The sequence below is a fragment of the Hymenobacter sp. HD11105 genome, from assembly GCF_054051685.1.
In genome coordinates this window covers 1-57,671 of sequence record NZ_JBSWBR010000009.1, presented here as the reverse complement: position 1 = coordinate 57,671, position 57,671 = coordinate 1, and the positions used below count along the sequence as shown (strand labels likewise).

Sequence of the window (57,671 nt, the reverse complement as noted above, 5' to 3'; positions counted from 1 at the left end):
GGAATTCATACCGCAAAAGCAGTAAACCTTTACTTGAGTAGTGTAAACCGTAGTGTAAACCAAAAACAAAACAGCCACTCAGCAATGAAGCTAAGTGGCTGTTAATCAACGTGGGAGATACTGGGTTCGAACCAGTGACCCTCTGCTTGTAAGGCAGATTGTCCTGAATACAGATCCGAGCTGCAAACAACGACTTAACAAAGCTTACGGCCTTACTGCTGCCTGTATCAAATAAAGGGCGAATACTAGGTACCCGTGCTTGACATCATCTAGGTACACATAGCGCCCATCATGGCTTCGACTTCTTGCTCCAGTTATTTGTTTGCCTATCGGGCTGGGAACGCACTCGTGATCATGCACACTCGCTGATAGTGAATTTAAACTATGGCGTCGGGGTGCGGCTACACCAAGTTATGCTCACTCTAACCATAACTGATGAAAGTAGGCTGCACAAAGCAACCCCTACAGAGCTTGTTTATTTAATAAGATAAGGACTGATAACGTTCACTTATCAGTCCTTATCTTAGCGGAGCGAAAATGACTACTTTTCGCTGCGCTACTCCTTATTACTATGGCTACCGAAAGTCAGCTGCCCGTTGTCCCCAATCCGTCAGCCGCGCAAGTGCCGGCCCACCTGGTCGACTCGACCCACCGCTACGTCGAGAGTGGCCTGCGCGGGGCGGCCAACACCATCCGCGCCTACGCTGGGGACTGGCAGCGCTTTACGACGTGGTGCCAGCTGCACCAGATGGCCTCGCTGCCCGCACCGGTTGAGGCCCTGGCCGGCTTTCTGACCGAGCTCGCGGAGGCGGGCAAGAAGGTGGCCACCATCCAGCGCCACGCCGCCGCCATCGCCAAAGCCCACGAGCTGGCGGGCCTGGACTCGCCCACGGCCGACCAGAAAGTCAAGGTGCTGCTCAAGGGCATTGCCCGCGAGAAAAAGACCCGCATCAAGCAGGCGGCGGCCTTCTCCCTGGCCTCGTTCAAGCGCACCATTAAAAGTATCGACGTAACGACGCCTACGGGCCTTAGGAACCGGGCCCTGCTGCTGCTCGGCTTTACCGGGGCCTTTCGGCGCTCGGAATTGGAAGCCCTCAATATCGAGGATCTGGCCTTCGACGAGGAAGGCCTGGTGGTTTCGCTCGACAAGAGTAAAACCAATCAAATGGGCCACGCCGAGGAGAAAGCCATCTTTTACTCGCCCGACCTGGCCCTGTGCCCGATCCGCTCCCTGCAGGCCTGGCTCCGGGTGCTGGGCCGGACGGAAGGCGCTGTGTTTGTCTCGCTGCGCAAAAACCAACAGGTCACCGCCCGCCGCATGACCACCAAGTACATCAACCTCATTGCCCAGCAGTATTTAGGGAGTGGGTATACGGCTCACTCCCTGCGGGCTTCGTTTGTCACGGTCTCCAAGCTCAATGGGGCTGATGACTCTAAAGTGATGAACCAGACCAAGCATAAGACCAGTGCGATGATTCGCCGCTATACCCGCCTGGATAACGTGCGTCAGCACAATTCAGCTAAGGATTTAGGCTTATAATGGTTTTAAGGATCAACATGCCCTAAGTAACAATCCTGAGCTTAATAAGGGTAAAATGAGAGCACACAGATAGACCGCTTAATCATCCTATCCCCTGCGTGCTTTCTTAGTAACTGAAGCCGTGGCAAACAGTTGATTAAACAAATTTGACCACGTTAATTTTGCTCCGTTGTTGGCTCCGCTTCTCTCTCGGTTGAGCCGGAATCCTTACCTGCTTCGGCAACGTCTTCTACAATGGTTATGAGTACAGGGCATATGGCGTAATTCCCCGAGGAAAGGGTGAGCAGAACTTCGCCTTTGTATTCCCCCGCTTGAGCCGCCCCTTTGGCGAGCAGTCTGATAGCCCCTGTCGCTTCGTCCAATTGCATCCACGAAGGCAGCTTCTCCTTTATCTCGACCGCCCTTTGCACAAACCCGTTAAGTCCGGCAAGCACTTGCTGGTCCTCTAGCGTGCTTCTATTCACTCGGCTCTCTTGGGGGTATTTCGGCAAATCATTGTCCGCGCCGGCCGTGTTGCTTCCTGCAGTTCCCGATGCTCCTCGAGGAGGAGGTGCTCCAGCCGAGCCTTTGCTGTCGGGTGTATCTGCATTCTGCACGGAGCGAAAACTGAACTGCTGAGCCAAGGCCGAAATGCTGGTCACTTGGCTGGGGTCGATGCCAAACGGGGCTGGCGGCAATTCGATAAGTTGCTGCGTCAAGTCATTCAGAAACATCTGCGCCGTCTGGTCCTTCCCATCGGTGCCTTTGCCCGTGGTGACGTACCGGTATACGTGCCAGCGCAACGCCAAAAAAGCGTGGTACCTGGCTAAATGAATCGTCAGGTTTGACGTCAAACTCAGAACTTTGGGGGTAACTTGGCAATATGTCACCATCACGACCATGGAGAGAAAAAGGGTCGTTAGAAGCTGCTTGGCACCGTCCCACCCCGTGGGCAAAATAAAAAAGGCCGCGATAGCTCCTCCCAATGAGGCCAGAATGAGCGTGCTGGCCAAGGCGTACTGTAAGGAAGTAATGTGCACTAAAATGTCCTGATGGTGCAAACGACCAGCGTGCAGCTTGTCCCAAATGGGCTTCAATGCACTCAGTATCGGTCTATCTTTCATGGCGGCATCCAGTACCTTGTTCATGTCGGGCTCCGCATCTTCCAGCCTGTGCAGGGTATCCATCGTTTCGCGTCGCCACTGGTAGTACTGCCACAAACTGTATGCCTGCAAGCCCAAGACCGCCAATATCGCCACACGGACTTGAGCAGCATTCTTTGTTATGTCTTCTATCCAGTACCAGCAGAACGCGCCAGCTACTAGAAATACGATGGCACAAAACCATTGCTTACTAGCATCGAACTTGTAAAGGTTTGTTACCGGGTACCCCCGTTCATTTTCCTGAGTTGCCATAGTGGTAAAAACTTGGATGAGTGTCTGTTCTATTCGAATAGTAGCTAAGTTGCTTATGATTCACCGTTCCAACACACCGCGCTAGAAGTGATATCGCTGCTAAAGATTTCGATGGGGCTACTTAAGCCCCATTGGTGTCAGCACGGGTGTATGGTTCTTATTCCTTGGACCGCTGAGGAGATCAACCATTCGGTTAGCAGTGAGGAGCTGAGGAATTGCCGTACGGCCACCCCCTTAGCAATCTAGCGTTGCACCGACATAAGCTATTACTTCGATGATGGAAAACTGCCTCTGAAAACCAAGTGCTATACTGTTATTTACGCGAGGATTTCAGCCAGTTCGAGTCTTTGGGGAATCGTTGAAAACATCGCCAGTTCGTGTCCGACAGGCGCCGACAGTAACGGAACGACTTTGACGGGGACCTCCAAGTATTTGTTAGTGGAAGCGAACGTGTCGCCGATGTTATAGGGCGGCGTCATGTCGCGCAGCAATGTGCCCTCGACCCGCATTAGTTCATCGTCTTTGTTCCGCTTCATGTTCCCGGCCAACAGACCCGTAAGCGCGCTCAAAACCGTAGTGGCCACGGCGATGGTTGGGTTGACGCCCCGTAAAAGCTGCAATATTCCCTTTGCCTCCTCCGACGAGAGCAGCTCTTCGACCGTACCCCCGATGTCGCGCAGGTTTTGGTCGTCTTCCATGAACAGAACGGAGTAACTGACAAAACGACCCGGGTTGCCGGGCCCATAGATTAAACGCCCTTGCCCACCAAATTCAACCCAGGACCACTGCCGGACGTTGGGGAACCGGTGGGCATTAAAAGTGAGGGCCGACAGCGGGTTGTTCGTGCCACTCTCGTCCAGGGCCAAGGAAATGAGGTAGGGCTGGTTCATGGGCAATGGTGCATCCGCCGATTTGCGCATCCGAAAGCGGGGGATGGTTACGGCAATCTCGTGTAGAAAAGGATCAAATGTCATGACTGCAAGTGTTAAAAGGTGAATAGGATATGGGGAAGCACCGATTTCTATCCGCAGTTTCGTTTTTTAAAATAGCAGCTGCGGAAACATAAAAATTCATCTGTAATTATTAGCGGCGGCATCAATCTGAAGACCATTCACTTGTCAGGTTAACAGTCAAGAGAATTGCAGCCCGTGCCTGCTTGTCTTGGCTGGTCACCAAACGCAAGCTGGTATGGACTTTTGAGCCGACACCTATCATTAATCTTCTAATAATTCTGCATCCTTCAGTTCGCGGTGAATAATCCCCATCGCGGTGGTATGCACTAGGTCGCGCAGCTTGCCCCGGACAAACATCGGGTACACCGCCTTGGCTGCCCACCACCCGTTGGGGATGAGATGACTCAGTTGCGCGGTCAGGGCCTCCACCCGTCGCCGGACTTGGCGGCTGAGCTGCTGGTACTCTGGCTGACTCATGCGAGCCGCTGCCCATTCGGGGGCTGGGACAGGCGCCACCGCCGGGCCCAACAGGGGCAGAATGGGCAGCTTTCCCGTAGGCTGGCCATTGGCATCCCGGACTTGCAGGTGCTGCTTGAGGGCGGGGGGCCACCGCTCAAATAGAGGGTTCATGTCGTCCAGGGTGAACCACCGCTGTAAAAACCGCTGGCAGTTGTAGCGTCCCAGCGCGTAGTCATGTTGCCGAAACCCTTTGTGAAGGAATCCGCCAAAGGCCTGCAGCGTGCCACACGCCAGCATCGGCGGGCTGGGCCGCCCCGCGCGCCCCGGCCCGCACTCGCGCAGCGGCGCAATGATGAAGCGGCTGTGCACGTCTAGGTCCAGGGCCCCGAGCAAGTCTTCGGCCCGGAAGCGGGATTGATTGAGCAAGGCGGCGAACAAGCGTGCGACTAGCGGGCCCAGTTCCTGCTGCAGTGCAGTAAAGTCCGTGGCCGAGTCGCTGGGGAACGGGTCAATCATGACCACAGCCCGTCGGGCGGTTTTGCCATCCGGGTCGTTGTGCTTGAGGCCCGATGGGTCGTTGGTAAGGGCCCGCCGGGCTAACTCCAGGGGCTCGTTGTTGGTCATGCCCCCGTCTACAAACAAGTAGTCGCCGCCCGCAGGGTGGAACTTTACGTCGGGTGCTCCGGCTCGATCCACATAAGGCGGCCGGGGTTGGGCACCGTACCAGCGCCGCTCGTAGTAGGGGTTGTCAAGCGTCATTATCCGGCTGAGCAAGGCCACGGGAAAGGCGCCAGTGGACAGTGCCGCCTTACCAAGCTGATCCCAGGCCCGGGCGCCCGCCGCGCCCCCGTTCGCGCTTGGCAACTCGAAGAGTGCGGGGTCAAAGGACGGGTCGGTAGGCGCTACTGCCGCCCGGGTAGGCGCCAGCAGGCGGAACTGCATACGGTCGGCGTGATCCGTGAAACGCTGGGCTGCCCCGCCGGTTTGGGTGACCTCGTAGGTGAGGCCGTTGAGGTTGGTGAGCGTCAAGAAGAAATCAAGTTGGTCCGAGGCCATCCATTTCGGCCAGCGTGCCTGGGCTGGGCGAATCAGGCACGTACGGGCAATCTCATCCAACACCTGGCAATTAAGTACGCTTTTCCACGCGTTGGGATGGCCTTTTTCCCCGGTCAGGTCGCTGGGGTCCAGCAGTGGGGCAATGTCAATGTCCTCGACCCACGCCTGGTAGAATTTCTCGGTCGAGCCTTCCAGGGCAGAAATAGCTGTCAGGACCGCGCACATGCCGCCGGCCGAGGCCCCAGCCATGGTTTTGAGGCGGACATCGTGCAAGGGTTGGGTCCTTGCCCCGGGGAAAACGGGGTAATCTTCCGCCGGCAGCACCTCGGCGAGCAGGGCCTGTTGCAGGCCGGCGTCATACCAGCTGTCCAGTGCTGTGAAGAGAAAGTCGACGATGCCTGCCGTGTAGGCACCCGCAGATACCGCTCCAGCCATCACTAGACCCAACTCAAAGGTGTGCGGGGCTGGGGGGGAGGCTTTAGAGACTTTATAAGCCTCAAAAATTTTTGAAGCGGCGGCGGCGGCGGCCGCAGGGGCTGTAGAGGTCTCGGCGGATGGGCTACTGGTTTCCATGAACAACGGATTTGAGGTGCCACTAAAAGACCAGGTTATGTGGATACCAAACCGGGCAGTATTTTGCCGCAAGCAATTATTAGCACACGCACTTAGGAATAGGAAAGCAAGGGCTGTGGCAATACTACTTTTTTTATATGGGGGCGGAATCAGTGCTAGCACTGAACAAACCAGCCAACTGTGAACTTATCACCCCACTGTACTCAAGTATCTGCAGCCGTTTACGGGTCACGAGCGATTATACTCACTATTATATAAGCTACGATAAGCCCAGCTTATCGTAGCTAAACTACCTGTTTTCATCTGTGCTATTCCGTGTTCCTCTCTCCGTTTTATTATGAGTGTTGTTAAACAAATAGGGGAGAAGCTCCAACTCGGAGCTTCTCCCCTATTTGTTTAACAACACTCCACTTACTCATTACCACTTACTAGCTGACAGATAGCCTAAGCGGTAGGCCCACAGGGTACAGGTGGGGGCGTAGTCCTGCGTGAAGCGGTAGCGGTTGTACGTGAACCAGGCGAAGCCCACCGGCACCAACCACGCCACTAGTACGCTGGTGGTTGGGACCGCCTACTGGATAACCAGATGCCGCCGCACCGCTGGCACCAGACAGACAACGGTTAGGCAAACCGCAAAGGGCAGCAGCCATGAGCGGCCACTACGTATTTCGTTTAGCCGGTACAAGGTAAAAGACTACCTCCTACAGGGTAGATAAATGGCCCTTTCGCGACTGTAGTGTGGATACCCACATTACCGAGTGAACTAAACTCGTGAAGGATTTAATTACCTCGCTTTCAACGCAGAATACTGAGCGCGCCATTGTCAAGTGCAACTTAATGCTGAGCAAGTCTGATCGTCTTTATAACACTCAAGTGCCTTAGCTCTTTGTACTGGCCGCACTGACCTAATCCCATGTAGTCTAATAACGACGACGTGACATAGGAACAGGTGTATGCCCCTTTCTGCTTATAAGGGTGTTATTAAACAAATAGGGGCACGGCGAACAAGACCGCCAGCTGCGGCAGATACTGGCTACGATGGTGACCCAAGCCAATGCCCGCCGCCGCATGCGTGGGCGCGGCCCGTGCTAGTTACAGGCTTCCAAACAACTAACTCAGGACGGTGGCGGCAAGTAACATGCCCAAAGGTACGACTTAAGACACTATACGGTTACTTTTGATTGACTACCTAGACCACCTCATTCTTACCCTGAAACTAGCTTGTTATGCCCTTTTTAAGGCTCTGCTATATCCACTCAGTTATCAGCTTTAGGACGGTGGCTGACCCAAATTGGTAAAAGAGGAGTAACCGATGAAGCGGGCCAGCAGGGGCACGATGGCCCCGATGGCCGCCAAAAAGGCCTGAGTTTCGTTCAGGGCGCTGCGCTGGGTAACGAATATGAAGCACGCCGCCGCCGACAAGAGCACAAACAGTGGCAGACTACGGCTAGCCCAAGCCCCCGACATTCGGGCCTCCTGAGCGGTTTCTTCTTCAATACGCACCGCTTGCGCCCGCGTGAGGCCGGTAAGCAGGTAGTTGCGAAAGCTCTCACTTACGAGGCGCAGCTTGGTGTCATACACAAGTAGTCCTTTTTGCAGTAAAGTGTCGATTAAAATTGTATCGCTGGCATTCACCAAGCCGTCGCGAGCCAAGTCATAAAGCAGAAAATGCTCGGGCGGGGTAAGCATTTCCCAGAGTCGGTGGAACTGAAATTGCGCCCGCTGCTGAATGCTTAGCACAATTTCGTCTTCCGTTAACCTGCGCCTGCGCTCGTAGCCATCCAGCAGCAGTTGCTCCAAATCTGCTTCCAGCGACCTGAGGAAAGGAAGTGCATCGCATTCCACTTGCAGAAACCAGCGAAGGGCTAAGTAGTGCTGGTAGAATGGATCAGTAGGACCTTTATGGTATTCTTTTTTGGCTAGTTCCAGCTTGTCTTCAAACGCTGTCTTTTTTTTAAGCAATTCTGCTTTCCTAGTCTTCTCGTGCTCATCTTCCGCAATTGTTTTTTGCGGAAGATGAGGGTGGGTTGCCTCAGGTTGGCTCTCCTCTTCTGGCCACTCTGGCCACGACGAGCTGTGGGAAAGCGGACGCTGCCGCCGGCCCGGCCGTATCAGCACCTGGAAGCGGGCCAGCGCATCGACCAGGGCATCTCCCGCCTGCCAGATAGGCTTGTGCGTGTCTTTGTCGGTACACAGTTCGCGCGCGTGACCGCAGTCGCCAAACATTTCAGGCGGAATGCGCGAGATAATCAGAATGCGCTTGCCACTCAGCATCAATTGGTTGATGAGCGCTATTTTCTGCTTTGTGATGTCGATGTTGCGCACCTGATATTCGAAATGTTCCAGGGCCACGGCATTTAGAGCTTCATTCGGCCGGGTGTTTTTCCGGCTCTGCTCCTGCCACCATTTAGTCAGGAAATTGGTGACGGTAGTGGTACCATCCAGCGTGCGGCAATCCAGCCGCGCTACTTCATCGGGCAAGGCCCCACGGTAGGTGCTGGTTCGGGTGGGGCAAAGAAGAAACTGGTACCGGTCCGCCTCTTCCCCGAGGCAGTTCTTATTATGTTGCACCGCGTGGCGCACCAGTAGTTTCAGGGGCAGCAGGACGAGGGCGAAAATACGGCGCGTGAGGGCCAGCAGCAACGCGTAAAGGCTAAACAAGGCCAGCGCCAGCACCAGGGGCCATTTGCCATAAGCCGTCACCTGTCGCGCCCAACTATCCTCGGCCCCGTCCGACTCGGCGGGGGGGCGCCAGTACCAAAGCGGCACCGTCGAGGTGAGGCTATCAAGCCGACCGGTGGGTTGGCGAAAAGTGGTGCTCATTTGCAGGGCTGAGCCGGGAGCAGACCGCACGTGCCAGCTGGTATGGCGGATGGGTGCATCCGGCACATCGGGCGTGCCGGGGCCCGGGTCCTCGCTGGTGGCCAGCACCAGCCGGGCAGTCTCAGCTTGATCATCAAAGGCCGGATGCACCGCCAGAATCAGCTGCCGGAAGTTCCGCTCCGCCGTCGTAATTTGTTGGTCGGGCGGCCCGGGTGTGGATTGGGAGGGCGAGGCTTCGTGGTAGCTGGTTTTGAGAAAAGCCGGGTAGTAGGCGCGGGCGAAGGCCATATCGAACTGGGCCAGCTTCTGGTTGTCGAAAATTTTTTTCTGGGCCTTGGCGGTCAGGGTGCGCTTAAGCTGCAAATGCGCAAACCGCACCTCAATTTCCCGCTCAGCGCGGTAGGCCACGAAATAACACGAGAGCGCCGGCGCGATGCTCAGCAGCAGTACCCAGCCAAGTACCCACGCCGCAAACGGGTACTGAAACCGCTGCCGCACCTTGGGTGGAGTCGAAATTGTGCCCCCGGCCGCGGGGGGCACAAGGAGTGGCAGTGGCACTTCCCGTTGCCGTAGGGCTGCTGCGGTCCACTGCGTGCCCACGGCGAGGGCCGGCACCACTTGGCAGGCCAGGAAGGGCCACCAGAACAGCTCGTTGCCGAGCCAGTACCACGCCGCGAAATTAACAATCAGCAGGCTGACCACCGTACACAGTTTCATGTTGCGCAGCAGGGACGTGTGCTCGTCGCTACTCAAGCGAAGGGCATGAAAGTCGAAGCCAAAACCGTAGATAGGCAACACCAGCAGCAGGGCCAACTCCGTGAGCGGGGCCGTGCGCTGGGCCGCCACTAGCAAGGTAAGCAGCAAGATGGCCTGCATAACAAGCATTTTCCAGTATTGCCCCTCACGTTCGGCGCGGGGCCACAGGCGGTTAAAGGTTTGCTTGAAGAAAAGCAGGCTGTGCCGCCGGGGTCGGGAGAGCACTGTAATTCCGCCGAGCAGCAAGCCTACCCCCGCCAGCCCTAGCAGCAGCAGCACCGCCATTGTCAGCGTTTGCATCTGGCGGGCCTGCCCGGCCTGCTCGTTGGCTAGGGTCACCACAAACAAGGGCCAACCGTGCAGGGGACGTAGGTAGAAGTGGTAGGCGCGGCCCTGATACTGGATGTGGCCCGCCGCTGACCGCCGGGCAAACATGGACGCCCGCAGCCCGCCGGGTGGCTCAGCATCAGCGAACAAATTTTCGCTCAGACTGAGCAGCGAATCGGAATGAAACTGCACTTCGCCCCGCCCATCAATTAGACAGAAGCTGTAGTCGGGCGGCAGCACGGGCTGGGTCAGACTGCGCAGGGCCGTGGCGTAGGTCCGCACTTTCGGCTGACGGTCCAGGGCTAGCCCCTTCAACGTATCGGTCGGGGGGTTGGCTTGGGCCACCAGCGGGAACTTGCCACCAACCCGCCCAAACGTGAACACCGAGGCCAGCACAAACGTGTCATTGTTTTCTTCGAGTTGCCAGCCCCGGCGCTGCACAATGTCCTGGAAGTAGTTCCGCTCGCTCAGGTTGGGTAGAAACTTCGAGCTATCGTGCGCTACTTTGGCCACCACGTTACCGGCCGAATCAAGCCACAGCATCCGGTCGCCAGTTTGCCAGGGGCGGCGTTGGGGGCTTTGGGTTAAATTCAGGGAATTTGGGCGCAACTTGGTGTAAGCGGGCAGGTAAGGGGCAGGAAATTCCTTTTTTTCAACAATCGGCGTTTTATCTGTCGTTGCTCTTAGTTCCTGCGTCACCGTATCCATCGCCTGGCTAATGCCCGACAGTTCCTGGCTCACTTTAGTCTCTACGCTGTCAGCGAGTTGGCGCAGTTGGGTTTCCATCAGAGGCCCTTCCACGTTGTCGCGGACGATGGGCGAAAGCAGCACCACCATAAGTGCCGCCAGCCCAATAACCAGCGACGCGACGCACCAGTACACATCGCGCGAATCCAAGCTTTCGCGGGGGCTCATCAGCAGCACCTTCAGGAAGGGCAGCGCCAGCATCCCGGCCAAGATAACTATCAGCGTCAACTCTAGCCAGCCACTGGGCAAGGCCCACTGTTCGGCCCGGAACTGCTCGGCTGGTACAGCACCGCACAATAGCCATGTGGTTTGGCCCTTGAGGCGGACCGGCTCTACAAAAAGCTTATAGGGTCGTCCTTCGATGGTGAAATCAACCAGCCGGGTTACTTGAATACCCGTCGAATCGCGCCACCACCGCGCCGTGCCTTTTCCCCCGTCCTGCACCCCGGCCGGGGCTGGAAAGGTGCTGTAATACACCTGGTCGAATACCAGCCCGGCCTGGGCCGCCGACTTCGGCCCCAAAATAAGGAAATGCTCGAACACATCGGGCCGCAACAGGCCCCGCACGAACTCTTCCATTTCCAGCCAGCTCCTCACGCGCAACACGGGCAACGTCGCGTCAGCGAAATCAGCGGAAATGAGCAGCCGTTGCGTGGCCGAATCCCACCCGATGGCAGGAGGGGCCGCGTCGGTCGTGGTTGAGGAAAACGCCTCGCTCTTCGCAAAATGCGGGTAGTTCAGGCCTTGGCGGTTCCACCGGCGCCGCAGCGTATCCTCAACCGCACTATACTCCGTATCAGCCCCGTCCTTCGTCAACTTCAGCTTCTCATAGCGGATTTCCCGCATCATGGTTTCGCTGCGCTTGTAGCTGATCTGGACTTTGCTCAGCATGTTTTCTCCTATCCGGGCCATTACCCGGAAGTAGCGGGCGCGCAGATATGCCTCGCGCTGTGGCAGGTACGTGAGCACGTAGTAGGCCACGCCCAGGGCCATAAAAACCGCTAGCAGGAGCGTACCTACATGCGAGCGAAGAGCGATGAGTGACTTCCCCATACTATTGCTTAAGAAAGGAGTGAACAAGTGAGGGAAAGCCGCAGTCTGGCGTCACGACCGGGCTACCACCTGACCTTAGCTTTGCCGAGCGCCCTTCGCCATATACTCTGGCCGGCCACAGGGCCATTCCAGGTCATCGGCCGCGGGCGGCGGGTACAGCGAGGCCACCACGATGCGTACCCGCTCCGCCCGGCTGCTGGTGAAATCGCTCTGCCGGAATTTGGTGAGTTGGGCCGTAAAATTCAGCGCCTTATCGAATAGCGAGGGCTTGTCATAAAACCAGGCGTTGGCGGGCAAGGCCACCCGGGGGCTCTGGTGCTGGTTGTCGTTTTTGAAGCTGCGCTCAAAGGGCTTCATGCTGGGGTGGCAGAGCAAATCAACATTGAGTTCCATGGCTTGAACCATCTAACAGCTTGAAATTCTATTGGCTTGATTATAGCGTGTTGAAGCGGGCAATGCATCAGTGTCAGCACTGAAATAGCAACCGGAAGTGATGAATAGTAGGCCTTGGGGATCCCCTCCCCCCTCGCCTACGAAAAGAGCCTGGGGTGGCTGAGATGAGCATAAGCCCGCTATTTTTAGGAACGGCACGTTGGATTCCTATAGCTCTTGAGCTACTCCGTCCGTACGGGGAACAGGAGAAGAACCGTCCCCTGTCGGTTACTAGCCAATGTTGGCTGGTTGACCAGTGGAAGAGAGCAGATCTGCAATTTCTTCAAATTAAGACGAATGCGGAATATGCTTGCTGGCCACTTTAGCAAAGCTGGTTACTAACTAGGGAGTGTGCCCTATTATTTATCGTATACAAGCACAAAAAACACCCTACAGTGAATATGAGAGTACATTTTAGCACAAATGCTAATATAAACCTTATACCAAAATAGACTTTTAAGAACACTGGTGCTTTCCCCTGGAAAGGGTGAAATTTTTTTAAGTACAAGACTCTGAAAAATTATATACTATGCTAACCCTAAGCTTGGTGTCGAATCCCAAGCCAGCTTTATAAGCTCCTAGCTAGCCTATTGCCCGCAGCCGCTAAGCACGAAAATCATTGCTGCTAAAAGCACCCACTGCCATAAAGCTATCTGTCGTGGTTTTGGTAATAGGTGCGCCCAGTCATACTATTGATCAAAGCAGAATTTTATCCGTCTTTTAAGGCCTTAGAATCACCTTCCTCGGGTACTTTGCTTCAGGACGCAAGTACCTACCCCTTATTACACCGGCGCATAGTGTCCAGCGCCCTTCGTACTTTGAGTGCTTAGCTAGCTTAGGGTATCCAGCTAGCTGCAGATGAAGCGGTTATCACTCTACTTCTGGCAGCGGAAGATTGTTTTTCATTTTACTCCATTCTACCCTCGCCCTCCTCGGTAAGGTGCTAGCCTCAGCAACTCAAACTCTTGCTCTACAGAGCGTTGTACGCGCCTGCTATTACGAAACCCACGATCATCTATTACGAAAACCACGAGAGCCCAGGGCGCCTGCGCCCCAGTCCTACCAATCTTGGGCACGCGTACGGTGGTCAGGCGGGATCGTCACCCTGCCAAGGAGCCTACCACGATCCTCCGAGATTACTCCGCGGCGCCCGGCCACCCTCCCCTGCCAGGACCTAATGCTTTACGACCCACTGGACGCCCTGGACATCCGTTTCGACGACAAAGCCCTGGCTCAGGTAAACTTGGTCGAAGTGCTCCTCGAAGGTGGGGGCCGCGGTGAGCTTTTTGCGCACCATGGTTTGGTAAATGGCGGGCAGCTCGTCCCGGCGGTAGCGGATAGCCGCCGACGCCTGGACGGGCTTTGGCTGGGCTTTGCCGGTCCGCCGCCGCTGTCCTTCCTGGTATTCGGCCACCAGGTGCCCTTTAGTGATGGCTGTGAACACGGAACCAGCCAAGCTTTTGATCTTGCCCCCTCGCTCCCGCTCCCGCTGCGTTTGCACCACGAACTGCACGTAGCCCGGCTCCACTTCGCCCCGGCGGATGAGCTCGCCAATCACCCCGATACTGGGGGTGGCTACCCCCGCCTGCTGCAGGGCGTCCTCCCAGGCGCTAGGCGCAGCGGCCGCCAGCAGGGTTTCGCCTTCCTCGGCGGCGGCCAGGGAGTTGAAGCGGAAGCGGATCTCGGCCACCCCCTTGCCCTCCCGGATCAGGTCATACTCGAAGGGTAGGTCGGTTTTGGCCAGCTCGAACTGGGCCCGGTCCAGGACCCGCAGCCGGAACAGCGGGAACTGCTTGTACTGCCCCTCCAGGTTCAGCAGGGCCTTGAGCTCATCCACGCGGATGGTGCGCTTGCCGAAGGCGCTGTACTCCTTCAGCAGCCAGTAGATCCTATACGAGTGCGGGCTTTTGAGCTTGAGCAGCTGGACCACCTGGGCCTTGGTGAAATTGCGCTGCAGCTGCAGCAGGTAGGGCATGACCTCATCATTGAAGCGCACGTGCAGGGCCCCTTCCTCCCCCCGGTACTTGGCGTAGGCCATCAGGGGAATCTTGTCGAAGTCCGGGTCCGAGCCCCGGCGCGCGCTTTTGCGTTGGGGATTGGGCCGCTCAATGTGCAGAATGCGGCTCACCAGCTGACTGCACATGCCGGCCACCTGCTGGTAATCCCGGCTGCTGGGCCGCCGCCCCGATAAGGCGACCACCTCGGTCAGGGGAATGCGCATTTCCCGAAACTCACTGTCGTCGCGCCCAATCCGCGAGAGCATAGCCATGAACAGCCGCATTTCGACCGTGGACAGGTCAAAGCGGGCGTTGACCAGCGCATTGTGCTGGACGACGATCTTACTGACGGGGGCGGCGGGCGGGGTAGGGGCGTCGAACAGACTGGTTTGCATGGGCTAGGAGGCTTGGAACGGGTAAGTTCGAGAATGGCCGCAACTATTACAAGCTTTAGGGTTTGTAATAGATTCTCGATCCCGACCGCCGGCGTGCTTTCTCCCCCGCCGGCGTGCTTTTGGTAATAGGAGTTCGTGCTTTTCGTAATAGGGTTCGTGCTTCTGGTAATAGGGCTTCGTGGTTTTGGTAATAGCAGCCCTCGGTTTTCGCGTGGTTTTGGTAATAGGTCTGTCGTGGTTTTGGTAATAGACACTCGTGGTTTTGGTAATAGATGCTCGTGGTTTTGGTAATACTTACCCCTCGCAACACTTAGACAATCAACAAGTTATAACCCCTATAAACCTATTAAACGTATTAATAGAAGGAAACAACGGTTTTAAACCAGGTCGCTTTTCTTAAAAATTAGCTTTTAGGGGGTGGGATAAGCCCCCACCAGGGGGAGCGGAAAGGGGCTGGGGAAGAAGGGGGGCGGGCCGCGTCGTCGTGGTTTTGGTAATAGGTAGCCTTCCCCCTCTTGTCCCTGGAACGCCTGATAAGGGCCCTGAACGCCGTGAATCATCGGTTTGGGGGCCGAATCCGGCAGGCGCGTGCGCTGGTCCCCCCGCCCGGAGGCCAGGACGCCTGGCCGATCTATTACCAAAACCACGACACGCCAGCCGCCCCCTCCTAGGGAAAGCTGCTGGGCTACGGGGGCCGGAGGGCATTATCCTGCGCAATCTATTACCAAAACCACGACAACACGGCCCGGGGATTGGTACCCGCCGTATCTTACGGTCAGCGCAGCGCAGGCTGAGCGCAGGTTGGGGCTGGGCCTCGCGTGCTTTTGGTAATAGTTGGTCAGCCCAAACAAGCCTAGCCGCCCCAGGGCTCATTTGTTGCCCCTCCCCTCCCCTATCGCCCTGGACCGCAACGGAGCCTGCCTCCTTGGGGCAGCTGCTTTAGTTGAATGGGTAAAGCCCCACCAGGGAGCGGCAGGTCTAGCGGCGAGGCACTTAGCGCTTTCGTTGGCTGGTACTTAAGGGTAGAGGAACCGGATAGGCACTAGCAGCAGCGTACCCTGTAACGGCAGACCGGGAATTCAATTAATCAGGGCTTAGGCCGATGAATATACACTCAACCCCACCCCTCCGGCCCCAGCAATCACTCTTTTATGAGGGGCAATAGGGCATTGATCCCATTCCTCCGCCTATTACCAAAAGCACGAAGGTACGCAGCGGGCTAACCAGGGATTCGTATTCCGGTACTTCGTGCTTTTGGTAATAGGGGCATTGATTAGGAGCTATGGTGGGTTGCCATTCGTGCTTTTGGTAATAGGAGTTAACGGCAACCATTTATCTGATTGCCTTCCTTTACGATAGAAGGCGCTGGAATTAAACTCATTATGCGTTTCATACTAGTCGAATAGGTATTACCAAAAGCACGAAATCCAGGCTGCCGCTTTGGTGATCCTCCTTGCTTATACCTTGTGTCCCCTGGCCAGCTCGTCGGTGACCAGTTAATTTCAAAAATACGCCACTTAAGCGGTCATTTTTCTTCTTTATACCAGTAGCCTGGTCTTTCGGATCAGGCAAAAATCTGCTTATCAGCGGCATACGAACTGTATCTATTACCAAAAGCACGAAGTCCCGGCTACCCCTAGCTGGCGCACCTATTACCAAAAGCACGAAACCTCCCAGAGCAGCAGCACGAAGCCAGTCCGCCCCCCCTATTACAGAAAGCACGAAAGGCTATTACCGCGATTTTATTTGTAATACTTTGGCTTTTGTTGCCCGCCGCTGATCTGCCACCGCTATGCAAGGAGACCTGTTCGCCCCCGAGACCGCCGAATCCAGCAGCAAGCTGGTCGTCCAGCGCAATGACCTGGTCAATGCCCGCTTTGCCCTGACTACCCTGGAGATGCGCCTGTTCATGGCCATGCTGGCCCGCATCAACCGGGAGGATACGGAGTTTCACGAGCTGCGCATTCCCGTCACGGAGGTCGTGGCCGTGTCCGGCCGGCGGCCCAGCAGCAACGACTACCAGCAGCTCAAGGATATGTGCGCCCTGCTGGCCTCGCGGGTGCTGTATATTGAGCGGCCCAGCAAGAAGAAGCGGGCGGGCAAAGGATTGGAGGAGGCGCCCTCCTTCTCCAACACCCCGCTCATGGCCTACGCCGACTACAGCAGCGAGGAGCGCGCCCTGGTCGTGCGCTTCAACGACCGGGTGCGGGAGCACCTGCTGCAGCTCAACGACGGCAACTTCACCCAGGCCCAGCTCATGCAGCTGCTCAAGCTTAAGAGCGCCCACTCCTACCGCATCTACTGGCTGCTGAAGCAGTACGGCAGCTTCGGCACCCGCACGATTCGCCTGGACGAGCTCAAGCGGGTGCTGGACCTGGAAGGCCAGTATAAGCAGTTTCCCCTCTTTAAGCTCCGCGTGCTGGACCGGGCCCGGCACGAGCTGTCGCAGACCAATCTGGCCTTTGAGTACGACCTGCTCCGCGGCCAAGGCAACCGGGTGGAGGAGATTCGCTTCCGCTTCGCGCCCGTCACCAGTGAGGTGCTGCTACCCTCGCTGCCGGCAACCACGGAGTGGCAGAAAGCCCTGCTGGAGGCCGGCGTCTCGGCCAGCAGCATTGCCACGATCGGGGAACTCATTGACCAGGGCGCGGTGGAGCCCGCCTACGTGCAGTTTGTGGTGCAGCAGCAGCGCGGCAAAAGCAACCAGGGCAAAATCAAGAGCCTGGCGGGGGCTGTCTTTACCGCCATCACCAAGGGCCACCTGATGGAGGAGTACCACCAGGCCCTGCGGCAGCGGCAGAAGCCGGCCGCGCGCAGGCCCGCGGCAAGCCTGGCGCCCGTAATTCGCTACCGCCTGCAGGAGGCCCGCGCAGCCTTCGAACTGATGCAGCGCAAGCAGACGGCCAAGGGCGCCACCTTCGCCGAACATCTCGACCTGGTGTATTTCTCCCAGGGCTTCCGCCAGGAGCAGGACAGCCAGGGAGTGGACTGGCTGGTGAAGGAGCAATAGCCCTCTCCTACCCTTTTCGTTCGTATTCCAGCGCAAGCCGTCCCCCCCGGCTGAGCTGGGCGGTACAACCAAAGCAAGTCTTACTCGCCGGGGTACGCCTAGCGCGCCGCTAGCCCCTGGTTCTGGGCACGCCGGGAAGTATTCCTCTTGCCACGGGTTGCCTTGTTCGTACTGTGTCTACACAATCATTACAATCATTACAATCATTACAATCATTACAATCATTACAATCATTACAATCATTACAATCATTACAATCATTACAATCATTACAATCATTACAATCATTACAATCATGCTTATCTTGACAATAGTTAGTGAGGGGCGCCAGGTGGCCGCGGGGGAAAGGTTGGCAGTGCCGGGAAGCAGCGGCCCCGTCAGCGCTGGCATTCACGGCTGCCCAGCCAAACGGCCAACAGCTGATCCTAGCCGCTATAGCCCAACGCCGCCGGTAGGCAGGAACCAGGAGCGGGCAGCTACGAAGGCGTTCGCCCGCTCCTGGTTCAGTCAAGGCACCCCGGTATCTCTGGTCGTCCCCGGACGTCGGGCCCCGTGCCGCAGGGTTATCAAACGGCCCCTGGTTACCGGTCTAACGGCGCTGTTTAGCGCAGAAGCCTAACATAACCGCATGTTGATTTTCAAGACTGACTAGTTTATCAAGATAATCTATATGATATAGACAAGCTAGTTTGTCAATCATCTCTTGTTAATCTGGTTTATATAGACCTTCTTTACCCGATATACAATCAAGAACCTATGGAAATTTACACGTTCGCGTTACGCAAGGGGGGCACGGGCAAGAGTACTTCGGCTTGGGCAGTGGGTCATTGCATGGCCCAGGCAGGCCATCGGGTGCTCCTCGTGGATGCCGACAGCCAGGCGAACCTTACGCGTTGCCTGCCCGCCGTGGCCCCCGCTAAAAACCTGTCGCAGGTGATTGACCACAAGGCTACGCTGCTCGAGGTGATGCAGCCCGTGGGCCCCAACCTGTGGCTGGTGGCGGCGGATGAATCGTTGGTGGTGGCCGAGAAGGGCCTCGGGGCGGACTTAGCTTATCCGCTGCTCTTCAAGAAGGCCCTCAAAAACCTGGCGGCGCATATCGACTACGTGCTGATCGATAGTCCGCCCAGCCCCAATTCCCCCTTGACGGTGGCGGCCCTGACCGCGTCCTCGAAAGTGTATGTGCCGGCCCAGCCCGAGCTCTTCAGCTTCGATGGGGTGAATAGCCTGCTGGAGCTGGTCGCGAAAATTCAGGACAGCTATAACCCGGAGTTGGAAGTAGGGGGCATCTTTCTCACCAAGTATGCGGCTACCTACCGTAAGGGCCTCCACCACCAGTTCGTCAAGCGGATGCGGGACCAGTTTGGCGCCTTGGTCATGCAAGCCACTATCCGGGATAACGTGGCGATCCCCGAAGCGCAGGTGCAGCGGCGGTCCCTGCACGAAACCGCGCCCAGTTCCAATGCGCTCATGGATTACGAGGCCCTGACCCAGGAAATGCTTGCTTGATAATCAATTTAATCTTGTTAATATTGATTATCAATTTCATCTTGATAATCAATATTAACAAGATTATCAATACCATAAAGACTGACCAGAATGGCCTCCAAACCCAAACTCGACCTCGACCAGCTGTTGCCCGCCAACCCCGACGATTTCTTGTTGAAGCCCAAAGCGACTAAGGCACCCGCCGCTGCCCCAAGCGTAGTGCCCGAAGCGGAAACTGCCAAGATCAAGTTCTCGAATCAGCTACCCCTGGATACGTGGCGTCAGCTGCACCAGTATTCTTTCTGGGAGCGGAAGGACCTGGCGACGGTAATCGACCAGGCGCTGCTGGCCTACTTCGCCCAGCATCCCGAGTCCCAGCGCGAACTGCCCGCGGAGGAGAAGAAGCGGCGGAAGCTGCCCTGAGCTGCTAGCTACCTTTACTGCCCCTGAATCTTTAAGTAGGCGGTAGGAGGGAGGCCGGCTGGTGACGGTAAACTTTCTGCCTGATTACAGGGCAGAAAGTTTGCTTTGTAGCATTAACAAGTGAAATTGTATCCGATGATAGGCCTGCTGTATGTGCTGTAGCCGTTACTTGCGGAAGCGAACCCCAAACCCCTTCTGCAGGATATAACAGCCCAGGTAGCTCAGCACGAAGGAGCCAGCCGTGATACTAGCAAACACCAGCGGGTCAAAAGTGGAAAGCATGGGCGCTTAATGGTACCCCTCCTCTTCGTCGGAGTAACGCCGCTTCGGGTGGAATTTGCTGTAAATAGCAAAGATGCCCAACACGATTCCACAATTCACTGCGAACTGTCCCCAGTTGGGGCCGTAGGGGCTGTAGAGGAAAATGGCCAGGGCGAGGAAAAACAGAAACTTTCTCATCGGTGCCGGTAGACAGGGAGCGATACCTAAACATACGCATTTGGTGGCAGATGATCGCACGTAGTACCGAGCAATGCTACCGCGTGGCCACCGTTGCTGGCGAGGCGGGGAGTACCCGGGCCCGCAAAATATCCTGGTTGGTGATCTTCAGTGCTAAATGACGGCCCCCGCCCTTCTCGAATAATTCGATAATCAGCACCTTGTCGTCGGGAATGGTGAACTTAGGAGTCACGTACACCCGCTCCAATTGCTTCTGCCCTGGTATCGCGCTCAACTGGCCGTTGTAGACGTAGCGCGGGGTTAATTCCGATTCCTGCATGGCCGTGCGCTTGACCAGCTTCTTGTCGCGCACGATGAATTTGAGAAAGTCAATATCATAGCCGATGTTCGACTTATTACGCAGCATTAGCTGGAAGTAGAACAGATCATCGGCCGTATAGAGGCCGTGCAGCCCTAGCATAATATCATCCTTGGCCATGCGGCGCCGACGTAGCGTCTGCTTTTGGCTGCTTACCTCGGCCGACATCGCTTCCACGGAGTGCCGCGAGCCCGCCGCCCGGCTGGCCAGCGCGACAGCCGCCCCGCCGGTACCATTGCCCGCCGCTCCCGCGAAGTTGAGGTTAATGATTTTGGGGTCTTTTTCATAATCCACCAGAAACGAGTAAAGCTTCCCCTCCGAGGTGAGTACCGTCATGTTGGTCTGGGCGAAGTCGGCCGTGTTGGCTTTGACTTTGACAATGTTTTCCGCGCCCTGGGCTTTGTTGGCAATGATGCTGCCACTACCCAGATCCACGTAGGTGACGGCCGTCGGGAAGATCAGGTGGGTGGTTTTCTGGAAACCCACGCCCAGATGATAGGAGGCAATCAGGTGCTGGGACTCAATAGCCAGATACATCAGCGGCTTTTGCTGGGCGGCGGCAGGTTTTTGCTGGGCTACGGCCATAGTAGACGAGCCGAGAAGAGCGAACAGGCCGAGGGAAACAAGGGACTTTCTCATTCGTGCAGCAGTAGTTTATAGTTCGCTTTCAAGTTGATTTTGACTTGTCTGATTTTCTTGCTGGATAAGGCCTTACCCGTTTGGATGGCGATGCCGGCCGCCTGCGCCCCCAGGCTGGGCGACATGGTGAGCAGATCAGCACTACTGGCGCCCGCCGCCAGGCCCTGTTTGGCCGCGTCCCGCTCCACGGAGCCGGGAATATTCAGCCCTTCGCCGCCGTCCAGATCGTAGGCTGACAGGCTGATGGGACCAAATTGTTCTTGTGCTGAATCGAGCGGATGGCAACGGTGAGTCGCTGCCCACTCAGGCCGCACACCCCATACACCACGGTGTTTTGGGGAATAACTCGCCCCGCGAGCTGCACATCCGCGAGCAGCCGCAGCTTCACCGTTTGCCCTGGCACGACCACCTGATCGGAATGCACGACGGCGGGCACGGCATTTACCGTGGCCGCTGAGCTCGGGTGAGCACTGCTGCCCCCCAGGCTATGGAAGCTATTGCCCTGGGTGGGGTACTGAGAGGTGTTATCCAGCCGATTGACGACCAAGGCCGGGGCCGCCGCTACAACTGACGGCTTCGGGCCGGCTTTGGGGGCGGGTGCATTGGGGGCCGGCGCGGCGGTTGTGAGTTCGTTCATCGCCTGCAAGCGCTGCTCGTATTCGCGCTTGAGTTCCCCTAGCTCGCGTAAGCTTTGGTCCATCTGCTCGTCTTGGGAGGAGGAGCCGTGCGCAACCGTGACAGCTGTGGACGCGCGGCTGTAGCCACTGCCGGCCGCTGGTTGCGGCGTGGTAGTTTGCTGCTGGAGTTGCTGCATCCGGCTCCGCACCGCCGTAACGTTCGGGTCGTTGTTGGGATTATAGCGCTGAGCGGACTGCCCCAGCTGCACGGCGTAATTCAAGCCATAGGGCGGGGTGGCCTTCCCCAGCGCCGCTTCTTCACCCACCGGCTGGAATTCCAGGCTCTGGCGGCTGCTGTCCAGCGGCGCTTTCGCAGCCTCTAGCTTATCCTCGAATAGCGTGCTAGGGCCAGCTGAAGGCAGCGACAGGTCGAGGCCATTAACTCCCGATCCAGTCTCGGCCGCGGCAGAAGGTACGCCCCGGCCCCCACCGGCCAGGTAGAAAAGCAGAGTGAGGCAGAGTAGGGTGGGCAGGGGAATAAAGACCAGCAACTGGCGCTGTTTGATAAACTCCTGCGTCATTTGGGGAGGGGTTGCCATAACGGGAGGAGTTTAGCGGCGCTCGGTGCGCAGGTCGATATTTTCCACGGCCCGCCACCGCTCCATCAGGAAGCCGTGGGGGTTGTTCAGAGAGCGCGACACATCGCGCAGGTAGCACTCCGATACCATCCGGCGCGTCGTGCTTTAGGTTATCCAGCTGATTGCCTGAATAACTACTCACCTACATGACTATTCAAGTACCTGATTGCCTAGTTAAGTAGTTGACTGAATACATAGGTAGTTAGGCAGTTACAGGCTTACCTAACTACATGATTACCTATCTACATGCTTACATAACTACATGCTTACCTAACTACATAGTTAAATATTCACGTAATTATTCGAATACATGAATATAAAGTAGGCTTTAGAAGTTTCTCTTCCGCTTATTCAGTAGTTCTCGAATAGGATTTTTTCCTGTCCCTTGTCCCAGTTCTTTTTCCCTTGATTAACCCCTTACCATTACTCAGCAAGCCATGTCTTTGTAGCCACAAACCCTACGGGTAAAGGGCCCCAAAGACAACCGGAGAAATGTAACGCCAGCTATTTCCTCTGGTCTTGCCCCCAGCGCCTGGCCTTCTTTCCAGGTAGAGGCCGGCGTAGCCGTCGGCTCCCAGTAGGAGAGGGTCAACAAGTCAGGGTCAGCAAGAAAAGCACCTCTTCGTTTCTGGTCCTACTTGTTGAACCCCGGTGGTGGGTGTTTTGGTAGCAGGCAGTAGGAGAGGGGCAAGGGGTCTGAATCCGATGACTTTCTGAGCTAGTAGCTTCCCCTGCTCCGGGCCGGCCCCCTGCTGAGGGGGCCGGTAGTGGCGGACCCAGCGCAGGCCCGCCCCCAAGACCGACAGCCAGCGTGACAGGGGGTACGCCTCAGACGGTTATTGTCTCGACATACACCCGCCCGAACCGGTCGGTGACCTCAATGCGAATTTCCTTCGCGCCCGCCGATGGGCGAGCAAAAAACAGGTGGTCCGTCAGCGAGGGCTCGACCATCTTGTGCTTGGCGGGCAGCTGCGTCCCGCCGTAGAGCTGCACCGACAAGGGGTCGAGGCCCAGCTGCTGCTGCATGTCGCCCTGGCGGATACCATTCTCGAACCAGACTACCTGCCATTGCGGGTCCCAGTTCCAGACATTGGCCACGATCTCCCCGGGCCGCTCGGGCACGCTGCCTGTGGGGTAGACGCGCAGCTGGTGCTGGCGGTCGTAGCCGATCGACTTGTAGTACCACTGCAGCTGGCCACAGCTCACCTCGTACACGCCGTAGCCGTTGGGCGTGCCGTCGATGCAGATGGGGCCCGTCCACCAGGCCCCGCACACCGCCCCGTGGGTGTGCTCCGTGGTGTTCTCGTGGAACACCTTCTCGCACACGTGGTTGTGGCCCGACAGGATGTGGGCGGTGAAGGGGCGGAGCAGGCGGTAGAGTTCGGCCCGGTTGGCGACCACGCCGTCCAAGGATTCGTGCTTGAGCTGGTTGCGCCGCTGCTCGCCGCTGTCCACTGGGATATGCAAGGCCACCACCACGGTGCTGCCCGCCGGCACGTGGCGCAGGTCTTGCTCCAGCCACTGCAGCTGCTTTTCGGTGAGGTAGCCGATGTACTTTTGCGGCGGGCCGATAAAGAACACGTCGTCGAGCACCACGTAGTGCACCTGGCCGCGGTTGAAGGAGTAGTAGGTCGGCCCGAACAGGCTTTTAAACATCTGGGCTGAGCCCTCGTCCGCCCGGGCGGTGAAATTCAGATCGTGGTTGCCCAGGACCTGAAAGAAGGGAATGCCCGAAATTTCTACGGCTTTTTTATAATCCTCGAACAACTCGAACTCGTCCCATACTAGGTCGCCGCAGCCGATGGCGAAGGTGTGTTGATTATACTGGGCCGCCAGCGCTTGCAGGTCCGGCGCCGAGGTAGACAGTAGTTCCTGGCATTCTGCTTTGGTTTTCATCTGCGGGTCGGCCCACACGATGAAGGTGTGCTGGGTGTCGTCGCCAGCCAGCGGTTGCAGGGCAAAGTCGGCCGTGAGCTTGGCCGCGCCAGGCTTCAGGGGCTGATAGAAGCGCGCTACGCCCTTCTGGTGCGGAATAGCGTAGCCGCGCGGCAGGGAGATGTACACGAATTCGGCCGTGGCGTTGCTTTCCAAGGTGTATTTGCCGGCTTTGTCAGTGAGCACGACGTTGTAGCCATCCGTGACGGCCACCCCCGCCAGGCCACGCCCGTGCTCGTGCACCTTGCCCTTAATGACCAGCGGGGCCAGGCTGCGCTTTGGCGGGGAAGGCTGGGGCGGCTGGTTTTCGGCGGCCCACACGGCTGGGGCCAGGGGCAGGCTAACGCCCACGCCGACCAGGCCTAGGCGCTGCAGGAATGTTCTTCTAACCATGGCCTAGACTTCTGTTTGGTGGCAGGAAAGCAAGCCGATAGAACAGAACAAACTGTCGTTTCGGGCAGGAGAGGGTCCTCTGACTGAAGGTAACGAAAACGCTTCATTTACCCAACCAAGGGAGGGGTGAAGTCACCGCGTCTCTGTCTACCCGGACCAGCTTCTTCTGTTTTCTGAACGAGCCCTGGCCAGCAATAACGGCCCATAACGCCGCTCTTCTCGGATTATATTTACCCTTTTACAAGCGGGAGTGAGTAATGCATACCCCGTAATCACATTAGTAGATAACAAAGCGCTTATCCGAAAAGGGCTGGCGCCAAACGCTTATAGCTCAGGCCGGGCAGGACTGAGTTATTATTCCCGTTTTTCTGTTCAGGTGCCCCAATTAATAGCTGTCAAGCGGGAACGCCGGAGTTCTTTTGCGTGGCGGAATGCGTACTTTCAACTTGCGGACCCGTCTCATGGCCGCAAATGCCCGCATGCGCTGGACCGAAGAACAGGTGCTCGACCTCATTGTCTTTCGCCCCGACCAGGAGCGCATGCTGGAGCTAGCCGCGCCCGGCTGCTGGTCAGCGCTCGGGCAGGCGGATTCCCTGGGCTGGGGCCGGGGGCAGCAGGGGGAGGAAAGCTGGCAGGCCGGCCTCGACTTTACCGATTCCAAAACCCGGTTTGCCTGCTCCTGCCCCGACAGCTTTCCCCACTGCGTGCACAGCGTAGCGCTGTTGCTGCTGTGGGTGCGCATGCCCCAGCAGTTTCCTGTCGCCCCACGGCCGGCGGCGGTCCGCTGGTGGGCGGCGGCGCGGGCCGTGGACGCAGCTTGGCAAGGAGCCCCTACCTGGTACGTGTACTACCACCAAGCCCAGCACGCCCTGGAAGAACCCGAGGAGCCCCTGCTGCTCCAGCGGCAGCAGCAGGGGGCCACGGCCCTCGCCCGCTGGTTGCGGGCGTTGATAGGCGAGGGCCTGGTGCACGCTCGATATCTCTTCCGGTCCCTGTGGCAAAACCAAGTGGCCGCCCTGCTCGAGCACGACTTGCCCGGCCTGGCCATCGCCCTGCGCCGCCTGGAGAAGCTGCGCCACGCCGGGGAGCCAGCGCAGGGCCCGCTGCTGGCCGCCCTGGGCGAGCTCTACCTGCTGACTCAGGCCTTCCGCCAGCGCGCTGAGCTGCCGGCCCTTTTGCAGCAGGACGTGCGTCAACTGGCCGGCTACGACCAACTGGCGCGGGAGTCGGTGCTGGCCCTGGAGCCGGCCGTGCCCGATACGTGGGTGATGCTCGCCCAGCGCACCTGGCAAGAAACCCGCTTCAGCCCCTGGCATCACCGCCGCACCTGGTTCTGGGGCCCGCAGAGCGGCCGCTACGCGCTGGTGGTGAAGCGGTATTTCAACTACCCGGAGCCCTCCACCACCTTTCAGGCCCAGGGGCAGTATGCGGGCAACCTGCACTTCTACCCCAGCGCCTACCCCTTGCGGGCAGTCCCCGGGAACGAGGGAACCTTCCTGCCCCCGCAGCCGGCGCACCTCCCCGGGGGTATCTCGCCCCAGCAGCTTACCCAAGGCTACGCCGCGGCCCTGGCGCAGCAGCCCTGGCTGCCCGAGTGGCCCGTCACGCTGACCCGCGTGGTGCCCGTACTCACGGCCCCCGACCAGTTGCAGCTCTACCATCCGGGCGAGCAGGTCCTGGTGCCGGTGCGGGGCGCAGACCACGAAGAGTGGCAGCTGCTGGCCACCGGGGGCGGGGCGGCTATCACCGTCTTTGGGGAGTGGAATGGCCACGCCCTGCTGCCCCTGGCCTCCTGGGCCAGTACTCCGCCCCCCGTTACCCCCCGTTGAGCTATGACTGCTTCGTCACCTCCTGCTGCCTGGGTCCACCTGCTGCGGATCGCGCAAGCCGGCACCCGTCACAGCCCCGTCCCGCTGCCGGCCGGGCCCGCGCCCGTATCGGCTACAACTTCCCGCGAGCACCAGGCGCTAATCCTGGCGGGCCTGCTGGCCCGCGAGCAGAAGAGTAGCGGGCAAGCGGTTCAGGGCGCGGGCACCGGGCCCGCGCCCTGTCCGCCCGAAACGCAGCCGGCCCTGGGGCCCCTGGGCGAGCACGTGTTGGAGCTCATGCTGCAAGGACACTACTCCGCTTACCTGCACAGTTTCTACGCGGCCCTGGCCGCGCGCGGGCTGCGAGTGCCGCATCGCTTGCTGGCGGCCGTGCTGGAGGAAGCCACCAAAGACCCGCACCACTTACCCTACGAGGACCTGCCCGACGTGCTGGGGCAGCGCGGCCAGTGGCTGGCCCGCCTGCATCCGGCGTGGCGGCCGCTGGTCGCTATCCGGGACGAAGACACCTGGGTTCACGGCACCGGGGACCAGCGGCGCCGCTTTCTGCGGGCACTGCGCCGGGTCGATCCCGCCCAGGCCCGCGCCCGTCTAGCCGCAGCCCTGCCCCTGGCAGATCCCGAGGAGCAGCATTATTTTCTCGCTGATTTGTATTGGCAAGTGGAACGGGCCGATGAGCCGCTGCTCACCCCCTGCCTGGCTTCTCCGAACCGGGAGGTTCGGCAAACGGCGGCTCGGCTGCTGGCCTCGCTGCCGGGCAGCGCGCTGGGCGAGCAGCTCTGGATCTGGGCCCAGCCCTTGCTCACCCTCACCCCGCACCCCAGCCAGGGCCTGGCCTTGACCGTCACCCTGCCCGCGGGCTGGCCGCCCGAGTGGGAGCAAGCAGGCTTGGAGCCGGCCGGTTTTCATTTCTCCAGTCAACCAGCCGGCTGGGTAGGTCAACTACTGGAACTGATCCCGCCCCAGCGCTGGACAGAGCACTGGCAGCTGCCGCCGCTACGAGTGCTGGAACTGGCCGCGGCCACCCCGCTGAGCCCCGACCTAGGCTGGGCCTGGGCCAGGGCCACGTACTGGCACCGGGACGAAGCGTGGGGGGCAGCCTTTATGCTTGCCAAGCTCATGCTCCCGCAGGTCGCGCAGTGGTCCACGCTGGCGTGGGGCTGCGTGCCGCCCGACCAGGTAGCGGATTTGGTGCTGCCCTATATTCCGGCCGACGCCCGCCTGAGCGACACCCCAGCCCCCTGGCAGGAGGTGTTGCTCAACAGCCGCCCACCCTGGTCCGCGCCGGTCTTGCAGCGGGTGCTGCGGCTGCTGGAAGATACGCTGATGGAGGCCGCCCCGGGCCGGGCCTGGGACGCATCTAAAACGATCCGCCTGCTGCTATTTAACTTGGTAGAGGTGGTGGACGAGGCGCACTACGAAGAACTGGAGCGGCGCTTTCAGGCCTTGCTCGACGCGCAGCACGACCACGCGGATCGCCTCCGCAGTGGCGTTAAATGGCTCCGGTTCCTGCGCCTACGTCAGCGGGCGCTCAGCGAGCCGCCCGCGCCCGCTGAATGAATGCGCTACTGTCCGCCTCCTACTGGGTCGCGGACACTGCTTGGAATTAGGAATGGTTATGGCCGCCCACCAGGGCGCGGAGGGCGTGGTACGCGACGGATTCACTGCTAGCGGCTCAGTTCGGTGGTCAACCACTGGCGCGTGTCCGGCCCACTCACTTGGGCGACAACGGCCAAAAAACCGGCCGTCGTGCTCACCTTCCCGGCGGCGGTCAGGGCTAGGATAGCATCCATTTTTTCCGTCCCCACCCGCCTGTGTAAGGCAGCCAGGATGACCGTTCCCTTGTCGTAGACCACACGCCGGAATAATGCATACGGGGCGTTCGCTGGGTCAAATCCAATGATGGCCGGCGTGTTTGCCGCCGACGCCACGCGCTTGGCCAATTCGGCCTGATAGCCCGTCGAATCGCCGCTGGCCTGTAAATACAGCAAGCTGGAATACGTGGCAAAGGCTTCGTTGAGCCACTCGCTCTCGTCGTGCACCGACCCGTAGCCCCACCACTTGTGGCTGATCTCGTGGGCGAGCGTGAGCAAATCCCCCCGCTGGGCCACGTCGAAGTCCGCATAGGTGATGACCGTGGCGTTGTCCAGCAGGGCAAAGGCATCGCGGTTGGTCCCGGGTAGAAAGATCGTAAACCGCTGGATGCGGTCCTGGGCCCCCAAGGAGCGGTTATAAAACCCAATAATGGCCTCGGCCCGCTGTAGCAGGAGCGTATCACGACCCAGTAAAGGCGATTCGACCTTCAGCACCTCAATGCGAGGTTTTTTAGCAGAAGTCAACTGCTGAAACCGAGTGGCTATTAGCGCCGTCAGCTCGATGGCGCTGGTGGTCCCGCGAAAGGTTGACCGCCCCCCACGTTGGTGCTTGGCCGGCGAGGTGCTGCGGACCTGGTAGGCGGGCGGCGCGCTGACGGCCAGGGTGTAGGTAACTAACTCATATTCCTGGCCGGGCCTGAAAGGCAGCCAGTTGGAGTGCCCACTCAAGACCATTACCTGGTCCGTGGCCAGGCCTTTCTCCAGTGTACCCGCGTAGGTGAAGCTGACCGTGCGCTCCTGGCGCAGCGCAGCGGGAAACCGCACCTCCACCTGCTGCATGGTATCGGCAAAGTAGGGGTAGAAGTGGCGCAGGACGCGCTGGGTAAGGGCGTGGGGACTGGCCAGGTGCTGCAGCGGGAACTGCCGGTTCAGGTTTAGCCGCACGAGTGAGGTCGTATCCGAAGCCGGTAAGCGAAAGGTATACTGACACGTAAACGAATGCGTGCTCGGCTCGACGAGTAGGTGTAGCTGCACAATGGGTATGGCAAAGCTGCTGGGCAAGCCGAAGAACAAGAGGAAAAGGAGGGGTAAAAAGCGCGTGAGGGAGCGGGGCATGCACGGGGGAGGTTGGAGGTGCCGAATACCCGCGCAAGATGGGGTAGGCTAGCGGAATTCAAACCAACCCAGCGCTTTACCAGCTGGAAATGGTCGTTTATAGCAGGCAAAAACGGCACTCGAGGCCGAATACTGTCCTTGTAAGGAGTCCTTTAGCCCACTACATTCTCCTCCCGCCGGGTCGAATCCGCCACCGAACTCAGTTCTCCCGGCGTGGTCAATTGCGGGCTGCTAGGTTGCGCCCGGGAAGCCAGCGTGGCACTGAGCGCCTGGGCGGCGGCGACCACTGGCGCCGGGTAGTGCAGGCGCGCCAACAACCGAATGGCATTGCGCGTGGTCAGCGGCCCCACTTTGAGGCGGTAGTCGAAATACCAGTCTGCCGCCGTGACCGTCTCGCAAAAGTGGTATTCGGCATAGCACGACTGCAAGAGCGCCCCCAGCTCCCCATCGTGGGTGGCCGCCACGACCCAACTGCGCGGCTGCAAGTAGGCCAGCACGGCCGTATTGGCGGCGATGCGCTCCTGCGTATTTGTGCCTTTGAACAGCTCATCGAGCAGCAGCAGGTAGCTGCCGGGGGCCGCCTCGCAGGCTAGCAGCAGCTGGCGCATGGTTTCGGCTTCGACCAGGTAATAGCTCTTGCCCGTGGGCAGGCTGTCGGCCAGGCTCAGGCTGGTGAGCACCCGGCAAAACGGGGCGCGGTAGGCGGTGGCCGGGCACGTGGCGATCGTCTGGGCCAGCAGGGCATTTACCCCCAGCGTGCGCATAAAGGTGGTTTTGCCCGCCATATTCGAGCCGGTAAGCAGTACCCCCGGCCCGGCCAGGGTCAGGTCATTGGGCACGCACCCGGGCACGAGCGGGTGGTAGCCGCCTTGCAGCTGGATGCCCGCGGCCGCCGGCCCAAAGTGGGGCACGCAGGTGGCGTGGCGCTGGCGGAAGCTGGCCACGGCCAGGGCGCAATCGACGTAGCCGACCGCCTCAAAGACCGTCCGAATTGCGGGCGCGTGCTGCTGCACGGCCACCCGGCAACGGGCATAGAGCAGCACGTCGAGCAGCAGCAGCATCTTGAGCAGGTCGAACAGCCACACGACAGGGGCGGCCAGATCACTTTGCCAATCGGCTTCCACCTGAAAAAACGCGACTTGCCGCACGAGCGCCCCTAGCCGGACTAGGGGCGCGGCCAGCGCCTGCAGGGGCCGCAGGGGCAGGGCCGCCCGCAGCAGGGCCTGGCCCGCCCGGTGCAAGCGGCCCAGGTGTAGCAGGGAGCGAACCTGGCGCTTAATCCGCGCGTGCTGCCAGAAGTGAAACACGGCATTGGTGAGGGCAAACGCCCCCGTCCCAAACCAGAGGACGGGGAGCCAGAAGCCCCCAAGCAACGTGGCCACCAGCCCCAGGGCGAGCAGGGGCGCGCAGCGCGCACCGGGCAACGGGGGCAGGGGCTGCCCCTGCAGCAAATCCGTCAGGTAGTACGCCTCGTGGGCGCTCAGCTGGTCGAGGGCAAGCAAGGCGTGCCCGCGGGCCCCGGGTTGCTGGGCCAGCAGGGTGGCGGCCGCTTCAAAGTCTTGCAAGGGGACCTCGTCGGCGAGCGGGCTACGCAGGCGGTGGTACAGGCACTGCTGGCCGACCCGGCTCACGGTCGCATCGAGCAGGCCAAAGAGCAAGTCGCCGTTCAGGTCCGCCCAGGTTTGGTCCGGCAGGCGCTGGTAGGCGGGCTCGTGCTGCAGAGCGTCGTAGTAGCGGGCTATTAAGGGGAAGTAGGGGGAGCGCGCCGCCGGCTGATGCCAGGCCGCCTCCAGGCGGCGTAAGCGCGTGCGGGAAGAAGTCCACATGAGAAGCAAGGGGAGCGACCAGGGCGGGGGCGGGGAGGGGGTGCCGCTGGTAGGTAGAAGGAGCACGAAAGGTAGCCAAGCCGGGCTTACCCGGAAAGTACTACACTGGGTACCCTAGCGGAGCGAGCCAACACCCGTCCTGCTTTCCAGACGAGTCCGAGAACGTAGGGGGCGGGGGCAACACGCCAGATAAGGCGGTAAAAAGTATCCCGAAGCGCCTTGAAATGGCCACGGTTACGGGGTCAGGGATAGTACTTAGGCGTATCGATAGCCCGATTAGGACCGAGAAGTGCCGCTTATCAGCCCTTATTCTTGTCGAAGGCCCTGCCGGTTCTGCACCCCGCTCTGGGAGGCTTCACCCGCAGCGAGTGCCGGAAGCACTCCGCTAGGAGGATCGAACCACTACACCGGGAGGGCGAGCACGAACTGGCTGCCGGTGCCGGCCTGACTGTCGACCGTTAACGTTCCCCCATGCCCTTGGGCAATGATGTCATAACTGAGCGACAAGCCCAGGCCAGTCCCTTCCCCGGCGGGCTTGGTGGTAAAAAAAGGCTGAAAGATTTTCGCTTGCACGTGCTCGCTCATGCCGGCCCCATTGTCCTGGACCTTAATTTCCACCTGCCCGTTGCGCTGCCGCGTTTGGACGCGCAGGCTAGGCTGGTAGCCCGCTTCGCCGACTTGTTGTCGAGCGTGCAGGGCGTAAAAGGCATTGCTGTAGAGGTTCAGCAGCACGCGGCCGATGTCGGCGGCGACGAGGTTGACGGGCGTTAACCCCGGGGCAAAGTCCGTAGTTACTTCGGCCTCAAACAGCGGCGCTTTCGTCCGCTGTCCTTGGTAGGCCAGGCGCAGATATTCTTCGCACAGCGCATTAATATCCGCCGGGGTCCGTTCTCCGGTGCTGGGCCTCGCATGTTCGAGCATCCCGCGGACAATCCCGCTAGCCCGTTGCCCGTGCTGCCTTATCTTGGTTAAGTTTTGCGTCAAGTCTTCGAAGAGTTCTGCCTGTAAAGCTTCATCGGCTGCTCCCCCCTTAGCCTGCTCCTCGCGTAGTTCGGCTACTAAGTCCGTGGATACCTCCGAGAAGTTCGTGACAAAGTTTAAAGGATTCTGGATTTCGTGGGCAATACCCGCCGTCAGCTCCCCGAGCGAGGCCATCTTCTCCTTCTGAATCAGTTGAGCCTGCGTCGTGCGCAGTTCAGTGAGAGAAGTATTGAGCTGGTCGCGCTGGGCTTGTAGTTCCTGCTTTTGGGTCGTAACGGCCGCATTCAGCCGGTTGAGCTGCTCGTTGACCCGTTGCTTACTGCGGTTGCTCCGCCAGAGCATAAAGGAAAACCCGGCAATCAGGCTGGCCCCACCTACCACGGCCCAGAGAATATTCCGTTGCCGCTGGGCACGGGTGGCAGCCTGCTGCTGGGCTTGCCGCAGCGCGGCAATGCGCGCTTGCTGCGCCCGGGTAGCTTGCTCAATCTCGTAGCGGGCCACATGTAAGGCTCCTTCCCGCGTGTCGAGCGAATCGGCCAAAGCCAGGGCCGCGACGGCATAGTGCGCCGCCGGACTGGGCCTGCCCTGCTGCTGGTAAAACCGGGTTAACTCCCGCAAGTAGGCCAAGCGCAGCGGGGTGCTGTAGGCTTGGCGGGCTTTGCCATAGGCGGCGAGCCAGTGGGTTTCCGCCCGGGCAGCATCACCCGTAGCGACGTAGTAGCGCGCCCAGGCTGCGTCCAGCTCCAGCGGGGTGGCCGTCGAGACTAACGGCAGCCGCAGGGAATCGGCCAGGTGCTGGGCCGCGGGCAGCAGCCCGCCGGCTTCGGCCACGCGGCCCAGGGCGAGCAGCGCCTGGCTTTTCAGCACCAGGGCGTAGACCTTGGGGTACAGGATGCTGCCCGCCGGGGCGGGTCCTGGGCCGACGGCGGCGAAGGTGAGTATTTGGTCGGCCGCACGCAGGGAAGCCGGGTAGTCCCGTTGCTGGAAGTACACATTGCTCAGCGAGCGCAGATAAATAAGCCGATTGGCCCCACTATTCCTGCCCAGGGTTGACAAGCGCAGGTACTGCAAGGCTTTGGCGTAGTTGCCCCATTTGGCGTAGCTGCCGGCCACACTCACCAGAAAGGCGTAGTAGAAGTGCGGGGAGACCGAGCGGCCCAGTTCCGCGGCCCGCAGGTACTGGCTGGTTGCTTGGTTGTAATCGCCTCGGTAGGTGTAGGAGCCGCCCAGGGAGTGGTAGCACACCGCTAGGCTGACGGTGTCCCCAGTGCGGCGGTAGTGGGCGCGTTTGGCTTGATAATACGCCAGCCGGGCATCCTCGCGGTTAAGGGCGCTGAAGGCTTCGCGCAGGTAGGCCAGCGGCCACGGCGCGGGCCGGGGCAATTGGTCGAAGGCCGTCACGGCCGCTTGCAGGCTGTCGAGCGCCGCCGCCGCCTCCAGCTGTACCCCGGCCAGCAGCAAGCGGTAGGCGCGGTGTTCCGGGCGGCGCAGGTGCTTGGTTAGCGCGACGACCGCGGCCAAGTCGGTCCTTGGCACTTGCGAGACGTACACCGAGCAATCAATGAGGTGCAGCAGGGTGCGCAGCCGGGCCGTATCGGCGCGTTGTCCGCTGAGTACCTGGCGTAGGGAATCGGGGTTGGCTGCCCAGTAACGGTAGCGGGCCGCCGCCGCTGACGCTGAGGTTTGGGCCGCTCCCAGCCCGGAGCGGGACGGAGATGTGGTCGGCGAGGCGGCGGGGGCCGGGGGCCGTTGGGCCGCCGTGGGGGTAGCCAGCAATAGCAGCCCCCCGGCCAGCAGCATGAAAAGAGCGCGCATAACAGAGGGCAGAACGCCGCCGCGAGCTACTGCTCGTGGGGGGCGGAAAGGGCAGTGCATAAGAAGAGCTTAGTCCAGCAAGCTACGCATTAAAGCGGGGCCGGCAGCTACTCAACTGGGCGGGGTTCACCCAGCAGAAATTTGGCTTGTCCGGCACGCTTTCCCGGCGCGTTGGGGCGGCACGTAGGGCAGGATTTACGCCTTCTCCTTACGCTACTGACAAGCGAACCAGCAGGAGGGAAGCACGAGGGTCATGCGGACGCTCGCTTTTCCGGAGCAGCAACGACGGTGCCGGCGGCGCCACCGGCATTACCCAGGGGTAGAAGAGAAGGAGCAGCGGGCCTTCTCACCCCCCCGGAGAAAGTCCGATAAGGCCCTTTTTATCGGTCCTTATGTAGCCGTTTTTACCGTCTGTGAAGGGACGTTTACAAGTCGTAAACGTCCTCTGTCGTGATTAAAGCACCGTTTTCTTGAACAGAAGAGGTTTGAACCATAAGTAGAGGGCGAGGAATTGCGGCTGCGACTTTCGTCGTTCTGAGCACCTTGCTTGGACGGGATTGGCTATTCGTCCTAAACGGGTGTAGCTTGCCTCACCTGACCGGCACCCGCCGCCCGAAGTGTTCCCCTCTTTAGCCGCTCACCTTCCTCCATGCGAAACTTGCTTGCCCTCCTGCTTTGTTGCTTCGCGCTTGCTCCTCGTCAGGAGGCACGGGCACAAGCAGCGACCCGTCAGGCCCCAGCATTAGCCATTGACACCGCTTTTTTACTGCCCATCAACGGGGTGAAGCAGTATATGGAAATCAAGGGCACCTCAAAGACCAAACCGGTGCTGCTCTTCATCCACGGGGGGCCGGCGTGGCCGGCCACGCCGATGAACCGCCACTACAGCCAAGCCTTGGCCAACGACTTTATTTTCGTTTCCTGGGACCAGCGCAATTGCGGCAAGTCGCAGACCGACACGACCGTTCTCTTGACGCCAGATCTTTACCTAGAGGACGCGCATCAGCTCACGCAGTTTTTACAAAAGACGTTCCACCAGCGGAAAATCTTCGTCCTTGGTCATAGCTGGGGCAGCCTGGTGGGCGTGCAGTTGGTGCAACGCTACCCGCAGGATTACTCGGCCTACATCGGCATGGGGCAATGGGTCCACGCCGGCAAGTCGGCCCTCTTGGCCAGCGCTTTCGTCCGGCAGCAGGCCACGCTTCGGCACGACACGACGACCCTGCATGCGCTGGCCAAGATTCCGCTATCCGAGGCGAGGGGATACGAGAGCGGTTTGAATGACCTGTTTGCCTTTCTGACCCTTTCGGAAAAATATTTTGCCAGCCGCCAAGTAGCTGACCTGCCCGACCCCACGCAGCTCTACCCTGATTACCAAGCCCTCGACTGGATGACGCCGGTGATGCGCACCATGACTGCCATGTGGCCGGATTTAAATGGCGGCAAAACGAATCTGTTGCAACGCCCCGATTTCAAGTTGCCCGTCTACTTTTTTCTCGGCAAGTACGACCACAATACTTCTTCGGAACTGGCCAAACAATATTTTCAGGTCATCAAAGCGCCCAAAAAGCAGTTGTTTTGGTTTGAACATAGTGGTCATGCGCCCAACTGGGAAGAACCTGTCCTATTCCACCGCCGGCTCGTTCAACTAGCGGCCGAGAACAAATCGAAATAAGCGGCCACGACCGCTCCCCTAGACGGGCGACGGAAGGGTAATCTACAGTCCACACGTATTGAATTAGGGGTAGACCGAAATACTGCTTTCAGTGAAGGAGAGAATCCAGCCCGGCACTAGGCGGCCACGAGCCCCCTGTTAGCACGGCGAGCGTGTACGAAATCCGTCTACGAATCCACGGGTACGAAATGCCCCGCAGGCATGCGTTTCGTAAACTAAAATGAGAGCCTGGTATCCCAATAAAGTACCATAATTAGGGGTTAGGGGCAGTAGGGGCAAAAACTCCACATATTCCGCGGGCGGGGGTATAATAGGATTATTTTAAGGAATGAAAGGCAGAAACCAAAGTAGAAGATTGCACTTCCCAACTTTGCCCAGGCTCAAGAAAGTATCTGGTTTTGAGTGTATGAAACGCATCTCCTCGGCCCGTTTCGTACACTCGTCCTGCGCTACGGTGGCCTGCTGGCACCTGGCGCCGGCTAGCCTACCAAGCGTTCACCGAAAGGAGAAGCCTGCTACATTTGGGAACACCGACCCGCTTCCCGCCCATGGCCCTACGTCCTTTCCTGCTCGTGCTACTTGGATTTGGGCCGCTCTCCTGCGTGGCTTAGGCCCGCCCTCTCCCCGCGGGGCACGGGCAAGCTCCGCCTGTGCCCTTGCTATGGTCGGCCAATCCCCGCGTGCTCAAGCTGGCGGCCCCCGCCCTCATCTACCGGCAGCTGCGCGACACGAGCGCCTGGGCGCCCGGACGAGACAGTACATTTCAGTGTATCCTTGTATTGTCACCTTAACCTCTTCTCTTTATGCGTCTTCCGGTTTTTTTTTCTTTAGGGGTGTTTCTTTTACTAACGATGTTTGGTGGCGATCAGGCAGCTGCGCAAACCAAAAAGAAGCTTAAAACAAGGGGCTTGCAGGCCCCCGTAGAGATACGCCGTGACCAATGGGGCCTTAACCACATTTATGCGGCAAATCAGCATGACCTCTTTTTTGCCCAAGGGTACGCCGCCGCCAAAGACCGTTTGTTCCAGTTTGAAATGTGGCGGCGGGAGGCGACGGGCACTGTGGCAGAACTGCTGGGGCCAGACGAGTTGAAAAGAGACATAGGGGCCCGTCTTTTCCAGTTCAGGGGGAACATGAAACAAGAACTCAACCATTACCACCCCCAGGGCGAAGCTATTATTAACGCCTACGTGGAGGGCGTAAACGCGTATATTGATGAGGTGGCCCAAAAACCAGAACTGCTGCCCGTGGAATTCAAGCTGCTCTCCCTTAAGCCCGGTAAATGGACTCCTGCCGTGGTCATCTCGCGCCACCAAGGGCTATTGGGCAACGTCACCGAAGAACTGAGCATTGGTATGGCTGTAGCCAAAGCCGGGGAAGCCAAGGTGAAAGACCTCATGTGGTTTCATCCCAAAGAGCCTACCCTTGCGATGGATAGTAGTATCAAAGGAGAGCTTCTCTCAGAAAAGATACTCGAACCCTATGAGGCCTATCAGAAAGACATTGTATTCAAATCTACCCATATAAACCCCGCCGCTAAAGATTTGGGGGCCCAGGTAGATAGGCTGAACCGCCAGTTAACCAAGCCCAAAAAGGAACCTTTTGAGCATGGCCTTATGGGCAGCAACAACTGGATTGTGAGTGGCAGTAGAACCGCCAGCGGCCACCCCATGCTGGCGAATGATCCGCACCGCAGCATAGCTGTTCCCTCTTTGCGGTACATGGTGCATCTGGTTGCTCCCGGCTGGAACGTAATTGGGGGGGGAGAACCGGTCATTCCTGGGGTTTCTATTGGCCACAACGAGCACGGCGCCTGGGGGCTCACCATCTATGAAACAGATGGCGAAGACCTCTATGTCTATGACTTGAATCCGGCTAACCTGAAGCAATACCGCCACAAAGGTAGCTGGGTGAACATGGAGGAACTGAAGGAAACCATTCCAGTGAAAAATGCCAAGTCCGTAGACGTTACCTTGCGCTACACCTTGCACGGACCCGTCACGTTCATTGACTCCATCAACCACAAAGCCTATGCGGTGAAATGTGCCTGGCTGGAGCCCGGCGGCGCGCCTTACCTGGCCTCCCTGCGCATGAACCAGGCCCGCAACTGGGACGAGTTCAGGGAAGCCTGCAGTTACAGCCACATACCGGGCGAGAGCATGATCTGGGCCGACCAGAAAGGCAACATCGGCTGGCAGGTGGTGGGCATTGCTCCCGTTCGGAAAAATTTCAGCGGCATGGTGCCCGTCCCCGGAGACGGCAGGTATGAGTGGTCGGGGTATCTGCCCATCAAAGAAAGGCCGCACCTGCTCAACCCTAAGACAGGATTCTTCGCCACGGCAAACCAAAACGTAACCCCAGACACCTACCAGCATTGGGAGACCGTTAACTATACCTGGGCAGATCCTTTTAGAGGAGACCGCATCAATGAGGTGTTGGGAAAGAACCCCAAAGTGACCATGAAAGACATGGAGGCGCTTCAGGCCGATTATTTCTCTATTCCGGGCAGAACGCTGGTGCCCCTGTTGCAGACCATTAGGTTCGAGGAAAAACTGGTGCAGCAAGCCAAAGACCAGCTTTCAGCATGGAATTTCATCCTGAACCCGGAGTCAGTCAGCGCAGGTATCTACGCCATGTGGGAGCGGCAGATCATGCAAGAGGCCCGGGAGCAGTTTATTCCCCAGGAGCTAAAAGGATTAGTGGGCCTACAGTTGACCAAGGTGATTGGTTGGCTGCAAAAACCTGATCAGCGGTTTGGGACCCATGCGGTAGCGGGCAGAGATGCTTTCCTGAAAAAGACCTTTGAGAAATCCATTGCAGAGCTGCAGAAAAAGCTGGGAAACTCTATTGAGTACTGGCAGTACGGTCAGGAAAAGTATAAGCACGTTACACTAGTGAACCGGTTGCCAGGACTGGCGAATGAGCAGTGGAAGAAAAGGGCAGACGTTGGCCCGGTACCCCGGGGAGGGAATGGCTACACCCCTAATTCTACCGGTGGGCTTGATAACCAGTCCCACGGCGCCAGCTTTAGGATGCTGGTGGATGTAAGCGATTGGAATTCTGCCCTCATGATCAACACGCCCGGCCAATCAGCAGACCCTACCAGCCCGTATTATAAAAATCTTTTCGAGCTCTGGGCCAAAAATGGCTACTTCCCGGCGTATTACTCAGAGAATAAAATCAAAAGTGTCACCAAAGAAGTCCTCCTCCTCAAACCTTCAGGCAAAAAATAAGGGCCGGTGTGGCGGTATGCTTCCCCCTGTACCATGTGCCTGCAATAGGTGAAATGGTAGTGAGTGGAAGAAGTATGGGTAGAATGATGTCTTGCTAATTTGGCAATCGGGCGAGCAAGGATTGTGACAACCTGCTTTCTTTACCAAAGGTTGAACCCACTTAGTGGCTGCCCCATTGTCAACTGCCTCTGCCTAGAGCCTCATCCCGGACGGGTTACTCCTCGTGCCACTTCCCACTTACAGCGACCTTGGGGGTGGATCCAGGGGATGATAAGCCAAGAAGAAAAAGAGCACCACTACTAGGAAGAGGGCCAAGCCAAACAGCCCGATGAAGCCCAGAATCACGGTTTCCATCCAATCGAGGCGGTGCCGCCGCAGATATCGACGGATGAACCAGCCCCCAAGCCCGCTATAAAGCAGCACGGGCATTCCAACAAAGCAGGCGAAGTGCAAGAGCAACCTGCGGAAAAGATACGTGGGCTGATCGGCCGTTACGTGGCCACGTGGACAGACAATGGTAAGGACCGATACGACCCTGGTTACCGGACCTTATTAGGGGTGTTGAGAGGGATAGAGCCTAGCGAGGGTAAAAGTAGTTACTCACCCACGTGTCATCTTAGTCCTGAATGCGCGCAGGATGAAGCAATAAGCGTTAAGGTGAGTAAAGCCAAATCAGTTGACAGCCAGTTGAGGCACCGCGGAATGTAAGACGAGCGATATGTCGCGCGGGAACAGTCGATAATCTCGTGCTCAGACGACTTGCTTAGCCCTGTAGTAGCATCAGCAAGAGCGTAAGCGTCGTGCCATGGGCTTGGAAATAGGAGCGCAGAAACTTTAGGGCCAACGTCATCTGGGTCTCGACGCTTTTAACCGATATGTTCAGCTCCTGGGCGATACCCGCGTAGGAGAGACCCTCTTGCCGGCTCAGGGCAAATACCTGGCGGCGCCGGGCAGGCAATTGCGCGCACGCCACTTGGTAGAGTTCCTCCAGCTCGGCATATTCCAGCTGTTTGGCAGGCGAGTCCTCGGTGACGACCAACTCCTGGTGTAACCCTTCAAACACCCAGGACCGCTGGCGGCGAAGCTGCTTGAGAATGGCGTGATAAGCGCACGTATACAGATACGTTTTGAACACGATACCCTCGTCAAACTCGTATCGCCGCTCCCACACCTTCAAAAAGCACTCCTGTACCACTTCCTCCGCATCGGCTGCTGACTTCAGGTAGCCGTGGGCAAAGCGCCCCAGCCCCGGGGCATGCAGGTTGAACAGTTCGTCAAACGCGCGCGCCTCACTTGCTCGCAAACGCCGCAGGCACGCTACATCGGAAAACTCTCGGAAAACTTTCACAGGCGGACGGGCACAAAATGGGAGGCAGGGATAAGTAAATGAACGAGGATAGCTGGTGCTTACCCTCATGTACTGTCCTGCCAGCAGTATCTTTTTCGGCTTTACTAAGTCCTTCATTGACAGGGAAAAGCCCCTGCCCGACCTCCAACTGCAGAAAGCTTCCGCCGGACCGCGCAGGCGGCACAACGCAAGCCCGTTGGATAGCGGTGCCCGTCTGGTACCCCCGCTCAACAGGAGGGCTCCCAACCCACCTTCAGCGCTAGCAAAAATAAAGATACGGGGACCTTCAGGGTAGCGGCGGCTCACGGGCTTTTACTCCTTAGCAAGACCGTTCACTGCCTATTACTTATGCAAGCCATAGATTTTGACGCGTGCATGCGTTACGTGCGGGGTGAGTCGTCCCTGGAAGAAGCCCAGGCCGTGCGCGCCTGGCTGCAGGACCCGGCCAATGAGCTCTTAGCCCGGCACTGGATGAGCCGGCAGGCCGACGCCCTCGAGGCCAGCCCCCAAGCCGGGGATTCTCCCTCACCCATTAACCTTGAGGGGGTGAGGGCCCAATTGCATCAGCGCCTGGGCGTAAAGGATGAACCAAGGGCAAACCGCCGGCCGGCCACTTTCCGGTGGGGCCGCTGGGCCGCGGCGGCGGCCGTCGGGGGCCTGGCGGCGGGCGGCACGCTGTGGTCGCTCAGCCCGGGAGGCCCAGACGAGCTTCGCCCAGTCGTTGTGTATACTACCCCCTATGGTCAGACCCGGCAGGTCCGGCTGCCGGACGGCTCCACGGTGACGCTGAATGCCAACTCTACCCTGCGCCACGCGGCCGTCTGGCGCGCCAACACCCCCCGGGAAGTATGGCTCGACGGAGAAGCGTACTTCTCCGTCAAGCATCTGCCTACCCACCAGCGTTTCCGGGTGCATACCACCGGCAGCTTCCACGTGGAAGTGCTGGGCACCCAGTTCACGGTGTATCGCCGGCATGAGCAGGCCCGGGTGGTACTGCTCTCGGGCAAAGTGCGCGTCGATTTTGCCGACCAGCACCAGGCGGATGTGACCCTGCAGCCCGGCGAGCTCCTGCAGACGGCTGACGCCCAGCCCGCGCAGGTGGTGCGCAAGGCCGTGGCGGCGCCCGCCTACGCCGCCTGGAAGGACCAGAAGTTAGTGCTAGACGACACTCCCATTGGGGAGTTGAGCACTATGCTTCACGACACCTACGGGCTCAACGTCATCATACTCGATCCGGCGCTGCGCCGGCAAACGATTACGGGGACGGTGCCCGTCGGGGATATCGACCTGCTGTGCCAGGCAATAGAAGCCACCTTCCACCTCCAGGTCCAGCACCGGGGCAATCAGATTATCATCTCCTCCTTCTAAGGATTCCTTGTTCCTCCTTTCTCCCCCAACTTGTATGGAAAGACTGCCTACTCTCTTCCAGGAACGACTTGCCCGCCCCCTGTGCCTCGTGGCCAGCCTCGGCCTGTTCCAGGCACCCGCCGCCACCTACGGTCAGCTCGTTGCGGCGGTGCAAACGCGCCCGCCGGCCGCGCCGCGACCCGCGCCGGCCGTCTCGCTGAAAGCCTTGCTGGGGCGCTGGGAACAGCAGTACCAGGCCACCATCATCTACAAGACGGACTTAGTCCGTGATAAAAGCGCAGTGCCTCCCCCCACTACTGAAGGCGTCAGCCTGGATGAGCAGCTCACTCAGGTGCTCATCCAGGCCGGGCTGAGCTTTCAAAAATTACGACCTAATTATTACGTCATCACCGGGGCAGAGCCGGCGCAGGCCGCGGAAACGGCCCCAGAGGACATCGCCGTAACCGGCCGCGTCACCCAGGCTGATGGGCAGCCCTTGCCCGGCGTAACGGTGGTGGTGAAAGGCACCACCCAGGGCACCTCCACCGATGACCAAGGCAACTTTTCGCTAACCGCGCCGCGGGGAAGTGTGCTAATCTTCAGCTCCATTGGGTTTGTTGCCCAGGAAGTGCCCGTGACGGGGCCCACCCTCAATATGGTGCTGGGGGAAAACACCCAGGCCCTGGATGAGGTGGTGGTCGTGGGCTACGGGGTGCAGCGCAAGTCCGACCTGACGGGCTCGGTGGCCAGTGCTGACCTGGAGGCATTTCGGGAAGCACCGAATACCAACATTGCCCAGTCCTTGCAAGGCTCGGTACCCGGCCTGAACGTAGGCCAGGTAAACACGGCCGGCGGAAACCCCAGCATTCAGGTGCGGGGGGCAAATACCATCAATGGCAATGCCAACGTGCTGATCGTCCTGGATGGCATCATCTACAATGGCTCGCTGGCTTCCATCAATCCGGATGATGTGGCCTCCATCGATGTGCTCAAGGATGCCAGCTCCACGGCCGTGTACGGCGCGCAGGCGGCGAATGGCGTGCTGCTCATCACCACCCGTAAGGGCAAAGCCGGCAAGACGCGCATTGCCTACACCGGCTCTTACGCTACGCAAACGCCCAGCGTAAATGTGCGGCCGCAAAACCGGGAGGAGATCCTGCAGCGCATCCGCGACCTGAACTACACCCAGGCCTACCTGGCGCCCGACTACACTACGCCCAACCCAAACTTCGACCTCACCAAGTTTGTGGATCAGATTCACCTGAACGCGGACGGCACGATCCGCACCGCCGATTTTGACTGGTGGGATGCATCTACCCAAACGGGGTCCATTCAGGACCACCAACTCAGCATTTCGGGGGGAAGCGAAAAAACGACTTACCTCGTGTCGGGGGGCTACACCAAACAGCTCGGCTTCATCATCAATGATAAGTTCAGCCGCAAGAGTGTCCGCATCAACCTGGAAACCCAAGCCACCCCGTGGTGGAAGATAGGGGCCCAAACCTTCGGCTCCTTCAACGACTTCAGCGGCGAGGAGCCAACCCTGGCCAATATCGTGCGCATATCGCCCATGCACGAGCCCTACGACGAGGCCGGCAACCTCATTCCTTTTCCGACGGGCACGGGGCTGGCGAATCCCCTGTTGGGTGCCGACGCCAAGGACTCGGACAAGCGCATGACCCTATTTGGCAACTTCTACACCGAGCTCAGCGCGCCTTTCCTGCCGGGCCTGACCTACCGCCTCAACTTCGGCAATAACTACCGCACCAACAACCACTACTACGCCAGTCGGTGGGCCGCGGGGCAGACGGGGCAGGCCTACAAGGACCTGGATACGAACTACGACTACACGCTCGACAATATTTTAACTTACTCCAAGGTGTTGGGCAAGCACGAGCTGACGGGCACCTTGCTGTACAGCGCCATCGAGCGGGAGTACTCCCGCACCTACGCCAACGCCACGGGGTTTTCCAACATCGCCCTGGGTTTCAATAGCCTGGAGCAGGGCACCAACCAGTTCACTTCTTCCGACGCCTGGGAGGAACGGCTCAACGCCCAGATGGCCCGCCTGAATTACAAGTACGGCGAGCGGTATCTGTTGACGGCCACCCTGCGCCGCGACGGGTTTTCCGGCTTCGCCGCCAACAAGAAGTACGGCATTTTCCCGTCGGCCGCCCTGGGCTGGATCCTAACGGAAGAGCCCTTTTTCAACTTCGCCCCCATTAACTTTCTGAAGCTCCGGGCGGGCTTTGGCACGAATGGCAACCTGACTAGCCGCTACTCCTCCCTGGCCCGCCTCGAGCCCAGCGCCGCGTACGTGTTCGGCGACGGCGGCACCACCGTGTTCGGGCAGCAGGTGAGCACCCTGGCGAATCCGAATTTGAAGTGGGAGTCTACCCGGGGCCTGAATGCGGGGCTGGATTTTGTGGTGCTCAAGAACCGCATCTCGGGCAGCGTCGACTACTATAACAACCGCACCAACGACCTGCTGTTCGACGTAGCCCTGCCCTCCATCTCCGGCTTCTCGTCGATTCGCACCAACGTGGGCAACATCAAAAACGCGGGCCTGGAGCTGACCCTGACCACGCAAAATATTGCCACTAAGAATTTTAAGTGGAGCACCACCTTCAATATTTCCGGCAACCGCAACAAAATCATTAAGCTGGTCGGGCTGGATGCCGACGGCGACGGGAGGGAGGATGACCTGGTGAGCAGTGGCCTCTTTATTGGTCGCCCCATTGGCACGATCTACGACTTACAATCCGACGGCTTTTACCAACTGGGGGATGATGTTCCAGCCGGCTACTACACAGGGTCGTTTCGTCTCGTGGATGTGAACGGGGACGGCCGGGTTGACCGGGCGGGCGACCGGGTATTCTTAGGGCAGCGGGAGCCGGATTATCGCACCAGCCTGCTCAATACGGTGGAGTACAAGGGCTTTACCTTTCGCGTGTTCCTGAACGCCGTGCTGGGCGGCAACGACAGCTACCTCGCGCCCAACAACCCCGCTAACAATATCGGGGGGCTGCTGGATGAGAACTCGCGGCGGCTTAACTACCTCACGGCCCTGGATTTTTGGTCCCCCTCCAACCCCAACGCCGTGTTTCCCCGCTCGGCCCTCTCGCCCGCCCTTACCCCGGGCGTGTTTCAGAACCGCAGCTTCGTGCGCTTGCAGGATATTTCCCTCTCGTACCGGTTTGGCGGCAACATCATTGAAAAGCTGCACGCCGACAACTTAAGCGTGTTCGTGAGCGCCAAAAACCTTTATACCTGGACCGACTGGCTGGGCTGGGACCCGGAAACCGAGCAGGGAGTGAACGACTCTGGTCGCCCCGTGCTCAAAGGCTATTCCGTGGGTCTGTCCGTCGCTTTTTGAACTATCCAAGCCATGAAAAATCTAGCTAAAGTTTGCTTGCTCTTGCCGCTGCTCATCTTGTCTGCCTGCCAGAAAGACTTTTTGAACGAGCAGCCCGCCGATTTTCTCAGCGCCGAAAACGGCTATAGAACCTACCAGGACTTTAATGCGGGCGTGAACAACCTGTACCGGTTGGTGCGCGCGGAATTCTACTCCTCGAATGAGGCGAACCCCATGGACTACCTCTACGGGACCGACCTGGTATTCGATGGGCAGCCCAGTATCCGGCGCCTCTCGAATCTGGCCGCCGCGCTGGACCCGTCCGCCGACATTCCCCTGGCGCATTGGCGCGACCTATACAAAATAATCGCGGAAACGAATACCATTCTCGGCCGCCTGCCCGCGGCGCAGATGAGCGCCACCGAAAAGACCCTGATTGAAGCGCGCGCTAGGGTGTTTCGGGCCTTAGCCTACCGCACCCTGGCTTACTTGTACGGCGACGTGCCCATCGTGCTGGAGGAGCTCTCCGCGCCTAAATACAACTTTGCCCGCGCCCCGAAGGCTGATGTGCTGAAGCAGGTGATTGACGATCTGACGTTTGCGGTGGCCAACCTGCCGGGCATCGCGCAAGTGCAACCGGGGGAAATCAGTAAGCTCGCCGCCCAACATTTGCTGGCCGAAGTATACCTGGCCACGGCCGACTACACCAGCGCCGTCACCACGGCCACGGCCGTCATCTCGGACCCCAGCGTGCGCCTGATGCGCAGCCGATTTGGATCCCGCTCTACGGTCACGCCCGGCGACGTGTACTGGGATCTGTTCCAGGTGCGGAATCAAAACCGCAGCGCGGGGAATATGGAAGGCCTGTGGGTGGTGCAGTTTGAAACCGACGTGCCGGGCGGCTCGGCGGTGTCGACGGCCAGAAACGGCGCCTACCTGCTAGAGCGGCACCACGGGCCCAACCTCATTGATTTCCGCCTGGGCACCCTGTTACCGTTTCGCTGGCCGACCGGCGATTACACGGGCGGCCGGGGCATTGGGTGGGCTGTGTCGACCAAGTACTTCAGCAATACCATCTGGGCCAGCGACTTCACGAACGACCTGCGCAACGCCAACCACAATTTTGTGCGCGAGTACACCTACAACAACCCGGCCGTGCCCAGCCTGTTTGGCAAAACGGTATCGGCCGACGCGCCCCCCGCGGGCATCACGGTGCCGAGCCGCTCCTTCTACGCCTACCAGTCCAAGGTCACGACGCCCTTCACGCATCCGACCAACCTGTACAGCAATGCGGCCACGTTTCAGCTCAAGGACATTGCGGGCGGGACTTACACGGACCAGTACCTGTTCCGGCTGGCAGAAACCTATCTGCTGCGCGCCGAAGCCCACCTAGGCAAGGGCGACAAAGCCGCGGCTGCCGCGGATATCAACGTGATTCGCAGCCGCGCCAACGCCAAGCCGGTAGCGGCCAGCGACGTGACCATCGACTACATTCTCGACGAGCGGATGCGGGAGCTCGGCATGGAAGAGAAGCGGCGCCTTACGCTGATGCGCCTGGGGCTGTTGTACGAGCGCGTGAAGCGCTGCAACCCGTATTATAAAGACATTGAGCCCAAGCACAACCTATTTCCGGTGCCGTTCGCGGAAATTGAGCGCAACCGCGAGGCCGTGATGGAACAGAACCCTGGCTATTGATCCTTTCCCTTGACCGCCAGGTCAAAAAACGCCCCCCCGGTACGAGATTAAACTGCACTACTCTGGAGGAGCACCCTCGACCTAGCCCACTTTTTCTCACCTATGAAAGTTCTTCTCGCGCCGCATCGAATTGCACGAGCCGCTTTCTTGCTGCCTTGGCTGGCCTACCAATTGGGAGTTGGCCTGCTGCTGGTAGTAGTGGTCCTATTTTGCTCTTGCCAACAAAAGGCAGGACAGGAGGCAAAACCAGCCGCCCTTTCCAGCCCAGGTCAGGGGCCGAGCAACGTAGCCCATGCTAAGACAGCAAGGGGTATTTCTCCTAAAGGCATGGTCCGGCTACCGGGGGGCATTTTTTTGATGGGGGTCGACCGCGACCAAGCCCTCGCCGATGACTACCCCCAGCACCGGGTGAGCGTACGCGCCTTTTGGATGGACGAGCACGAGGTAACCAATGCTCAGTTCGCGGAGTTTGTCCAGGCCACGCACTACGCGACGGTGGCCGAGCGCCAGCCCGACCCCCAAGATTTCCCCGGAATACCAGAGTCGCAGTTGGTAGCCGGCTCGGCCGTTTTCGCGAAGCCCCCTCAGCCTGTGGCGCTCGCGGAGTCGGGGCAGTGGTGGCAGTACGTGCCGGGGGCCAACTGGCGGCAGCCGCTGGGGCCGGGCAGCAGCGTGGCCGGTCGCACTAATGACCCCGTAGTGCAGGTCTGCTACGAAGATGCTCAGGCCTACGCCCGGTGGGTCGGAAAACGGCTACCCACGGAAGCGGAGTGGGAGTTTGCTGCCCGCGCCGGCCAGCGTACGGCGGGGCTCTACTACTGGGGCCAGGAGCTAACGCCCAACGGCGAGTGGATGGCCAACCTCTTCCAAGGCGACTTCCCGGCGGGCAACACCCGCGCGGATGGCTTCGAGGGTGTGGCCCCCGTCAAGTCGTTCCCTCCCAACCCCTGGGGACTCTACGATATGGAAGGCAACGTATGGGAGTGGTGCAGCGACTACTACCGGCCCGACTACTACCGGGTAAGTCCCACCAGCAATCCGGCCGGCCCGGCCGATAGCCACGACCCGGAGGAGCCTGGGCTGGTCAAGCGCGTGCAGCGCGGCGGCTCTTTCCTGTGCAGCGACCAGTATTGCCGGCGCTACCAGGCCGGCAGCCGGGGCAAAGGGGAGGTGCGCAGTGCCGCTAACAACCTGGGTTTCCGCTGCGTCCAAGATATATACTAGTACTAGGAAGCTCCTGCGCGTCGATCATCTACCTACCTCGGAATCTATGCTACCTCGAATAACCAACCGACTACCTAAAAAAGCCCCCCACTGGCTCGCGGTGATGATAGCCATTGGGGGCTGCTTCGCCTTCGCGAAGGTGAAACACCCCCCAAAGCGCCCGCCCAACATCATCGTTATCATGGCCGACGACCTGGGCTACGGGGGCATCAGCTGCTACGGGCAACAACGCTATCAGACCCCTAACATCGACCGGCTAGCTACTGAGGGGCTGAAGTTTACCCAGGGCTACGCGGGTACGGCCGTCTGTTCGCCCTCCCGCTCCTCGTTCTTTACCGGCCAGCACACCGGCCACACCCCCGTGCGCGGCAACATCGCCGTGCCGCCGGAAGGGCAATACCCCCTGCCGGATTCCAGTCGCATCATTCCCCAACTGCTCAAGCAAGCGGGCTATGCCACTGGGTGTTTTGGCAAGTGGGGCCTGGGCGGGGCGGGCAGCAGTGGCGACCCAGTAAACAAGGGGTTTGATGAATTTTTTGGCTACAACAGCCAAACGCTGGCGCACAACTACTACCCCTACTACCTCTGGCACAACCGGGAGAAGGTGTTGCTCCCGGATAACCAGGGCGCGCGCTCGGGCACCTATGCCCCGGAGCTGATTCAGCAGCGCCTACTGGCGTTTATTGAGCGGCATCAGGCGGAGCCCTTTGCCGTCTTTATGACCACCCCAATTCCGCACGCGGAACTCGTTGCCCCGCCGGCCTATATGCAGCAAACCATCGGCAAGTACGGCCCGGAAAAGCCCTATATCGGTGCCGACACGAGCGCGACAGGCTTCGCCAAGACCGGCGCTTACTTGTCGCAGCCGCACCCGCGGGCCGCCGTGGTGGCCATGATGCGAGTGCTGGATGACCAGGTAGGGCAAATTATGCAAAAGCTCAAGCAGCTAAACTTGGACGAGAATACCCTGGTTGTTTTCACCTCGGACAATGGCCCTTCCGCTGAGGGGGGCAAAGAGTTGGCGTATTTTAATAGCAGCGGGGGACTGCGGGGGGCAAAACGGGATTTGTACGAAGGCGGTATTCGGGTGCCTTTCATTGTGCGGTGGCCCGGTCGGGTGAAAGCCGGGACCGTCACCCCGCAGCTCGCCGCTTTCTGGGACCTCTTGCCCACCTTCCTGGATGTGGCGGGCCTGAAAAGCCCCCCAGGCATCGATGGCATTTCCCTGCTGCCCACCCTCACTGGGCGCGGTAAACAGCAGCAGCATCCTTATTTGTACTGGGAATTTTATGAGCAGGGGGGGAGCGTGGCCGCCCGGTGGGGCAAGTGGAAAGCTGTGCGTCTAAATATGGCCACGACGCCCAAAGGGCCCATCGAGCTGTATGACTTAATTACCGACCCTAAAGAAACGCACAATGTGGCGCCGCAGCACCCGGAAGTAATCGCCGGCTTCGTCCAACTCTTCACCAAGGAACACGTGCCGTCACCCGTATTTCATTTTCAGGCGAAGAAAGCGGCGACCGAGTATAAGAAAGCAGCCAACGAATAAGCTAGGTAAAAACGCCGGACAGCCCTGCGGGGACAGCGGTTACCTGTGCACCTTTAGCTTCAATACTGCCGTGCTCCGCAATAGCGGCGGTAGAACCGACAAAATCAACCGCTGATTCCTCTATCAAGTCACCAAAATCCTCCTATGCGGGACTCCAAGGTCCCCTATTCGCTCACCGCAGGGAATGCCCCCTCCTGCGCGCGGCCTCCCCACCCCGGCGTTGAGTCGGGTCGGACCAAGAGGCCGCGGCGCTCTTGGCGGTTGGTTAACCAAACGCCCCCGCAACGCATGAATGCCCGGCTGGCTGGCTCGCAGACGATCCCCGCCAAGTGGGTCGCTTCCCTGACCCACTTCGACGCACCCCACTGGGCGCACGGAGCACTCCGAGCCCCCTACGGGCACTTGCTCTGGCTGGCGAACAACTTTACCCTGGAAAAGTGCTGCCAATGGCGGGAAGCTCAACCGGTAGCGTTAGCTTTGCCGACCTATGTAACTCCCTACTACTCCCTCCCCCGATGATCAGGTGGTCGCCCTCTTTATGAGCAGCCTCGTGCTGCTGGCCAGCCTGTACTTCTTCCTACTGTAAGCGACTGCGGGCGGTTCGGCCGCTGCGGGGCGATACTTAGGGTCCGGGCAGCGGCACCCCCCGGAACCAATTCGGGAAGGCCAGCACCAGCAGCAGGCCCAGCACGAAGCCCGTCCCCAGGATCAGCCGTGCTTCCCCCCGCGCCCGGTTTCGCGGGCGCCGGTCGTGGGCCGCAGCCAAGTGCCCGAAGATGGCCCCTACCGCCAGCCCGTAATAGGGCCCGAAAAACCAGTATCCCGGCGCCGTATTCAGGCCCCGGGCTGGAAAGGCACTGAAATGCCTCGTTCTGGTCAGCGGCTGGTAGTCCGATGTTGTTCTGTCAACTCAGTCGGCGTTAGGCCGAAGGTTTTTTTGAAAGCGAAGGAGAAGTGCGACAGGTTTTCGAACCCAACTTCTAAATACACCTCGGAGGGTCGCATTGCTCTTGTTGACAGAAGATAGTGCGCGTGTTCCAACCGCTTGTGTTGCAACCACTTTTCCGGCGTCGTGGCAAATATTTTGGTAAAGTCTCTCTTGAAGGTAGATAGGCTACGTCCTGCCAATTTAGCAAACGATACCAGGGGCAGGTTATACTTGAAATTATGATTCATGTACGTTTCCAAATCTATCTTATGCGGCTCCTGAAAATCAAACAACAATTGTCGGTAGCTATCCCCCGCTTGCAGCAGTAGCTCAATTGCTTCCCTGGTTTTGAGTGCCGCAATTTTCGCAGTGAGTTTTTGCGGGTGATCGATGTACGGCAATAGCGAGTCAAAAAATCCTTTCAAAAATGAGTTACTCGTTAGGTCAAGCATCGCCTTTCCCCGATAAGGACGTTGCTTGGGAATGCTACTTTCGACTGCGTAGTGATGCAACGTTTTCTGATCCAGGAACAGGCTGATCAATGAAGGCGGCTCCCCATTCGGCCCAACTTTTTTCAGCTTTTTGAATAATTCGTTCCGCCGCATCAAACAGATGGTGCCTGCTTGCATGACAAACGAACCCTCGTTGGAAAAGTAATGCGACTCACCGGACAGCATGATGCCGAGCGCGTGGTCCGGAAAGTAATGCTCGCTACTCTGCACCTTTTGATGCCCCTGGGCATACAGGATATTATGCTGCAGAAAGACGTTGTCCATAGTTCCCTATTTTATCTGGCTCATGATCAACTTATCCAATTGCTTGTCGGGTAGAATCCTTTTCAAACATAACAAAAGCGTAGAGGCCATCTGGGAAGTGGTATACCTGGTTTTGGGACTTTTGGCTTCGATTCCCTGCTTGATAAGTTTAGCAATCACGACTGGTTCGGCTACATCCTTCGATAGCCGGGTAAATAAATGATGGGTTTTCGTCGCCAAGTCTTTGTAGGCGGTGTGACCCGATACTTTCAGGAGAATATCCGTGGCCACATTTCCCCATTCCGATCGGGTGGCCCCTGGCTCCACCACGATTACGTCAATGCCAAATTCCTTCACCTCATTGCGCAGGCTGTCGCTCAAGGCTTCCAGAGCAAATTTGCTGGCGTGATACCACCCCCCGAGGGGAAACGCAATCTTGCCGCCCACGGACGAAATGTTCACAATCTTACCATACCTCTTTGCCCGCATTTTCGGCAACACCAGTTGGGCCAACCGCATAGCCCCAAATACATTTACTTCCAACTGATAGCGGGCGTCTTGCAGGGGAAGATCTTCGATGGCCCCTTCCAACCCAAAGCCGGCATTGTTGACCAAAATATCAATGCCTCCTTGTTCTTCAAAAATTCGATTGACGCACGCCACCACACTTTCGTCTTTGGTTACATCCAGCGCAAGGGGAGTAATGCCGTAGCTTTTCAGATCCAGCATGTTGTCTGTTCTGCGCGCGCCCCCATACACGGTGTAGCCATGTTGGGCGAGGTAAATGGCCGTCGCCTGGCCAATGCCGGCCGAAGCGCCCGTTACTAAGGCTATCTTGTTCATGTCTGTACGAGTTAGGGGGAGTAAAAGCTACCGAACAAAGGTACCGGCAAGGCTGCCGGCGCTGGTTTGTTGACAAGTCCAAGTTGGTATCCTGAAAAGGTCAAATGACAACTAATTTGCCGGCCCAGTCCTGTCTGTTGCCAGTGCTCCCACCCGTGATTTCGCGCCGGTTCCCGGTACTTTCCTGGTAGTGCCCCCAGGAAGTACCCTTCCTGCCGGTAGCAGTTCATGTCCGTGATCAGTCGTCGAAAAAGCAGGGGAAAGCCAAGCGTTATAACGGCCCAAAAAACCACTCAATCGAGTTGGCTCCCTTCATTTTCACCGTCCCAACGGTCACTAATAGTACAGGATCAGCCAACGGTCAGCTTTACTCAGGACGACACAGCCCTGCTAGTGGTTAACCGAAACGAACGTTTTAGTGAACAAGTCAGCCTACGCAGCCCATTGGGGTAAAGTCAAGCCAAAACCTGTCAGGTTAGTACAGAAAACTTGTTCAGCAATCAACGTACAGCAAAGGCTACTTTCGGCACGGATACCCTGTACTTTGCCCCATGAACATCGGCTACGCCCGCGTCTCGACCCGCGACCAGAACCTGGAACTACAACTCGATGCCTTACACAAGGCCGGGTGTGAAACCATCTTCCAGGAACATGCTTCCGGAGCCACCAAAGCCCGCCCGGAACTAGACCGCCTCCTAGCCAGCCTGCGCACAGGCGACACGGTCACTATCTATAAGCTCGACCGGCTGGGCCGCTCGCTCCAGCATTTGCTGGATATGGTGGCCGAACTCGAGTTTCGAGGCGTGGGCCTGGTGTCCCTGACCGATGCCATCAACACCACCTCGGCCCAAGGGCGGCTCGTGTTTAACCTGTTTGCCTCGCTAGCCGAGTTTGAGCGCGAGCTGATTCGTGAGCGTACCCACGCGGGGCTGGCCTCGGCGCGGGCGCGGGGCCAGGTCGGGGGCCGCCAGCGGGGCCTTTCGGCAGAAGCCGAGCGCACGGCCATCATTGCCGAGACGCTTTATCGCGAGCAGCAGCTCGGCGTCAACGAGATTGCCCAGCGCCTACGCATTTCCAAAGTCACTCTTTATAAGTACTTGCGCCACCGAAAGGTGGTCATCCATGCCCACCGCAAACTCGCCCCGACCAACCTACCCGGTTAACCTTGGTAACTAAATTTTAGGTACGACAAGTTAAGGTTGTCATAGCGTATACATCGAAGCTACGCAAACCGGGGATCCGTATGGGAAGGCGGGATTAGCTCCACCTAACTCGACCCAGAATACCGGTCCCCGGTGGCTTCCGCCGGGCTCACTAGCGACGGGTGGCCCTACCCGCTATCGCCTTACCTGCCGCCGGCTGGGTAGGATCCACCAGCACCAGGGCTACCTTTTCGGCGGGCGGCCAAAGGTATAGCCCGAATACAAACTGAGGACCGTACTAAACGCCGAGCGCGCGCTGCCGACCGTATACCGAATGCCCGCCAGCGGACCTGTCCGCAGCTGATAGCCCACCCCCACGGTGATCCCCTTGCTTAACGTCTCGGATGGACTGGGCCGCAGCGAATACGAGTACGGAGTCCCCCCATCGTTGATGTGGGAGCGGTTGTGCAGGAAATAGCCGACTTGCAGCCCGGCTTCGGCGAAGAAACCGTACCGGGTATAGCGCACGAGCAAGGGCAACTCCAGGTAGCTATCTCGTTCGGTCCAGGTATAGGGCCGGACTTTCCGCGCCAGCTCAAAGCCGTGGCGTACATAGACGAGTTCAGGCTGGAAGGCAAAAAACGGATGGTGCCGGAAGGGAATGGTGAGGCTGAGGCCGCCATAAAAACCATGAATGGCGTGCATGTCGGCTTGATACTCTGCCTCGAGCAACTCTTTGCGGTGACCGATATACGTCGCTTCGCCCACCCCTGCTTTCACGCCGAACTGTACGCCCTGTGCATGGGCAGAGTAGGCAATACTAGCCAGTAACAGGCAACTCCATAAGCTCTTTTCCATCGATCACTTGGGTTGTATATAGCTATTCTTATGACTGACCCCGTGAATAGATATTGTTTGCTCTATCCTTTACTTGCTGCATTCCTTGTGCCATTAAATAAAAGAAGCCCTAGCAACAGGAGTATCTAGGGCTTCTTGTAGCTATCCGTAACTGCTTCCCTACTCTTTCGTTGGGCGCTAACTGCCAAGGGGGTAGCTATTGCAGCATTTGGCAGTAGTCGGAGGCGAAGGTCGAGTAGTCCCGCCACTGCCGCCCACTTTGCCGTTGCACGAGGGCAAAGTCCGCTGCGGCTTTGGCGGTATCGCCGAGCAGGTACCACGCCGCCCCCGAAAAAACAGCGCTCCCTCTTGGTATCCGCGGTGAGCCTTCTGGTTGGTAATAACCTGACTGTAATCGTGGATCGCCAGCCTGAACTTCTGTTGCCCCATCCGGCTGTCTGCCCGCCAAAAGAAAAACTCGGCATCCTGGGGATAGTCCGCGAGTGCCCCGGTGAGCATCTGTTCCCGCGTGTTATCCGGGGCAATATGGGAGTAGGTACTCAGGAGCATGGCATACACTTTCCTTTCTCGATACCCTTTGGCTAAGGCTTTTTCAAAGTAGTAGGCTCCTTCTTTTTGCTCCTCTAGGTTTATATTATCACTGGCGTAATCGGTCTTCTGTAGTCCTATTGCATAGAGCGTTTGGGCAGGCGTAAAGAAGTACGGGTCAAAGAGCACAAAGCCCAGTCCGAGAATGCCTATACCTATGACTGCAACAATACTTGCTTTCCACATGATGCTTATCTAGCAAGAGGGCGCTTCTGGCCGAAGGTGTAGCCCACATAGAGTTGGGTGAGGGCGTGCACCGCCTCCTGCGTGTAGCTGATCGTGTAGCGAGCGCCGACCAGCGGACCCGTGGCGAGTTGATACCCGACGCCGGCGGTAAAGCCGAGACTCACCCTAGTGTCCGAGGGCACCTCTTTCGCGAAGTGTCTGCTGCCCAGATCATCCTGCACGCGCGTGCGGTTGCGCAGGAAATACCCGAATTGGGGACCGGCTTCGCCGAGGAAGCCCTGGCGCGTATAGCGCACGAGCAGGGGCATATCGAGATAGTCACTGCGGTCCGTCAGCCGCACGTTGTCCCGTTCCACCGCGAGGCGAGTGCCGCGCCGGACATACACCAGTTCGGGCTGATAGGAGAAAAACCGACTGTTCGGGAAAGGGATGGTGAGGCGAATGCCCCCATACAAGCTATGCAGCGCTTTCACTGTCTGGAAGCGTTCCTCCAGAAATGCTCGATAGTTCCCGTGCACGGTCGCTTCCCCAATACCCGCTTTCACGCCCAACTGTAGCCCCTGCGCCACAGCAGCAGAAGCACTCCCCACACTGAGCAGCAGGCAACTCCCTACAATCGTATGTATCGTCATCTCAGCTAAATAGAATAATTATCGGCTAAAAGCTGCGCACTGACTGTCCGCCCCCTTTTGTCCAGTCATCGGACGCGCCACGGGCGGGGTAAGGCCGACAAGGAACCATTATCGTACCTAAACTATGATGTTTACTTGGAAGGATGGCCCCTCCTTCCAAGTCAGGGTTATCATACCTTAAAGTTTAAAATCGGCGCAAAAGACGAATCAGTACGATAGGCCTTTGGGGAGAGGGGTCAACAAGCTAGGGTCAGAATGTGAAAGAGTGTTTTGTTTCTGACCTGTCTTGTTGGACCACGCGGGCGAGCGTCCTGGGCTTAATTACACGCCCTCAACCGTAGGGCCAGAATCTGATGCCTTTCAGACCCCTCCCCGGTTCGTCCGACCGATCCGAGGGGACACCTTCACTCCATGGCTTTGAGCCGGAGGGCTGCCTCGGCCGATTCCGGCTGGACCCAGCCCGTGATTTGCTGGAGCAGGCCGTTGTCCTGGTAGCCATTGGCCAGTTTTGTCCGCTTCTGGTAGAAGGTGGTGAAGTAGTAGTGGCCGCTGAGCGAATCGTAGCGGGCCACGCCCTCCCCTAGGTGATGATAGCTCACACTGTCCCTGCGGGGTATCCCCAGCAGGGTGATCTGGTTCACTTTATGGGTCTGGGGATTCAGTTGCACGCGCAGGTGCACAAAGCCGTCCGCCTCGTCCAGAACCAGGAGCGTCGCCGCGTAGCGGGTGGGCTGTCGGTCCAGATCGAAAGACTGCACGGCCCGATAGAGGGGGTCTGGGCCGGGAGAGCCGCCGCCGCCCGTGCCCTGCGCCAGGAGCACGCCCTCGGCCTCAGGCGCCGCGGCCTCTGGCACCGCGGTAGGGGGCGCCGCGCAGTCGCCTAGGCCCCAGGCACCAACCAGCAATAGAAAAAGGCGGAAACGAGGCATGGGCAGCAGGCAGCTAGAGGACGAGCAGGACAGAAGCTACCAGAAAGCAGTCGGCCCGCTAGCCGTTCCCCTCGACTAGCCCCCAAGTATACCACTTCTTGGTCGAAAAACACCGGCGGGTGGTCGACCTGCCCCGCACGGCAGGACCCCATTGGTAGCGTAGAAAAAAAGGCCACTGGCAACGATACGGTCCGATAAGGCCCCTATACTTATCAGTCCTAAACTAGGCCTTTTAACAGGCTGGCACGATAGTAGGAACGGGCCCAAGACAGGGTCCGCTAAGCCTTCTCTTGTGCGACCACCTAGCGTAGCATTTAGTAAGCTATGCTTTAGGCTACTCTAAGCTGGTCTTTTAATCTTATCATCTTATTAGAATGCGACTAGGGCTATTAGTGAGCGTGTTGCTGTTGCTGCAACTGGCTGCGCAGGCGCAGACTACCCCTAACTCCAAGCTTGAGTATCTCGAAACAGATGCTCTGCGGGCCAAAGACAGAATCAACGAGCGGCCGCGTTATGGGGGGCTAATCAAGACGGCCGCGCAACGGGAAGCCGATGAACTCTTCATTGCGCAGAGCCTGCGCGAGTACGGCACGTCCCAAGCCGCCCGGCAGGCCCATGTCGACTTCGGGTGGCACTACCTGGCCACCAACCATGCCCCCACGGCCATTAAGCGCTTCAACCAGGCCTGGCTCCTCGATTCCACGGCGGCCGAGGTGTACTACGGCTTCAGTGCGTACCTGCAGCAACAAGGCCAAACCAAGGAAGCCGAACAGTTTCTACGACTCGGCCAGCGCTACGATAAAGGCAACGAAGCCCTGCTGCAATACTACGCCAGCCAAGCCTACAACCAGTCCTTGCGGCGGGACTACCCCGGGGCCATTGCCACGAATGAAAAACTGCTGGCCCTAGATCCCACCAATGCGTTTGCGCATGGTAGAACCGGCTATTGGTACCTGCTCCAACAGGATACGGCCCGCGCTAGCCAGTACCTGAGCCGCGCCGTGCAGCTGGACCCGCAGGATTCGGTGTCCTACCTGAACCGGGGCTGGTTGCGCTACGGACAACAGCAGTATCCGCAGGCCGTGGCGGATTTCACGCAGGCGATCCGTCTCAACGCACACTACATTGGCGCCTACGCCAACCGGGCCCTGGCCCACACCGCGGCCGGCAACCACGCGGCGGCCCTAGTGGACCTGCAACACTGCCTGGAGCTAGTACCTCCCCGCGACAAAGGCCAGTTCTACCACTACATCGCCCAGGCCCGGCTAAAAACCAACGACGCCAGCGGGGCCTGTGAAGCGTTGCGGCAAGCTCAGCACTGGGGTGGAACCCCGGCAATGGAAAAGGAGATCAAGCGCCTGCTGAAAAGCGCCTGCCGGTAAGGGCCTCTTTAGTACTAGCCTATCAGGCACGCGTAACCAGACCAAAATCTATCGCTTTTCCCAGCGGGCGCTGATAACGCGCCCTTATCAGTACTGATAACAGGTGTTAGACGAGCGTTTAACAACTGTTCAGCCTTCCTATAGGGACCAATACGACAA

At 58.8% G+C, this 57,671-nt stretch carries 38 protein-coding genes and 1 pseudogene; 16 read left to right on the top strand and 23 right to left on the bottom strand.

Annotation, left to right across the window (positions count from 1 at the left end):
* Positions 1-571 precede the first annotated feature (571 nt).
* Complete coding sequence (locus ACW9KT_RS19470; protein ID WP_457083506.1) at positions 572-1,540, top strand: site-specific integrase; 969 nt, start codon at positions 572-574, stop codon at positions 1,538-1,540.
* 155 nt (positions 1,541-1,695) lie between these two features.
* Here the strand turns inward: ACW9KT_RS19470 and ACW9KT_RS19465 are convergent, their stop codons facing one another.
* The 7 genes from ACW9KT_RS19465 to ACW9KT_RS19435 form a co-directional block, all read right to left on the bottom strand.
* Positions 1,696-2,934 (bottom strand): hypothetical protein, encoded by a 1,239-nt coding sequence (locus tag ACW9KT_RS19465; RefSeq protein ID WP_457083504.1) that lies wholly within the window; start codon positions 2,932-2,934, stop codon positions 1,696-1,698.
* Positions 2,935-3,251: 317 nt separating this feature from the next.
* Positions 3,252-3,908 carry a hypothetical protein gene (locus tag ACW9KT_RS19460; RefSeq protein ID WP_457083502.1) on the bottom strand — a complete coding sequence of 219 codons (657 nt, stop codon included), beginning with the start codon at positions 3,906-3,908 and terminating at the stop codon, positions 3,252-3,254.
* 240 nt (positions 3,909-4,148) lie between these two features.
* Positions 4,149-5,975: a patatin-like phospholipase family protein gene (locus ACW9KT_RS19455; RefSeq protein WP_457083500.1), complete on the bottom strand. Its 1,827-nt coding sequence runs from the start codon at positions 5,973-5,975 to the stop codon at positions 4,149-4,151.
* A 418-nt stretch (positions 5,976-6,393) separates the two neighbouring features.
* Positions 6,394-6,522: a hypothetical protein gene (locus ACW9KT_RS19450; RefSeq protein WP_457083498.1), complete on the bottom strand. Its 129-nt coding sequence runs from the start codon at positions 6,520-6,522 to the stop codon at positions 6,394-6,396.
* Positions 6,523-7,244: 722 nt separating this feature from the next.
* Positions 7,245-11,681, bottom strand: a complete 4,437-nt coding sequence (locus ACW9KT_RS19445) for a cache domain-containing protein (RefSeq protein WP_457083496.1) — start codon at positions 11,679-11,681, stop codon at positions 7,245-7,247.
* Positions 11,682-11,756: 75 nt separating this feature from the next.
* On the bottom strand, positions 11,757-12,074 hold the full coding sequence (locus ACW9KT_RS19440; RefSeq protein ID WP_457083494.1) for a hypothetical protein: 318 nt from the start codon (positions 12,072-12,074) through the stop codon (positions 11,757-11,759).
* Between the two features lie 1,213 nt (positions 12,075-13,287).
* On the bottom strand, positions 13,288-14,505 hold the full coding sequence (locus tag ACW9KT_RS19435) for a replication initiation protein (protein ID WP_457083492.1): 1,218 nt from the start codon (positions 14,503-14,505) through the stop codon (positions 13,288-13,290).
* 1,792 nt (positions 14,506-16,297) lie between these two features.
* Between ACW9KT_RS19435 and ACW9KT_RS19430 the strand changes: the two genes are divergently transcribed.
* Positions 16,298-17,515 (top strand): replication initiation protein, encoded by a 1,218-nt coding sequence (locus tag ACW9KT_RS19430; RefSeq protein ID WP_457083490.1) that lies wholly within the window; start codon positions 16,298-16,300, stop codon positions 17,513-17,515.
* Between the two features lie 177 nt (positions 17,516-17,692).
* On the opposite strand, the gene ACW9KT_RS19425 is transcribed toward ACW9KT_RS19430, so the two are convergent.
* Complete coding sequence (locus ACW9KT_RS19425; RefSeq protein ID WP_457083488.1) at positions 17,693-17,905, bottom strand: hypothetical protein; 213 nt, start codon at positions 17,903-17,905, stop codon at positions 17,693-17,695.
* Between the two features lie 366 nt (positions 17,906-18,271).
* On the opposite strand from ACW9KT_RS19425, the gene ACW9KT_RS19420 reads away from it, so the two are divergent.
* A complete protein-coding gene (locus ACW9KT_RS19420; RefSeq protein ID WP_457083486.1) occupies positions 18,272-19,024 on the top strand; it encodes a ParA family protein in 753 nt (250 codons plus the stop codon).
* Between the two features lie 90 nt (positions 19,025-19,114).
* Positions 19,115-19,426 carry a hypothetical protein gene (locus ACW9KT_RS19415; RefSeq protein ID WP_457083484.1) on the top strand — a complete coding sequence of 104 codons (312 nt, stop codon included), beginning with the start codon at positions 19,115-19,117 and terminating at the stop codon, positions 19,424-19,426.
* Positions 19,427-19,714: 288 nt separating this feature from the next.
* Here the strand turns inward: ACW9KT_RS19415 and ACW9KT_RS19410 are convergent, their stop codons facing one another.
* From ACW9KT_RS19410 to ACW9KT_RS19395, 4 genes and pseudogenes are all read right to left on the bottom strand, one after another.
* Positions 19,715-19,885, bottom strand: coding sequence for a hypothetical protein (locus ACW9KT_RS19410; protein ID WP_457083482.1), 171 nt, complete (start codon positions 19,883-19,885; stop codon positions 19,715-19,717).
* Between the two features lie 76 nt (positions 19,886-19,961).
* The gene (gene traN, locus ACW9KT_RS19405) at positions 19,962-20,882 is read right to left on the bottom strand and encodes a conjugative transposon protein TraN (RefSeq protein ID WP_457083480.1); all 921 of its coding nucleotides are present in this window, start codon (positions 20,880-20,882) and stop codon (positions 19,962-19,964) included.
* Positions 20,879-21,519, bottom strand: a pseudogene (gene traM, locus ACW9KT_RS19400) (conjugative transposon protein TraM). Before traM ends, traN begins: the two are co-directional and overlap by 4 nt.
* A 1,446-nt stretch (positions 21,520-22,965) precedes the next feature.
* On the bottom strand, positions 22,966-24,465 hold the full coding sequence (locus tag ACW9KT_RS19395) for a calcineurin-like phosphoesterase C-terminal domain-containing protein (protein WP_457083478.1): 1,500 nt from the start codon (positions 24,463-24,465) through the stop codon (positions 22,966-22,968).
* A gap of 461 nt (positions 24,466-24,926) precedes the next feature.
* On the opposite strand from ACW9KT_RS19395, the gene ACW9KT_RS19390 reads away from it, so the two are divergent.
* Positions 24,927-26,294 carry a hypothetical protein gene (locus ACW9KT_RS19390; protein WP_457083476.1) on the top strand — a complete coding sequence of 456 codons (1,368 nt, stop codon included), beginning with the start codon at positions 24,927-24,929 and terminating at the stop codon, positions 26,292-26,294.
* 3 nt (positions 26,295-26,297) lie between these two features.
* Complete coding sequence (locus ACW9KT_RS19385; protein WP_457083475.1) at positions 26,298-27,851, top strand: DUF5691 domain-containing protein; 1,554 nt, start codon at positions 26,298-26,300, stop codon at positions 27,849-27,851.
* 107 nt (positions 27,852-27,958) lie between these two features.
* On the opposite strand, the gene ACW9KT_RS19380 is transcribed toward ACW9KT_RS19385, so the two are convergent.
* The 3 genes from ACW9KT_RS19380 to ACW9KT_RS19370 form a co-directional block, all read right to left on the bottom strand.
* Positions 27,959-29,221 carry a M1 family aminopeptidase gene (locus ACW9KT_RS19380; protein ID WP_457083473.1) on the bottom strand — a complete coding sequence of 421 codons (1,263 nt, stop codon included), beginning with the start codon at positions 29,219-29,221 and terminating at the stop codon, positions 27,959-27,961.
* A gap of 152 nt (positions 29,222-29,373) precedes the next feature.
* A complete protein-coding gene (locus tag ACW9KT_RS19375; RefSeq protein ID WP_457083471.1) occupies positions 29,374-31,047 on the bottom strand; it encodes a MutS-related protein in 1,674 nt (557 codons plus the stop codon).
* Positions 31,048-31,449: 402 nt separating this feature from the next.
* Entirely contained in the window at positions 31,450-33,843 is a 2,394-nt protein-coding gene (locus ACW9KT_RS19370; protein WP_457083469.1) for an ATP-binding protein, read from the bottom strand.
* 649 nt (positions 33,844-34,492) lie between these two features.
* Here ACW9KT_RS19370 and ACW9KT_RS19365 point away from each other — a divergent pair.
* Positions 34,493-35,518 (top strand): alpha/beta fold hydrolase, encoded by a 1,026-nt coding sequence (locus ACW9KT_RS19365; RefSeq protein WP_457083467.1) that lies wholly within the window; start codon positions 34,493-34,495, stop codon positions 35,516-35,518.
* 803 nt (positions 35,519-36,321) lie between these two features.
* Positions 36,322-38,751: a penicillin acylase family protein gene (locus ACW9KT_RS19360; RefSeq protein ID WP_457083465.1), complete on the top strand. Its 2,430-nt coding sequence runs from the start codon at positions 36,322-36,324 to the stop codon at positions 38,749-38,751.
* A gap of 237 nt (positions 38,752-38,988) precedes the next feature.
* On the opposite strand, the gene ACW9KT_RS19355 is transcribed toward ACW9KT_RS19360, so the two are convergent.
* On the bottom strand, positions 38,989-39,180 hold the full coding sequence (locus ACW9KT_RS19355) for a hypothetical protein (protein WP_457083463.1): 192 nt from the start codon (positions 39,178-39,180) through the stop codon (positions 38,989-38,991).
* A gap of 334 nt (positions 39,181-39,514) precedes the next feature.
* Entirely contained in the window at positions 39,515-40,099 is a 585-nt protein-coding gene (locus tag ACW9KT_RS19350; RefSeq protein WP_457083461.1) for an RNA polymerase sigma-70 factor, read from the bottom strand.
* A 348-nt stretch (positions 40,100-40,447) separates the two neighbouring features.
* On the opposite strand from ACW9KT_RS19350, the gene ACW9KT_RS19345 reads away from it, so the two are divergent.
* The 6 genes from ACW9KT_RS19345 to ACW9KT_RS19320 all read left to right on the top strand — a co-directional run bounded on the left by ACW9KT_RS19345 (position 40,448) and on the right by ACW9KT_RS19320 (position 49,788).
* On the top strand, positions 40,448-41,467 hold the full coding sequence (locus ACW9KT_RS19345) for a FecR family protein (RefSeq protein WP_457083459.1): 1,020 nt from the start codon (positions 40,448-40,450) through the stop codon (positions 41,465-41,467).
* Between the two features lie 34 nt (positions 41,468-41,501).
* A complete protein-coding gene (locus ACW9KT_RS19340) occupies positions 41,502-44,822 on the top strand; it encodes a SusC/RagA family TonB-linked outer membrane protein (protein WP_457083457.1) in 3,321 nt (1,106 codons plus the stop codon).
* A 12-nt stretch (positions 44,823-44,834) separates the two neighbouring features.
* Positions 44,835-46,496, top strand: a complete 1,662-nt coding sequence (locus ACW9KT_RS19335) for a RagB/SusD family nutrient uptake outer membrane protein (RefSeq protein WP_457083455.1) — start codon at positions 44,835-44,837, stop codon at positions 46,494-46,496.
* A 102-nt stretch (positions 46,497-46,598) separates the two neighbouring features.
* On the top strand, positions 46,599-47,720 hold the full coding sequence (locus ACW9KT_RS19330) for a formylglycine-generating enzyme family protein (protein WP_457083453.1): 1,122 nt from the start codon (positions 46,599-46,601) through the stop codon (positions 47,718-47,720).
* A gap of 46 nt (positions 47,721-47,766) precedes the next feature.
* The gene (locus ACW9KT_RS19325; RefSeq protein ID WP_457083451.1) at positions 47,767-49,269 is read left to right on the top strand and encodes an arylsulfatase; all 1,503 of its coding nucleotides are present in this window, start codon (positions 47,767-47,769) and stop codon (positions 49,267-49,269) included.
* A 144-nt stretch (positions 49,270-49,413) separates the two neighbouring features.
* Positions 49,414-49,788, top strand: coding sequence for a hypothetical protein (locus ACW9KT_RS19320; protein ID WP_457083449.1), 375 nt, complete (start codon positions 49,414-49,416; stop codon positions 49,786-49,788).
* Positions 49,789-50,145: 357 nt separating this feature from the next.
* Here the strand turns inward: ACW9KT_RS19320 and ACW9KT_RS19315 are convergent, their stop codons facing one another.
* A complete protein-coding gene (locus ACW9KT_RS19315) occupies positions 50,146-50,973 on the bottom strand; it encodes a helix-turn-helix domain-containing protein (RefSeq protein WP_457083447.1) in 828 nt (275 codons plus the stop codon).
* A 6-nt stretch (positions 50,974-50,979) separates the two neighbouring features.
* Positions 50,980-51,795, bottom strand: a complete 816-nt coding sequence (locus ACW9KT_RS19310) for an oxidoreductase (protein ID WP_457083445.1) — start codon at positions 51,793-51,795, stop codon at positions 50,980-50,982.
* Positions 51,796-52,346: 551 nt separating this feature from the next.
* Between ACW9KT_RS19310 and ACW9KT_RS19305 the strand changes: the two genes are divergently transcribed.
* Entirely contained in the window at positions 52,347-52,958 is a 612-nt protein-coding gene (locus tag ACW9KT_RS19305) for a recombinase family protein (protein ID WP_457083443.1), read from the top strand.
* A 222-nt stretch (positions 52,959-53,180) separates the two neighbouring features.
* Here ACW9KT_RS19305 and ACW9KT_RS19300 read toward each other — a convergent pair whose 3' ends face one another.
* The 4 genes from ACW9KT_RS19300 to ACW9KT_RS19285 form a co-directional block, all read right to left on the bottom strand.
* Complete coding sequence (locus tag ACW9KT_RS19300; RefSeq protein WP_457083441.1) at positions 53,181-53,795, bottom strand: porin family protein; 615 nt, start codon at positions 53,793-53,795, stop codon at positions 53,181-53,183.
* Between the two features lie 177 nt (positions 53,796-53,972).
* Positions 53,973-54,569 carry a hypothetical protein gene (locus tag ACW9KT_RS19295; protein WP_457083439.1) on the bottom strand — a complete coding sequence of 199 codons (597 nt, stop codon included), beginning with the start codon at positions 54,567-54,569 and terminating at the stop codon, positions 53,973-53,975.
* A 5-nt stretch (positions 54,570-54,574) separates the two neighbouring features.
* On the bottom strand, positions 54,575-55,201 hold the full coding sequence (locus ACW9KT_RS19290) for a porin family protein (RefSeq protein WP_457083437.1): 627 nt from the start codon (positions 55,199-55,201) through the stop codon (positions 54,575-54,577).
* Positions 55,202-55,605: 404 nt separating this feature from the next.
* Positions 55,606-56,130, bottom strand: coding sequence for a hypothetical protein (locus ACW9KT_RS19285; protein ID WP_457083435.1), 525 nt, complete (start codon positions 56,128-56,130; stop codon positions 55,606-55,608).
* Between the two features lie 374 nt (positions 56,131-56,504).
* On the opposite strand from ACW9KT_RS19285, the gene ACW9KT_RS19280 reads away from it, so the two are divergent.
* Positions 56,505-57,512: a hypothetical protein gene (locus tag ACW9KT_RS19280; protein ID WP_457083433.1), complete on the top strand. Its 1,008-nt coding sequence runs from the start codon at positions 56,505-56,507 to the stop codon at positions 57,510-57,512.
* Positions 57,513-57,671: the final 159 nt, after the last annotated feature.

Bases quoted from the DNA above. Each gene is read 5' to 3' on its own strand.
- ACW9KT_RS19360 (WP_457083465.1), top strand. From the start codon at position 36,322: ATGCGTCTTCCGGTTTTTTTTTCTTTAGGGGTGTTTCTTTTACTAACG.
- ACW9KT_RS19430 (WP_457083490.1), top strand. From the start codon at position 16,298: ATGCAAGGAGACCTGTTCGCCCCCGAGACCGCCGAATCCAGCAGCAAG.
- traN (WP_457083480.1), bottom strand. From the start codon at position 20,882: ATGAGAAAGTCCCTTGTTTCCCTCGGCCTGTTCGCTCTTCTCGGCTCG.
- ACW9KT_RS19300 (WP_457083441.1), bottom strand. From the start codon at position 53,795: ATGGAAAAGAGCTTATGGAGTTGCCTGTTACTGGCTAGTATTGCCTAC.
- ACW9KT_RS19315 (WP_457083447.1), bottom strand. From the start codon at position 50,973: ATGGACAACGTCTTTCTGCAGCATAATATCCTGTATGCCCAGGGGCAT.
- ACW9KT_RS19385 (WP_457083475.1), top strand. From the start codon at position 26,298: ATGACTGCTTCGTCACCTCCTGCTGCCTGGGTCCACCTGCTGCGGATC.
- ACW9KT_RS19470 (WP_457083506.1), top strand. From the start codon at position 572: ATGGCTACCGAAAGTCAGCTGCCCGTTGTCCCCAATCCGTCAGCCGCG.
- ACW9KT_RS19335 (WP_457083455.1), top strand. From the start codon at position 44,835: ATGAAAAATCTAGCTAAAGTTTGCTTGCTCTTGCCGCTGCTCATCTTG.
- ACW9KT_RS19355 (WP_457083463.1), bottom strand. From the start codon at position 39,180: ATGCCCGTGCTGCTTTATAGCGGGCTTGGGGGCTGGTTCATCCGTCGA.
- ACW9KT_RS19380 (WP_457083473.1), bottom strand. From the start codon at position 29,221: ATGCCCCGCTCCCTCACGCGCTTTTTACCCCTCCTTTTCCTCTTGTTC.
- ACW9KT_RS19445 (WP_457083496.1), bottom strand. From the start codon at position 11,681: ATGGGGAAGTCACTCATCGCTCTTCGCTCGCATGTAGGTACGCTCCTG.
- ACW9KT_RS19440 (WP_457083494.1), bottom strand. From the start codon at position 12,074: ATGGAACTCAATGTTGATTTGCTCTGCCACCCCAGCATGAAGCCCTTT.
- ACW9KT_RS19395 (WP_457083478.1), bottom strand. From the start codon at position 24,465: ATGGTTAGAAGAACATTCCTGCAGCGCCTAGGCCTGGTCGGCGTGGGC.
- ACW9KT_RS19370 (WP_457083469.1), bottom strand. From the start codon at position 33,843: ATGCGCGCTCTTTTCATGCTGCTGGCCGGGGGGCTGCTATTGCTGGCT.
- ACW9KT_RS19330 (WP_457083453.1), top strand. From the start codon at position 46,599: ATGAAAGTTCTTCTCGCGCCGCATCGAATTGCACGAGCCGCTTTCTTG.
- ACW9KT_RS19415 (WP_457083484.1), top strand. From the start codon at position 19,115: ATGGCCTCCAAACCCAAACTCGACCTCGACCAGCTGTTGCCCGCCAAC.
- ACW9KT_RS19410 (WP_457083482.1), bottom strand. From the start codon at position 19,885: ATGAGAAAGTTTCTGTTTTTCCTCGCCCTGGCCATTTTCCTCTACAGC.
- ACW9KT_RS19345 (WP_457083459.1), top strand. From the start codon at position 40,448: ATGCAAGCCATAGATTTTGACGCGTGCATGCGTTACGTGCGGGGTGAG.
- ACW9KT_RS19305 (WP_457083443.1), top strand. From the start codon at position 52,347: ATGAACATCGGCTACGCCCGCGTCTCGACCCGCGACCAGAACCTGGAA.
- ACW9KT_RS19340 (WP_457083457.1), top strand. From the start codon at position 41,502: ATGGAAAGACTGCCTACTCTCTTCCAGGAACGACTTGCCCGCCCCCTG.
- ACW9KT_RS19435 (WP_457083492.1), bottom strand. From the start codon at position 14,505: ATGCAAACCAGTCTGTTCGACGCCCCTACCCCGCCCGCCGCCCCCGTC.
- ACW9KT_RS19425 (WP_457083488.1), bottom strand. From the start codon at position 17,905: ATGCCAGCGCTGACGGGGCCGCTGCTTCCCGGCACTGCCAACCTTTCC.
- ACW9KT_RS19420 (WP_457083486.1), top strand. From the start codon at position 18,272: ATGGAAATTTACACGTTCGCGTTACGCAAGGGGGGCACGGGCAAGAGT.
- ACW9KT_RS19365 (WP_457083467.1), top strand. From the start codon at position 34,493: ATGCGAAACTTGCTTGCCCTCCTGCTTTGTTGCTTCGCGCTTGCTCCT.
- ACW9KT_RS19465 (WP_457083504.1), bottom strand. From the start codon at position 2,934: ATGGCAACTCAGGAAAATGAACGGGGGTACCCGGTAACAAACCTTTAC.
- ACW9KT_RS19375 (WP_457083471.1), bottom strand. From the start codon at position 31,047: ATGTGGACTTCTTCCCGCACGCGCTTACGCCGCCTGGAGGCGGCCTGG.
- ACW9KT_RS19280 (WP_457083433.1), top strand. From the start codon at position 56,505: ATGCGACTAGGGCTATTAGTGAGCGTGTTGCTGTTGCTGCAACTGGCT.
- ACW9KT_RS19320 (WP_457083449.1), top strand. From the start codon at position 49,414: ATGCGGGACTCCAAGGTCCCCTATTCGCTCACCGCAGGGAATGCCCCC.
- ACW9KT_RS19325 (WP_457083451.1), top strand. From the start codon at position 47,767: ATGCTACCTCGAATAACCAACCGACTACCTAAAAAAGCCCCCCACTGG.
- ACW9KT_RS19460 (WP_457083502.1), bottom strand. From the start codon at position 3,908: ATGACATTTGATCCTTTTCTACACGAGATTGCCGTAACCATCCCCCGC.
- ACW9KT_RS19390 (WP_457083476.1), top strand. From the start codon at position 24,927: ATGGCCGCAAATGCCCGCATGCGCTGGACCGAAGAACAGGTGCTCGAC.
- ACW9KT_RS19285 (WP_457083435.1), bottom strand. From the start codon at position 56,130: ATGCCTCGTTTCCGCCTTTTTCTATTGCTGGTTGGTGCCTGGGGCCTA.
- ACW9KT_RS19290 (WP_457083437.1), bottom strand. From the start codon at position 55,201: ATGACGATACATACGATTGTAGGGAGTTGCCTGCTGCTCAGTGTGGGG.
- ACW9KT_RS19310 (WP_457083445.1), bottom strand. From the start codon at position 51,795: ATGAACAAGATAGCCTTAGTAACGGGCGCTTCGGCCGGCATTGGCCAG.
- ACW9KT_RS19295 (WP_457083439.1), bottom strand. From the start codon at position 54,569: ATGTGGAAAGCAAGTATTGTTGCAGTCATAGGTATAGGCATTCTCGGA.
- ACW9KT_RS19455 (WP_457083500.1), bottom strand. From the start codon at position 5,975: ATGGAAACCAGTAGCCCATCCGCCGAGACCTCTACAGCCCCTGCGGCC.